Annotated in this window: 57 protein-coding genes and 9 pseudogenes (1 of these 66 only partly in view); 36 read left to right on the forward strand and 30 right to left on the reverse strand. The window is 70.9% G+C overall.

Annotation, left to right across the window (positions count from 1 at the left end):
* Together AQI94_RS31975 and AQI94_RS31980 are read left to right on the forward strand one after the other, a co-directional pair.
* The coding region (locus tag AQI94_RS31975; RefSeq protein ID WP_159050648.1) for an FAD-dependent oxidoreductase at positions 1–626 on the forward strand (626 nt) is incomplete at its 5' end.
* A 245-nt stretch (positions 627–871) separates the two neighbouring features.
* The gene (locus AQI94_RS31980; RefSeq protein WP_225890331.1) at positions 872–2,110 is read left to right on the forward strand and encodes an FAD-dependent monooxygenase; all 1,239 of its coding nucleotides are present in this window, start codon (positions 872–874) and stop codon (positions 2,108–2,110) included.
* A 139-nt stretch (positions 2,111–2,249) separates the two neighbouring features.
* On the opposite strand, the gene AQI94_RS31985 is transcribed toward AQI94_RS31980, so the two are convergent.
* The 4 genes and pseudogenes from AQI94_RS31985 to AQI94_RS45185 all read right to left on the reverse strand — a co-directional run.
* Complete coding sequence (locus AQI94_RS31985) at positions 2,250–2,453, reverse strand: hypothetical protein (protein ID WP_031053619.1); 204 nt, start codon at positions 2,451–2,453, stop codon at positions 2,250–2,252.
* Entirely contained in the window at positions 2,450–2,593 is a 144-nt protein-coding gene (locus AQI94_RS44790) for a hypothetical protein (protein ID WP_158806337.1), read from the reverse strand. The genes AQI94_RS31985 and AQI94_RS44790 overlap by 4 nt, the downstream gene beginning before the upstream one ends.
* A 29-nt stretch (positions 2,594–2,622) precedes the next feature.
* Positions 2,623–2,805 carry a hypothetical protein gene (locus tag AQI94_RS31990; RefSeq protein ID WP_031053622.1) on the reverse strand — a complete coding sequence of 61 codons (183 nt, stop codon included), beginning with the start codon at positions 2,803–2,805 and terminating at the stop codon, positions 2,623–2,625.
* A gap of 37 nt (positions 2,806–2,842) precedes the next feature.
* Positions 2,843–3,022, reverse strand: a pseudogene (locus AQI94_RS45185) (TetR/AcrR family transcriptional regulator); the annotation flags it as partial.
* A 296-nt stretch (positions 3,023–3,318) separates the two neighbouring features.
* Here AQI94_RS45185 and AQI94_RS31995 point away from each other — a divergent pair.
* The 4 genes and pseudogenes from AQI94_RS31995 to AQI94_RS46635 form a co-directional block, all read left to right on the forward strand.
* Positions 3,319–4,263, forward strand: coding sequence for an alpha/beta fold hydrolase (locus tag AQI94_RS31995; protein ID WP_031048889.1), 945 nt, complete (start codon positions 3,319–3,321; stop codon positions 4,261–4,263).
* A 185-nt stretch (positions 4,264–4,448) separates the two neighbouring features.
* Entirely contained in the window at positions 4,449–5,558 is a 1,110-nt protein-coding gene (locus tag AQI94_RS32000; protein WP_225890332.1) for an NAD(P)H-binding protein, read from the forward strand.
* A gap of 317 nt (positions 5,559–5,875) precedes the next feature.
* A pseudogene (locus AQI94_RS46630) lies at positions 5,876–6,265 on the forward strand (DUF6308 family protein); the annotation flags it as partial.
* 97 nt (positions 6,266–6,362) lie between these two features.
* Positions 6,363–6,443 (forward strand): annotated as a pseudogene (locus AQI94_RS46635) (hypothetical protein); the annotation flags it as partial.
* Positions 6,444–6,682: 239 nt separating this feature from the next.
* Here the strand turns inward: AQI94_RS46635 and AQI94_RS32010 are convergent.
* From AQI94_RS32010 to AQI94_RS32020, 3 genes are all read right to left on the reverse strand, one after another.
* Positions 6,683–7,561 carry a universal stress protein gene (locus AQI94_RS32010; RefSeq protein WP_037942988.1) on the reverse strand — a complete coding sequence of 293 codons (879 nt, stop codon included), beginning with the start codon at positions 7,559–7,561 and terminating at the stop codon, positions 6,683–6,685.
* Positions 7,562–7,624: 63 nt separating this feature from the next.
* Entirely contained in the window at positions 7,625–8,530 is a 906-nt protein-coding gene (locus AQI94_RS32015; RefSeq protein WP_031048896.1) for a universal stress protein, read from the reverse strand.
* Positions 8,531–8,671: 141 nt separating this feature from the next.
* Complete coding sequence (locus tag AQI94_RS32020; RefSeq protein ID WP_031048898.1) at positions 8,672–8,884, reverse strand: hypothetical protein; 213 nt, start codon at positions 8,882–8,884, stop codon at positions 8,672–8,674.
* Between the two features lie 210 nt (positions 8,885–9,094).
* Here AQI94_RS32020 and AQI94_RS32025 point away from each other — a divergent pair, with 210 nt between their 5' ends.
* The 4 genes and pseudogenes from AQI94_RS32025 to AQI94_RS32035 all read left to right on the forward strand — a co-directional run bounded on the left by AQI94_RS32025 (position 9,095) and on the right by AQI94_RS32035 (position 10,777).
* Positions 9,095–9,559 (forward strand): cyclic nucleotide-binding domain-containing protein, encoded by a 465-nt coding sequence (locus tag AQI94_RS32025; RefSeq protein ID WP_031048900.1) that lies wholly within the window; start codon positions 9,095–9,097, stop codon positions 9,557–9,559.
* 45 nt (positions 9,560–9,604) lie between these two features.
* Positions 9,605–10,264, forward strand: coding sequence for a CBS domain-containing protein (locus AQI94_RS32030; protein WP_031048901.1), 660 nt, complete (start codon positions 9,605–9,607; stop codon positions 10,262–10,264).
* A gap of 133 nt (positions 10,265–10,397) precedes the next feature.
* A pseudogene (locus AQI94_RS44285) lies at positions 10,398–10,472 on the forward strand (DNA-binding response regulator); the annotation flags it as partial.
* Between the two features lie 26 nt (positions 10,473–10,498).
* Positions 10,499–10,777: a hypothetical protein gene (locus tag AQI94_RS32035; protein ID WP_031048903.1), complete on the forward strand. Its 279-nt coding sequence runs from the start codon at positions 10,499–10,501 to the stop codon at positions 10,775–10,777.
* Between the two features lie 43 nt (positions 10,778–10,820).
* Here the strand turns inward: AQI94_RS32035 and AQI94_RS32040 are convergent, their stop codons facing one another.
* From AQI94_RS32040 to AQI94_RS32050, 3 genes are read right to left on the reverse strand one after another with little or no spacing between them, the layout of a single operon-like run.
* The gene (locus AQI94_RS32040) at positions 10,821–13,190 is read right to left on the reverse strand and encodes a glycoside hydrolase family 65 protein (RefSeq protein WP_031048905.1); all 2,370 of its coding nucleotides are present in this window, start codon (positions 13,188–13,190) and stop codon (positions 10,821–10,823) included.
* A complete protein-coding gene (locus AQI94_RS32045; protein ID WP_158806294.1) occupies positions 13,187–13,510 on the reverse strand; it encodes a hypothetical protein in 324 nt (107 codons plus the stop codon). The genes AQI94_RS32040 and AQI94_RS32045 overlap by 4 nt, the downstream gene beginning before the upstream one ends.
* Positions 13,507–14,382 carry a universal stress protein gene (locus AQI94_RS32050; RefSeq protein ID WP_031048910.1) on the reverse strand — a complete coding sequence of 292 codons (876 nt, stop codon included), beginning with the start codon at positions 14,380–14,382 and terminating at the stop codon, positions 13,507–13,509. The genes AQI94_RS32045 and AQI94_RS32050 overlap by 4 nt, the downstream gene beginning before the upstream one ends.
* Positions 14,383–14,751: 369 nt before the next feature.
* Between AQI94_RS32050 and AQI94_RS32055 the strand changes: the two genes are divergently transcribed.
* From AQI94_RS32055 to AQI94_RS32110, 12 genes are all read left to right on the forward strand, one after another.
* Entirely contained in the window at positions 14,752–14,976 is a 225-nt protein-coding gene (locus AQI94_RS32055) for a hypothetical protein (protein WP_031048912.1), read from the forward strand.
* A 305-nt stretch (positions 14,977–15,281) separates the two neighbouring features.
* Positions 15,282–15,791 carry a flavodoxin domain-containing protein gene (locus AQI94_RS32060; protein ID WP_031049924.1) on the forward strand — a complete coding sequence of 170 codons (510 nt, stop codon included), beginning with the start codon at positions 15,282–15,284 and terminating at the stop codon, positions 15,789–15,791.
* 395 nt (positions 15,792–16,186) lie between these two features.
* Positions 16,187–16,771 carry an Rv1733c family protein gene (locus AQI94_RS32065; RefSeq protein ID WP_031049927.1) on the forward strand — a complete coding sequence of 195 codons (585 nt, stop codon included), beginning with the start codon at positions 16,187–16,189 and terminating at the stop codon, positions 16,769–16,771.
* 190 nt (positions 16,772–16,961) lie between these two features.
* Complete coding sequence (locus AQI94_RS32070; protein WP_031049930.1) at positions 16,962–18,287, forward strand: phosphoribosyltransferase family protein; 1,326 nt, start codon at positions 16,962–16,964, stop codon at positions 18,285–18,287.
* A 195-nt stretch (positions 18,288–18,482) separates the two neighbouring features.
* Entirely contained in the window at positions 18,483–18,950 is a 468-nt protein-coding gene (locus AQI94_RS32075; RefSeq protein ID WP_225890334.1) for a hypothetical protein, read from the forward strand.
* A gap of 246 nt (positions 18,951–19,196) precedes the next feature.
* Complete coding sequence (locus AQI94_RS32080; RefSeq protein ID WP_037943230.1) at positions 19,197–19,862, forward strand: response regulator transcription factor; 666 nt, start codon at positions 19,197–19,199, stop codon at positions 19,860–19,862.
* Entirely contained in the window at positions 19,859–21,247 is a 1,389-nt protein-coding gene (locus AQI94_RS32085) for a sensor histidine kinase (protein ID WP_031049940.1), read from the forward strand. Before AQI94_RS32080 ends, AQI94_RS32085 begins: the two co-directional genes overlap by 4 nt.
* A 118-nt stretch (positions 21,248–21,365) precedes the next feature.
* Positions 21,366–21,752 (forward strand): hypothetical protein, encoded by a 387-nt coding sequence (locus tag AQI94_RS32090; protein ID WP_062230063.1) that lies wholly within the window; start codon positions 21,366–21,368, stop codon positions 21,750–21,752.
* Entirely contained in the window at positions 21,749–22,735 is a 987-nt protein-coding gene (locus AQI94_RS32095) for an FAD:protein FMN transferase (protein ID WP_031049942.1), read from the forward strand. The genes AQI94_RS32090 and AQI94_RS32095 overlap by 4 nt, the downstream gene beginning before the upstream one ends.
* On the forward strand, positions 22,732–23,421 hold the full coding sequence (locus AQI94_RS32100; protein ID WP_031049944.1) for a ferric reductase-like transmembrane domain-containing protein: 690 nt from the start codon (positions 22,732–22,734) through the stop codon (positions 23,419–23,421). The genes AQI94_RS32095 and AQI94_RS32100 overlap by 4 nt, the downstream gene beginning before the upstream one ends.
* On the forward strand, positions 23,418–24,758 hold the full coding sequence (locus AQI94_RS32105; protein ID WP_062230064.1) for an NADH-ubiquinone oxidoreductase-F iron-sulfur binding region domain-containing protein: 1,341 nt from the start codon (positions 23,418–23,420) through the stop codon (positions 24,756–24,758). The genes AQI94_RS32100 and AQI94_RS32105 overlap by 4 nt, the downstream gene beginning before the upstream one ends.
* A complete protein-coding gene (locus tag AQI94_RS32110) occupies positions 24,749–24,967 on the forward strand; it encodes a ferredoxin (RefSeq protein WP_031061742.1) in 219 nt (72 codons plus the stop codon). Before AQI94_RS32105 ends, AQI94_RS32110 begins: the two co-directional genes overlap by 10 nt.
* Positions 24,968–25,105: 138 nt before the next feature.
* Here the strand turns inward: AQI94_RS32110 and AQI94_RS32115 are convergent, their stop codons facing one another.
* The 3 genes from AQI94_RS32115 to AQI94_RS32125 all read right to left on the reverse strand — a co-directional run bounded on the left by AQI94_RS32115 (position 25,106) and on the right by AQI94_RS32125 (position 27,096).
* Positions 25,106–25,621 carry a hydrogenase maturation protease gene (locus AQI94_RS32115; RefSeq protein ID WP_037945462.1) on the reverse strand — a complete coding sequence of 172 codons (516 nt, stop codon included), beginning with the start codon at positions 25,619–25,621 and terminating at the stop codon, positions 25,106–25,108.
* A gap of 198 nt (positions 25,622–25,819) precedes the next feature.
* Positions 25,820–26,242 carry an Hsp20/alpha crystallin family protein gene (locus AQI94_RS32120; protein ID WP_031061735.1) on the reverse strand — a complete coding sequence of 141 codons (423 nt, stop codon included), beginning with the start codon at positions 26,240–26,242 and terminating at the stop codon, positions 25,820–25,822.
* Positions 26,243–26,388: 146 nt separating this feature from the next.
* Positions 26,389–27,096, reverse strand: a complete 708-nt coding sequence (locus AQI94_RS32125) for a CBS domain-containing protein (RefSeq protein WP_051833059.1) — start codon at positions 27,094–27,096, stop codon at positions 26,389–26,391.
* A 272-nt stretch (positions 27,097–27,368) separates the two neighbouring features.
* Between AQI94_RS32125 and AQI94_RS32130 the strand changes: the two genes are divergently transcribed.
* Together AQI94_RS32130 and AQI94_RS32135 are read left to right on the forward strand one after the other, a co-directional pair.
* On the forward strand, positions 27,369–28,259 hold the full coding sequence (locus AQI94_RS32130; RefSeq protein WP_031061729.1) for a universal stress protein: 891 nt from the start codon (positions 27,369–27,371) through the stop codon (positions 28,257–28,259).
* 148 nt (positions 28,260–28,407) lie between these two features.
* Positions 28,408–28,641, forward strand: coding sequence for a 2-oxoacid:acceptor oxidoreductase family protein (locus tag AQI94_RS32135; RefSeq protein ID WP_234438869.1), 234 nt, complete (start codon positions 28,408–28,410; stop codon positions 28,639–28,641).
* 151 nt (positions 28,642–28,792) lie between these two features.
* Here the strand turns inward: AQI94_RS32135 and gap are convergent, their stop codons facing one another.
* Positions 28,793–29,821: a type I glyceraldehyde-3-phosphate dehydrogenase gene (gap, locus tag AQI94_RS32140; RefSeq protein ID WP_062230065.1), complete on the reverse strand. Its 1,029-nt coding sequence runs from the start codon at positions 29,819–29,821 to the stop codon at positions 28,793–28,795.
* 121 nt (positions 29,822–29,942) lie between these two features.
* A pseudogene (locus tag AQI94_RS43365) lies at positions 29,943–30,535 on the reverse strand (response regulator transcription factor).
* A gap of 262 nt (positions 30,536–30,797) precedes the next feature.
* Between AQI94_RS43365 and AQI94_RS32150 the strand changes: the two are divergent.
* Complete coding sequence (locus AQI94_RS32150) at positions 30,798–31,463, forward strand: DUF4389 domain-containing protein (protein ID WP_031061722.1); 666 nt, start codon at positions 30,798–30,800, stop codon at positions 31,461–31,463.
* Between the two features lie 125 nt (positions 31,464–31,588).
* Here AQI94_RS32150 and AQI94_RS32155 read toward each other — a convergent pair whose 3' ends face one another.
* The 7 genes and pseudogenes from AQI94_RS32155 to AQI94_RS32180 all read right to left on the reverse strand — a co-directional run bounded on the left by AQI94_RS32155 (position 31,589) and on the right by AQI94_RS32180 (position 37,943).
* Positions 31,589–32,503: a universal stress protein gene (locus tag AQI94_RS32155; RefSeq protein ID WP_062230066.1), complete on the reverse strand. Its 915-nt coding sequence runs from the start codon at positions 32,501–32,503 to the stop codon at positions 31,589–31,591.
* 154 nt (positions 32,504–32,657) lie between these two features.
* Positions 32,658–33,581: a carbamate kinase gene (locus AQI94_RS44295; protein ID WP_031057106.1), complete on the reverse strand. Its 924-nt coding sequence runs from the start codon at positions 33,579–33,581 to the stop codon at positions 32,658–32,660.
* Positions 33,582–33,584: 3 nt separating this feature from the next.
* Positions 33,585–34,601, reverse strand: a complete 1,017-nt coding sequence (gene argF / locus AQI94_RS44300) for an ornithine carbamoyltransferase (RefSeq protein ID WP_031057108.1) — start codon at positions 34,599–34,601, stop codon at positions 33,585–33,587.
* Positions 34,602–34,623: 22 nt separating this feature from the next.
* Positions 34,624–34,935, reverse strand: a pseudogene (locus AQI94_RS46440) (arginine deiminase family protein); the annotation flags it as partial.
* Positions 34,936–34,945: 10 nt separating this feature from the next.
* A pseudogene (locus AQI94_RS46445) lies at positions 34,946–35,317 on the reverse strand (amino acid permease); the annotation flags it as partial.
* Between the two features lie 896 nt (positions 35,318–36,213).
* The gene (locus tag AQI94_RS32175) at positions 36,214–37,215 is read right to left on the reverse strand and encodes an Acg family FMN-binding oxidoreductase (RefSeq protein WP_031057113.1); all 1,002 of its coding nucleotides are present in this window, start codon (positions 37,213–37,215) and stop codon (positions 36,214–36,216) included.
* A gap of 98 nt (positions 37,216–37,313) precedes the next feature.
* Positions 37,314–37,943 (reverse strand): nitroreductase family protein, encoded by a 630-nt coding sequence (locus tag AQI94_RS32180; protein ID WP_051832787.1) that lies wholly within the window; start codon positions 37,941–37,943, stop codon positions 37,314–37,316.
* Positions 37,944–38,273: 330 nt separating this feature from the next.
* On the opposite strand from AQI94_RS32180, the gene AQI94_RS32185 reads away from it, so the two are divergent.
* Both AQI94_RS32185 and AQI94_RS32190 read left to right on the forward strand, forming a co-directional pair.
* Positions 38,274–38,843 carry an Rv1733c family protein gene (locus AQI94_RS32185; protein ID WP_031057116.1) on the forward strand — a complete coding sequence of 190 codons (570 nt, stop codon included), beginning with the start codon at positions 38,274–38,276 and terminating at the stop codon, positions 38,841–38,843.
* A 149-nt stretch (positions 38,844–38,992) separates the two neighbouring features.
* Positions 38,993–39,889 (forward strand): DUF1918 domain-containing protein, encoded by an 897-nt coding sequence (locus tag AQI94_RS32190; protein WP_031057119.1) that lies wholly within the window; start codon positions 38,993–38,995, stop codon positions 39,887–39,889.
* Between the two features lie 109 nt (positions 39,890–39,998).
* Here the strand turns inward: AQI94_RS32190 and AQI94_RS32195 are convergent, their stop codons facing one another.
* The 5 genes from AQI94_RS32195 to AQI94_RS32210 form a co-directional block, all read right to left on the reverse strand.
* On the reverse strand, positions 39,999–40,655 hold the full coding sequence (locus AQI94_RS32195; RefSeq protein ID WP_031057121.1) for a potassium channel family protein: 657 nt from the start codon (positions 40,653–40,655) through the stop codon (positions 39,999–40,001).
* Positions 40,652–41,311 (reverse strand): potassium channel family protein, encoded by a 660-nt coding sequence (locus tag AQI94_RS32200; RefSeq protein WP_031057123.1) that lies wholly within the window; start codon positions 41,309–41,311, stop codon positions 40,652–40,654. The genes AQI94_RS32195 and AQI94_RS32200 overlap by 4 nt, the downstream gene beginning before the upstream one ends.
* Positions 41,308–44,067, reverse strand: a complete 2,760-nt coding sequence (locus tag AQI94_RS32205) for a cation-translocating P-type ATPase (RefSeq protein WP_225890335.1) — start codon at positions 44,065–44,067, stop codon at positions 41,308–41,310. The genes AQI94_RS32200 and AQI94_RS32205 overlap by 4 nt, the downstream gene beginning before the upstream one ends.
* Entirely contained in the window at positions 44,064–44,234 is a 171-nt protein-coding gene (locus AQI94_RS44800) for a hypothetical protein (protein WP_158806408.1), read from the reverse strand. Before AQI94_RS44800 ends, AQI94_RS32205 begins: the two co-directional genes overlap by 4 nt.
* 142 nt (positions 44,235–44,376) lie before the next feature.
* On the reverse strand, positions 44,377–44,772 hold the full coding sequence (locus tag AQI94_RS32210; protein ID WP_031057129.1) for a YybH family protein: 396 nt from the start codon (positions 44,770–44,772) through the stop codon (positions 44,377–44,379).
* 406 nt (positions 44,773–45,178) lie between these two features.
* Between AQI94_RS32210 and AQI94_RS32215 the strand changes: the two genes are divergently transcribed.
* Positions 45,179–46,771, forward strand: coding sequence for an ISL3 family transposase (locus tag AQI94_RS32215; protein ID WP_225890336.1), 1,593 nt, complete (start codon positions 45,179–45,181; stop codon positions 46,769–46,771).
* A 119-nt stretch (positions 46,772–46,890) separates the two neighbouring features.
* Entirely contained in the window at positions 46,891–47,340 is a 450-nt protein-coding gene (locus AQI94_RS43380; RefSeq protein WP_031057135.1) for a hypothetical protein, read from the forward strand.
* A 111-nt stretch (positions 47,341–47,451) separates the two neighbouring features.
* Here AQI94_RS43380 and AQI94_RS32225 read toward each other — a convergent pair whose 3' ends face one another.
* Together AQI94_RS32225 and AQI94_RS32230 are read right to left on the reverse strand one after the other, a co-directional pair.
* Entirely contained in the window at positions 47,452–47,883 is a 432-nt protein-coding gene (locus AQI94_RS32225; RefSeq protein ID WP_031057136.1) for a DUF4259 domain-containing protein, read from the reverse strand.
* A gap of 57 nt (positions 47,884–47,940) precedes the next feature.
* Positions 47,941–49,520: pseudogene (locus tag AQI94_RS32230) on the reverse strand (ISL3 family transposase).
* Between the two features lie 264 nt (positions 49,521–49,784).
* Between AQI94_RS32230 and AQI94_RS32235 the strand changes: the two are divergent.
* Positions 49,785–50,039 carry an ATP-dependent DNA ligase gene (locus AQI94_RS32235; RefSeq protein WP_031057138.1) on the forward strand — a complete coding sequence of 85 codons (255 nt, stop codon included), beginning with the start codon at positions 49,785–49,787 and terminating at the stop codon, positions 50,037–50,039.
* Positions 50,040–50,315: 276 nt separating this feature from the next.
* On the opposite strand, the gene AQI94_RS32240 is transcribed toward AQI94_RS32235, so the two are convergent.
* The gene (locus AQI94_RS32240) at positions 50,316–50,930 is read right to left on the reverse strand and encodes a DUF6817 domain-containing protein (RefSeq protein ID WP_051832790.1); all 615 of its coding nucleotides are present in this window, start codon (positions 50,928–50,930) and stop codon (positions 50,316–50,318) included.
* A 179-nt stretch (positions 50,931–51,109) separates the two neighbouring features.
* Here AQI94_RS32240 and AQI94_RS32245 point away from each other — a divergent pair, with 179 nt between their 5' ends.
* The 6 genes and pseudogenes from AQI94_RS32245 to AQI94_RS32265 all read left to right on the forward strand — a co-directional run.
* Positions 51,110–52,015, forward strand: coding sequence for a LysR family transcriptional regulator (locus AQI94_RS32245; RefSeq protein ID WP_031057142.1), 906 nt, complete (start codon positions 51,110–51,112; stop codon positions 52,013–52,015).
* 537 nt (positions 52,016–52,552) lie between these two features.
* Positions 52,553–52,726 (forward strand): annotated as a pseudogene (locus tag AQI94_RS45955) (NAD(P)-dependent oxidoreductase); the annotation flags it as partial.
* A 24-nt stretch (positions 52,727–52,750) separates the two neighbouring features.
* The gene (locus AQI94_RS45960) at positions 52,751–53,182 is read left to right on the forward strand and encodes a hypothetical protein (protein ID WP_225890338.1); all 432 of its coding nucleotides are present in this window, start codon (positions 52,751–52,753) and stop codon (positions 53,180–53,182) included.
* Positions 53,183–53,215: 33 nt separating this feature from the next.
* Positions 53,216–53,494: a UvrD-helicase domain-containing protein gene (locus tag AQI94_RS45965; RefSeq protein ID WP_051832794.1), complete on the forward strand. Its 279-nt coding sequence runs from the start codon at positions 53,216–53,218 to the stop codon at positions 53,492–53,494.
* A gap of 39 nt (positions 53,495–53,533) precedes the next feature.
* Positions 53,534–53,941 (forward strand): STAS domain-containing protein, encoded by a 408-nt coding sequence (locus tag AQI94_RS32260; RefSeq protein ID WP_225890339.1) that lies wholly within the window; start codon positions 53,534–53,536, stop codon positions 53,939–53,941.
* 383 nt (positions 53,942–54,324) lie between these two features.
* A protein-coding gene (locus AQI94_RS32265; protein WP_031057145.1) for a MarR family winged helix-turn-helix transcriptional regulator crosses the window boundary here: on the forward strand, positions 54,325–54,331 show its beginning. 419 nt of this gene lie beyond the right edge of the window; 7 of the gene's 426 nt are visible here — the first part of the coding sequence; its start codon is at positions 54,325–54,327; its stop codon lies beyond the right edge, outside the window.

The following is a 54,331-nucleotide window of genomic DNA, read 5'->3' on the forward strand; positions in this document are numbered from 1 at the left end:
CGGATGTGCTGCCTGAGGTGCCCGGGCTCGCCGAGCACTGGGGGCACGGTGTGGTGCACTGCCCGTACTGCCACGGCTGGGAGGTGCGCGACGAGCCCATCGGCGTCCTCGCCACCGGCCCCGCCTCCATCGGCCACGCGTATCTGTTCCGTCAGCTGACCGAGGACCTGACCTACTTCACCCACGGCACCGACCTGGACGAGGACAGCCGCGCCCGCTTCGCCGCCCGCGGCATCCGCGTCATCGACACCCCGGTCACCGAGGTCGTCAACGACACCGGCGGTGCCCTCGCCGGGGTGCGCCTGGCGGACGGCCAGGTCGTGGCCCGCCGCGTCGTCGCGGTCGCCGCGCCGATGCAGGCCCGCACTCAGGGTCTGGAAGGTCTGGGCCTGCCGGTGCAGGACCTGCCGAAGGGCCGCGGTTTCGCCTCCGGCACGGCCGGCGCCACCGAGGTGCCGGGTGTGTGGGTGGCCGGCAACGTCACCGATCTGGTCGCCCAGGTCGGAGCCTCCGCAGCGGCCGGCGCACTGGCCGGCGCCGACATCAACAGCACACTGGCCACCGCCGACACCGACGCGGCCCTCCACGCCGTCGCGGAGGCAAGCCCCGAAGCGGCCACACGATGATCTCGAAGCCCTGAGATCCCAGCCCGTCACCCGCTCGCCCCACCTTCGCCGGCGAGGAAACCGACCTGTTCTCCCGTCTGGAAGCTGATCAGTTTCCAGACGATTCTCAGCCATGCCCGGCAAGCAAGCAGCAGGAGCGTCCCACCGAGGTCAACGCCCCCTTCTCGACCTCCTCGCCCGCCTCGACGACTCCACATCCTCGGCTTCCTGAACGGCCGACCCCCCACGAGATGAAGGACACGACAATGTCGGAGCGCAATCCGATGGACAAGAACACGGCATCGCGACAGCGGGCCCTGGTGGTCGGCCTCGGGATAAGCGGGATCACCTCCGCGCTGCGACTGCATCGCGCGGGCTGGGACGTGGTGGTGCTGGAGAAGGCCCCCGAGCGGCGCCGCGGCGGATACTTCCTCGCCCTGTTCGGGGCCGGGCTCGCCGCCGCCGAACGGCTGGGCTTCGCCGATGCGGTGTCGAATCGCGTCGCTCCGGACAGCGTGAGCTACGACGTCGACCGCACGGGCCGGCGCCGCCGCGGTGTGGGCTACGCCGATGTGTTCCCCGGGTCTCGACTGACGGTGCGGGGCGACATCGAAGACGCGGCCTTCACCGCCCTGCCCGACGAGGTCGAGATCCGGTACTCGACCGTGCCGGTCGCGCTGGACCAGTACCTCGACGGGGTGGACGTCGAGATCCGCGACCTGACGACGGAGACGACGACCGTCGAACGGTTCGACCTGGTGGTCGGGGCAGACGGACTGCGCTCGACGGTGCGCCGGCTCGCGTTCGAGCCCGAGCCGAGCCCGATCCGTCGACTGAACTACATGATCGCCGTGTACAGCCTGCCCGAGCCGGTACCCGGCTACCGCCCACAGGACGGGCTGACCATGGCCGAGGCGGGCCGATCGGTGTGGGTCTTCCCGTTCGCCGACCGTCCGCCGTCGGTGCTGTTCTCCTACCGCACCGACGACGTGGACGCCGAGTTCACCCGGCCGGCCATCGACTCGCTGCGCGCCGCCTACGGCGCCGAGCCCACCGGCTCCACGCTCGGTTGGCTGCTCGACCAGTTCGAGAAGGCCCCGGACCACCTGTTCGACTCCACCGAGCAGGTGCACCTCGACCACTGGTACCGCGGCCGAGTCGTGCTCGTCGGCGACGCCGCGTGGTGCCTGACCCTTTACTCCGGCATGGGGGCATCCGCCGGCCTGGCCGGGGCGGACCTGCTCGGCACCATGCTGGAACGCCACCCGCACGATGTGCCACGAGCGCTGCAGGACTGGGAGGACCACCTGCGCCCGTTCATCGACTACCACCTCGGCAGCGGTGTGAGCCAGCGCGGTTTCCTCACCCCGGGCAACCGCGCCGAGTTGCTGCTTCGGTCCGTGATGATCCGCCTCGGTCGGCTACCGATCGCCGGCCGGCTGCTCGCCAAGACGAGGGCCAAGAGTGCGCGGATGAAAAGTCTGGATATCGCCGCCGCAGCGTGAGTGGAGTTCCTCGAATACGAGCGGGAGAACGAGGTCATCTGGGCCCGCAACTTCGTCGACGAATGCTTGGACGCAGGTTGCGGGGATGGCCGGGAGAGGCATGTACCGGAGAGCAGGCTGTTATCCGCTGCATCGGGGTTCACCCGAGCTGCTTGCTCCACACGTTGTAGCAGCCGCGGTCGACGAGCCTGGTCCAGTCTGCGTCGAGGGCGGCGACTACCGTGGTCTGGCTGCGGGTGCCGCACCGGCTGCACGCGATCCCGGTCTTGCGGTCGAGGCGGTGCAGCTGCAGCGGACCCTGGGCGGGTTCAGAGCGCACGACGCGGTTGGCGAGGCGCGTCATCGGCGCCGCGGCTTGGTCGTGGAAACGCCGCCACCGAGTCTGCCGCGGACGACGAAGGAGCCGGGTCCGATGCTGGTGCGTGCGTTGTTGAGGAACGAACGCAGCCGGCCGGTGTATGCATCGTGCAGTTCGCTGGCCATGTCTGTAAGGCGAGCAGCCACAGCAAAGATCAGCCGCGGGCGGGCCTGGGTAGCCGCAGCGGCCGGTAGCCGTCGGTGTCCAGCTTGGCCAACTCGCCGTCGATGTCCACCGAGTGAGTTCCGCAAAAGTTGACGTCGGCGTGGTGGCTGGGCCAGATGCGCGCCAGCAGCTCATCGTCGGTGGGCCGGCCGGCACGACGCAGCGCGGTCACCGCCAGGCCGTAATAACTCGGTGCTCCAGGTAAGGATCGCGTTGGCGGCCAGCAGTACGCCGTGTTTGCCGTCGAACGCGGCGTAGAGGCTGCCGCGGCCCAGGCCAGTGGCGGCACTGATGTCGTCGACGTCGGTGCCGTTGTAGCCCGAGGTGCGGAACTGCCGCTCGGCGGCACTCAGGACGTGGTCGGGGTCGAAGCTTCGTGGTCTCGCCATGCATCGAAGGTAAAGCCGACCCACCCCTTCTTGACAACCCAGTACAGAACCGCCTAGGTTCCTTACCGTTCAGTCCATAACCGTCCTGAGCTCGCCGGACAGGCTTGGTCCGGGAGTGCAGCACCGCGATGCCGCGCAGGCGGCTTGGACGTTGAACTCATGACGTTCAGGGCGTCGCACGCAGCTCGGCGCAAGAGCGAGCCAGCCGATGAAGGCCGCTTCAGAACCAAATACTTCGGAGGAGCTCATGACCGCGGTCAGTACGTACAACACCGCACCGGAAGGCACGATGTCCCGTGATTGCCGCTGACGAGACGTTCGACGGCACGTGGCCGTATCCCGCCCGCTTCAACGAGGCGGCCGGCTTCCGCCAGCACTACGTCGACGAGGGCCCCGAGCAGCCCGGTCAGACGATCGTCATGCTGCACGGCGAGCCCACGTGGGGCTACGAGTGGCGCCACCTGATCGGGCCACTGTCACGTCACCATCGCGTGGTCGTTCCGGACCACATGGGCTTCGGCAAGAGCGAGACGCCCCAGGACCGCACATACGACGCGAGCGAACACATCCTCAATCTCGAATCGCTGCTCGTCGACACGCTCGACCTCACCGACATCACCCTGGTGGTGCGTGACTGGGGCGGCCCCATCGGCACCGGGTTCGCGCTGCGTCACCCCGACCGGATCTCCCGGATCTTCGCGGTGAACACCGTGCTGCCTCTCGCCCAGGGCATCGAGGATCTGATGAAGGCCAACGGCGCCGAGAGCCGGTGGTTCCAGTGGGCTCAGTCGGCGCTCGCGGACGGTTCGTTCGAGCAGATCCTCGGAAACGCGGGTCACACCATCGCCCAGCTGATGATCGACCTGCAGCATGTCGCCCGACCGGAGATCGCCACGCCGACCTGGATCCGCGCCTACTCCAGCCCCTTCCCCACCCCCGCCGAGTCCTTCGGTGTCATCGCCTTCCCCCGGCAGGTCCTGGAGGGCCCGCAGGGCCCCCCGCCCGGCCCGCCGCCCATGGAAGCCGTCGCCGCACTGCGCGCCGTGCCGGCAATGCTGGCCGTCGGTATGCGCGACACCGCACTGCTGCCCCAGTACGTGATCCCCTCGTTCCGGCTCAGCTACCCCGACGCACCCGTGGTCGAGATCCCGGGCGCCGGTCACTTCCCGACCGAGGACGCTCCCGAGACGCTGCTGGCACTGCTGGAGCTGTTCCTGCAGATGACGCCCGCCCGCACCTGAACCCTCAATGCCGAACGGGCAGCTCCGCGCGCGCGAAGCGGCCCGTTCACCGTGCGGCAGGTCGTGGCTACGAAGCCGAGCCGCCGCCGGGACGACGGTGCCCGGCCACGACACTCCGTCGTCGACGGCTTTCCCCCGTCCTCCGACTACACCTCACCCAATCAGTTTCCAGACGGCTTTCAGTCATGCCCGCAAGCAGGCAGCAGGAGCGTCGCGCCGAGGCCCACGCCACCGTCCTCGGCTTTCTGAACGGCCGACCCAACCCCAACCAGATGAAGGACACGACAATGACGGAACGCAATCCCATTCTGATCACCGGCGCCGGCGGCCAAGTCGGTGGCGTGAGCAGGCTGATGGTCGGCATGCTGCTCGAACAGGGCCACCCGGTGCGCGCGTTCGTGCGACGGGACGACGAACGCGCGCAGTCGCTGCGCGAGGCCGGGGCCGAGGTCTTCGTCGGCGACCTGCTCAAACTCGCGGACGTGGCCGCCGCGCTGAAGGGTGTCAAGCGCATCTACTTCAGCATGACCCCGCAGCCGTACTACGCCGATGCCCTCACCGTGATGGCCGCGGCGGCGCGAGCTCAGGGCGACATCGAGGCCTTCGTGCACCTGTCCAACTACGAGCAGTCGTACATGACGCTCGAGAAGATGACCGCACCGGACGAGGAGCGGCATTCCTGGCTCGGCGGAGTGGTCACGGACTGGTCACCACAGCAGCGGGCCCACTGGGTCTGCGAGCGGGTGCTGGACTGGTCCGGCCTGCCGACCATCAACGTGCGTCCGACTCTGTTCGCCGAGAACCCCCACCTGACCTGGATGCAACAGGGCCCGCTGAGCAACGGTGAACTGCGCCTGCCCTTCGGCAAGCAGCGGCTCGCGCCCATCGCCGTTCACGACGTGGCAGAGGTGTGCGTGAAGGTGTTGGTCGACCCCGCACCGCACATCTCGAAGTCCTACGCGCTCACCGGCCCGGAGCTGAAGGACATGTACGGGTTCGCTGAGGACTACGCAGCCGTGCTGGGACGCGAGGTCACCTACATCCCTGAGGAAGTGGAGGCCTGGAACGAGGCCTTCCTCGACGAGACCGTCCTGCAGGAGTCCCTGGGCGATCCGGGTGCGGCCCGGCACGTGGCGGCGCACCTGAGGATCCAGACCAGGCTGATCGCCAGCGGGCGGTACGACGCCCTCTCCGACCAACTGGAAACCCTGCTCGGGCACCCGCCGCGGACCGTGCGGTGGGCGCTGGAGAACAATACGCGCCTGCGCGAACTGGCGGGTGCTCCGAGCCACTGAGCGCTCCGGAGCAGAACCTGACGCCACGCGATGGGCAATTCAGAGCTTCCGCTCGTCCGCCCCGCCCTTCTTAGACCGTGTCCTACGTGGTGAGGCGGATGAGGCGTTTGTAGCAGCAGAGGGCGGTGGCAAGTCCGAGAAAGGCCAGGTAGTTGCGGGGGCGAGCGGTTCTACGCCGGTCTTGTCGACGCCTTCGCCACCTGGTTGCGGCATCGAGTCAACCGCCGCTCGCTCACCGCCTGAACAGCCTCATCACCTCTGATCAGGCCGTATCCGATCTCCGATGCTACTGCGGCACCGGCCTGCTCGATGAAGCAGTGCCGTTCACGGGTAGTCGTTTCGAGCATCTGGCCGGCGGAGGGGACCGTCAGGCGGTCGCGAACGTAGTGACCGCCGACGACCTGATTGCTGTGCAGACCCTGTCGGTCAGGATTCCCGTGCAGGTCGCCGTCGAACTCCTTGAAGGCGACCTTGGAGTCCGGTTGTCCGAGCTGCTGAGCAGCGTTCGCTTCGACATCGACCTGGTTGAGGCCGAGGCTGCCGACTTGGCCGAAGGGTCGCCGGCCCACACTGCCTGGCGCGCTCTCTGCGACCAGCCCGGAATCGGGTGGGTGACGGCAGGCAAGCTCCTTGCCCGGAAGCGGCCGCGGCTGCTGCCCGTCTACGATCAGGTCGTTCGCTGCGTTCTTGGTCGGCCGAAGTCATTCTGGCTTGACCTGCATGGCGCGCTGCGTGCCGACAATCATGCGTTGCACCGCGAACTGATGGGCCCTACGGCAGTCCGCCGACCTCCCCGCGACCGTCAGCGCGTTGCGGGTCTGCGACGTGGTGCTCTGGATGTATCACCGTACGGATCATCAACAGAGAAGCTGCATCGGGACCTGAAGTCCGTCGGTCGCACCGGAGGGAGCCTTCTGCCCCGGGCCACATGGCCCTGTGGCCCGGTGAAACGCCCGTGACCTGCGCTGTACCAAAGTGCCAACCATCTCTCTGATCACGGGCATCCGGCTGCTGAATCTAGTTGGCATCAGTGCAGGTCACGAACATCCCCTGGTGCCAACTACCAATCCTGGTCACAGGGTCATCGGGCAGTGCTTCGATCGAGCGACGAGCCTGTGGGCAGGTCAGGGCTCCGGCATCCGCCGCGGCACGACGGCGACCGGGCAGTCGGAGTGATGCAGCACCGCGTGGGTGACGCGGCCGAGCTGGAGCCCGAAGGAGCCGTGGCGCTTGGCCCCGACGACCAGGAGGTCGGCCTGGTACGAGGCATCCACCAGTACCCGGCGGGCGTGGCCTTCCACAGTCCGGCGCCGCACCTCGACCTCGGGCGGGACGTCCCGCAGGGCGTGCTCCAGCACCTCCGCGGCTTGCTCCTGGTGCAGCCGGGCGGGTTCACCGGTCATCAGAGGGTGGTCGGTGCTCTCGTGCGCGGGCCTCCGCCAGGCCCGTACGGCCTCCAGGGGCACCCCGCGACGCCGCGCCTCCTCGGCCGCGAAGCGCACGGCGGGGGACTCCTTTCCCTCCTCACCGACGCCCACGACGACCCGGCCCTGGGCCCCGGGCGTCGCCCGGTTGTCGTGGCTGCCGCGCAGGACGACCACCGGGCAGTCGGCGTGGGCGGCCACGGCCAGGCTCACGGAGCCCAGCAGGGCCTCGGCGAGACCACTGCGGCCGCGGCTGCCTGTGACCAGCACGGTGGCGCTGCGGCTCTCCCGGACCAGTGCGTACTCGGGCTCTTCCGCCAACACGTCGACGGCAAGCGCCAGATCAGGGTGGCGGCTGCGGGCGCGGCGCTCGGCAGCGGCGACGATGTCGTCGGCCAACAGCTCCTCGGACGGCCTGCCCAGGTCCGTGGCGAGAGAGGTGCCCTCGTACCGCTCCCACAGCGACGCGTACACCAGTCGCAGCGGCAGCCGGCGCAGGGCCGCCTCGTCGGCCGCCCAGTCGACGGCGCGCAGGCTCGGTTCGGAGCCGTCGACACCGACGACGACCGCAAGATCCATCGACATCGCGCTCACCGTCCTGCTCCGGCTGCCTTCATGCCTGCCGCTCCTCGTTGACGGAGGTCACTTGTGGGACACGACCACGACTGGGGCGGTGGCGTGGTGCAGGACGGCGTGGGTGACGGAGCCGATGTGGGCGCCGAGGGGGCTGCGGCGGATCCGCCGGCCCACCACGACCAGCGAGGCCTCGCGCGAGGCGTCGACCAGGTGGTTGGCTCCGCTTCCGGAGCGGGACTCCTCGACGACTTCGATGTCCGGGTACTTCTGGCGCCAGGGGCGCAGGGCCGCGGACAGGGCGGCGGACTGCTGCCGGACGATCTCGTCGTGGTACTCCGGGTCGACGGACAGGCCATAGGTGTAGTAGGGCGGCAGGTTCCATCCATGGACGACCCGCAGGACAGCGGAGCGCCGGGCAGCCGCGTCGAACGCGAACTCGATCAGCGAGTCGTCCGGACCGCCGGGGTCCAGGCCCAGCACTACGGGCCGGTAGGGGGTGGCGGCCGACGGGATTCCGGCCGGGTCCGTCTGGTGCTCGTCCGCGGCCTGCTCACCGGCCCGGACCAGGACCACCGGACGTTCGGCGTGCGCCACGACGGCGAGGCCCACGGAGCCGACCATGAACCCGCCGATCCCGCTGAATCCGCGAGAACCGAGGGCGAGCAGCTCGGCGTCCGCTGCTGCCTTGACCAGGGTGTCGGCGGCCCCGCCGCTCGACTGCTGCATGGTGATCTCGATGCCGGGATGACGCAGGCGCAGTCCCTCGACGACCTCGCGGGGAATGCGCTCGCTCCAGTGCTGCTGGGTCTCGGCGCCGAGCAACGGGGCCTGGGCCATGGGCTCGGGCACGGGCTCCCACACATGGACGACCTTCAACGGCAGGCCACGCATTTCCGCTTCGCGGGCCGCCCATTCCACCGCAGCGCGGCTCTCGGACGAACCGTCCAGACCTGCGACAACAGCGCGCACCATGGCTCTGCCTCCTCATCGGGGATGTGAGTCCAGAGTCGGCCTCTGAGTGTCCGTTACTCCAGGGGCCGCAGGTCCCCGACCGGGGCCAACCGGCCCAACGGCGTCGTTGTGAAGGTTGCCGCCGCCCCTGGCTGCGCGGCTTCAGTGCCGCACGGGCGTACGCACGACGGGCCGCTTCGGGAGGGGCGTCGCTTTCGGCGTACCGGCGCCCGCCGACCGGCGGGCGGCGCGGCGCCGCTGCCGGCGCAGGTACAGCTCGTCGAGCGCCGCGCTGAGCACGAAGGTGACGACCGTGGCTGTCACCAGGAGGACGGCGAACTGCCGCCAGAACTCCGGAGTCAGGCTCGTACCCATGGTGTTCCGCCCCTTTCCCCTCTGTTTCCGCTCTGCCGAATGGCTCTGTCAGCACCATCGAACCGCGGTCCGAGGGGTGGCACAGGGTGCCACAGGGGTGCACCGGACCGCCGGACGGACCGCTCCTGGGGCCAGGTGGCCCCTGGTCCGTCCAGGACCGCACGCACACACTGGGGGTGGTAGTTCCGTACGGCCTGCTGGAGGCACGCCATGAACGCTCCCGCAACCACGAGCATGCCGCGGGCGCTGCCCGCCGAGCACCGGCAGAGGCTGATGGGGATCGCACGGGAGGTGGCGTTCCCCGAGGGCGCCCGGCTCTTCGAGGAGGGCGGCCGCGCCGACCGGTTCTGGATCATCCGCACCGGCACGGTCGACCTCGACATGCGTGTACCCGGTCGCCGGGCCGCCGTCATCGAGTCCCTCGGGCACAACGAACTCGTCGGCTGGTCCTGGCTGTTCCCTCCCTACACCTGGCATCTGGGCGCCGAGGCGGCCTCGCCGCTGCGGACGTTCGAGTTCGACGCCACGGCGGTACGGGAGATCTGCCAGGAGGACCCCGAGTTCGGCCGGACCATCGCCCGCTGGGTGGGGGAGGTCGTCGCGCACCGACTGCAGGCGGCCCGCATTCGGCTGCTGGATCTGTACGGCCCCTACGGCAGCGGGAGCCGACCGTGAACGCCCCTGACTGTCCGAAGTGACGAAGCGACCAAGGAGAGCGCCGTGCACGCATCCCCGCACATCGTGAGTGACGTGATGACCCGCTCCGTGGCCGCCGTCGGCCGTGGGGCCGCCTTCAAGGACATCGTGCGGACCCTGCAGGACCGCAGGGTCAGCGCTCTGCCCGTCGTGGATGGCGGGAACAAGGTCGTGGGGGTCGTCTCCGAGGCCGACCTGCTGCCCAAGGAGGAGTTCCGCGACAGCGACCCCGACCGGCACACGCAGCTGCGGCGGCTGTCCGACCTGGCCAAGGCCGGCTCGGTCACCGCAGGTGAGCTGATGACCTCCCCCGCCCTGACCATCCGGGCGGACGCGACGCTCGCGCTGGCCGCGCGGGAGATGGCCCGGGCACGGGTCAAGCGGCTGCCCGTCGTCGACGCGACAGGGCACCTGGAGGGCATCGTCAGCCGGGCGGACCTGTTGAAGGTGTTCCTGCGGGACGATGAGGACGTGGCCGGGGAGATCAGACGAGAGGTCGTCTCGTACCTCTTCCCCTCACCGGAGTCGGCCGTGCTGGTCGAGGTCCGGGACGGTGTCGTGACGCTCGGCGGCCGGGTCCGGGACACCTCGCTCGTGCCTGTGGCAGCGCGCCTGGTGCGGGCGGTCGAGGGGGTAGTGGACGTGGAGTTCGCCCTGGACGGCCCGAACAGGACCACGGGCTGAGACTCGGTAACACTATGTGAAACGCGTGGGTCCGGTACCGGACCCATCCACCTGGTGCGACCGGCCCGGGCGGGTGATGATCGTCCTGATGCGCGGGCCCGCGTGTCTGTGTGCCACATATCCGGGGATCAAGGTCTCCCGCCTGCTGGCCAAACTCGGCGTTCAGCGGCGCGTGCAGGCGGCGGTGCTCGCCACCCATCTGGAGTAGCCCGAGCCGGGGGACCGTCCCGCGCGATGATGCGCGGCGTTCGCCGGACCGGCGGAGTGTTTCCGCCGCAGGCCTGCGTCGCCGTCGCCGCCTGCTCCGTGGCTCTCGTGCCGTTCCGGGAGGCCGCCGTGGCCGCTGTCGCCGTGACTCGGCCGACCGTGGGCGCCTGGGCCACGCTGCTGCCCCGGAACGGCGATCTGCAGTCGATTCTGCGCGCCCTGAGCGTCCTCGCCGCGTTCGCCGTGGCTCTCCTCGTGCTCACGTCCCTGGCTCTGCGACGTCGTCGGACGGACGGGGCACCGTGAGGCTCGCGAGAGCGCTCGGTACTCTCCTGCCGGCACCTCGCCATCAGTCTCCGAGCACCAGTCGGGCCGTCTCCCCCGGTTGCAGGCAGACCGCCCGGCCCGGCAGTTGTACGTCGATCGGTGAGCCGTCGGAGGAGGGCACCGCAATCTCCAGCAGTCCGCGCTCCAGCCTGAGTTTCACACCCCAGTGACCCTGATAGCGCAGCGCGAAGCCGTACGAGGACAGTTCCGGCAGCGGTACCGGATCGAGCCACAGCGCCCCGCCGCGTGTCTCCAGACCGGTCAGTCCGCGCTGCACGAGATCGAGCGTCCCCGCCATGGCGCCGAGGTGGATGCCCTCGCCGGTGGTGCCGCCCTGGACGTCGGCGATGTCGCCCTGGAGCGCCTCCTGACAGAACTTCCAGGCTTCGGCGCGCCGGGCCCGGGCCAGGACCCAGCCGTGGACCAGCCCGCTGAGCGTGGAGCCGTGGCTGGTGCGCCGCAGATAGTGGTCGACGGTGCGCCGCCAGGTGTCCTCGCCGAGGCGCAGCCCCAAGCGGCGGAACAGGCCTTCCAGTTCGGCCGGTGCGAAGAGGTAGCCGAGCATCAGGACGTCGGCCTGTTTGGAGGCTCGGTAGCGGTTGACGGTGTCTCCCTCCGCCTCGAGGATCCGGTCGAGGCGCCTGATGTCGCCGTACTTCTCCCGGTAGCCCGCCCAGTCGAGTTCGGCGAGGTCGCCATAGCCTTCGAACTGGCTGATCACGCCGTCGTGGAAGGGCACATGGAGGGTGCGGGAGACATCCTCCCACTGCTCGAGCTCGCCGCCGTCCAGCCCCGCCCGCTCGACGAGTTCCCGTCGTCGGGGCTCAGGGAGCGACTCCAGCAGCTCCAACGTGCGGGCAAGCACCCACGCGGCGGTGACGTTCGTGTACGCGTTGTCGTCCAGGCCCGGTTCCGTCGCATCGGGATACCCGTCGTGGTACTCGTCGGGACCGACCACACCCTTGATGCGATGGCGGCCCAGCGTCTCGTCGTAGACGGCGGAGTCGGCCCAGAAGCGCGCGATCTGCAGCAGCATCTCGGCGCCCTTGGTGTGCCGGAACTCGGCGTCGCCGCTTGCCTCGCAGTACTGCCACACGTTGTACGCGATGGCCGAGCCGACGTGGTACTGGAGTCGGGAATGGTCGGGCAGCCAGCGTCCCGAGCGCGGGTTGAGGTGCAGTTGCTGGGTCTCCTCGCGCCCGTCGCTGCCGCTCTGCCAGGGATACAGCGCACCCCGGCGGCCCGACTCCGAAGCAGCGGTGCACGCCTGCTCGAGTCGGCGGTGCCGGTAGCGGAGCAGGGCGCGGGAGACCTCGGGGAAGTGCAGGTTGAGGTAGGGCAGGACGAACAGCTCGTCCCAGAAGACGTGGCCGCGGTAGGCCTCGCCGTGCAGTCCGCGGGCGGGTACGCCGACGTCGAGGTCGGCTGTGTGCGGGGAGAGCGTCTGCAGGACGTGGAAGAGGTGCAGCCCCAGGATACGGCCCGCCTCGCCGTCGACCTGGAGGTCCGCACGGCGCCAGAGCTGGTCCCAGGCCGTGAGGTGCGGCTCCAGGAGGTCGTCGAAGTCCGGGGCCCGGGTCACCCGGTCGACCGCGGCGAACAGCGGGTCACTGATCGCCGGGTCGCGCGAGGTGTGCAGGGCGACGGTCTTGTCGACGACGGCCGTCCGCCCCGCCGCCAGTTCGAGGACCAGCCGCTGGGCGGCACGCCGGACGTCGTGGCCAGTCGTGGCCGGCGCGTCGGCACGGAGGCGGGAAGCCATGGCGATACGGATGTCGGACGTACGGGTGCGGCAGCGCAGCCACACGGTGTCCGCGGCGGCGCTCCCGGTCTGCGCGTGGGTGAGGTGATGACCGTCCAGGTCCCGGTAGCGGGGCACACCGGAGTTGGTGACGGAGCCGTCGAGCGCCGCCTCGACATCGAGCCGGCCGGAGAAGCCCTCGGCGGTGAACTCGGTTCGCAGCGCCGCCAGATGAGAATCCGCCATGTGCACGAGGCGCTGCTGACGCACCGCCAGCACCCGTCCCTCGCCGAGGCCGTAGCGCGTGCGCCGCTCCAGCAACCCGGCAGACAGGTGCAGGGTCGTACGGTGCTCGAGCACGGTCGCGGTCTCGGGGGTGACCCACGGCTGCCCTGGCAGGCGGAAGCGCAGGAACAGCCAGTTCGGCACGTTCACCAAGTCCTCGTTCTCGACCTGGTGGCCGGCCACGTCGGAGGTGAGACGGTTGTAGCAGCCGGCTATGTAGGTGCCCGGGTAGTGCACCTCGTCCGCGGCGCACTCGGGCAGGGCCCCGCGCGTGGCGAAGTAGCCGTTGCCCAGTGTGCACAGCGATTCCCTCAGGCGCTCGTCGGCGGGCTCGTAGCCCTCGTACTCCCAGGTCCAGTCCGTCACTTCGACGCTCCTTGCGCGACCAGTTCTCCCAGGCCGGGTGGGACGATGTCGGCCCCGTGCCGCCGCAGTCCCAGGGCACGCGGCGGCCGGCTCGTTCCGGGATACGCGTCGACGCCATACGCCCGCATCCGGTCAGTGAACAGGCGCTCCCTGTCCGCCGTCACGGCACGCGCGGTCCCGGCCGACGCGTCGATGCTGCGTGGGCGCGGGATGGCCGTGGCGCCGCCGGGGCGGGACCTGCTGTCCACGTGCCGCAGACCGTCGTCCCGTACGTCTGACGGGCGGCCCTGGTCGGGCGTCGGCGGACGGCGCACGCTCATGCCTGCTGCGGCACAACCGCGACCGGGCAGACGGAGTGGTGCAGCAACGTGTGCGCCACCCTGCCGAGTTGCAAGCCGACGTGACCGGTGCGGCGCTGCGCTCCGACGATGAGAAGGTCCGCTGCGGCCGACCGGGCCAGGAGCACCTTGCGCGCCGGTCCCTCGACCGTGCTGCGGCGCACCCGCACCCCGGGATGGTCCGCGACCGCCTCCTCCAGCAGGGAGTCGAGCAGAGCGGAGGCCCGCTCCTCGTGGCGGTGCGCCGGGCTCTCGGCCAACTTGGGGTGGTCGGCGCCCTCGTGCGCGGGGCAGCGCCAGGCGCGCACCACGTCCAGGGTGCACCCGCGCACCTCGGCCTCGCGGAAGGCGAACCGCACTGCCTCACCGCTGGTCGCCGACTCCCCCACGCCGAGCACGATCCGCTCGTGAGTGGCCTCGACCCCGGCCTTGTCGCCACGGACGACGACCACGGGCCCGTAGGCACGGGCCGCCACGGCCAGTCCGACGGAGCCGAGAAGCAGGCCCGCCAGCTCGCCACGGCCGCGCGAGCCCGTCACCAGCAAGGACGCATTACGGCCTTCGCGGAGCAGCGTGGCCGCCGCTTCCTCGGGGACGACCTCGGCGGTGACCTTCGTATCCGGGTTGCGCCGACCGGCGCGCTCCGCCGCAGAGGCGACCACGTGCTCGGCCATCACCCGCTCAGAGGGGCGTTCGAGGCTGTCGGACGGAAGGGCACCTTCGTAGTGTTCCCACTTCGAGGCGTACACCAGCCGCAACGGCAGACCGTGCCGAGCCGCCTCGTCCACGGCCCAGTCGAGCGCCGTCAGGCTCCCGTCCGATCCGTCGACGCCCACGACCAGGGGCAGCTCCATCTTCCCCACCGCCTTTCGTCGGTCTCTACGGGAATCAGCACGCAACTCCACCTTCACCGTGACACCCCCGGCCGGGATACGGCAGGGGTGGTTCGGCCCCGGACGGGGCCGTTCGGCCCATGCCGCGGCACACCGAGGAAGCACGGATGCCCGGCTGCACCGGCGCAGAGACGGCACAGGAACCTGGGAACCGGACCGAGGGCCACTCGGCCCGGCCACCTGCCCGCTCAGCCCCTGGGCTGCCCGCTTCCCCGCCCGGACGCTGGAAGGGAACGGATGCGGGTTTCCGGCACCGACGGATGCCCGCGATGCGCACCTCTTCGAAAAGCCCGAGGTGCACTGCGGAAGATCGATCAGAGGCAGGCGGTCATGGTTCCTCTCATCTTGATCGGTGCGGCCGTGCTGGGCGCGTGCCTGGTGTTCGGCTACAGCTCGTTCATCGTCGGCTTCGCCCTGATGTGCGCCGGCGTGATCGGCCTGATCATGTTCGTGGCCACGCCCGGAATGGTCCGGCGGCCCGGCGAGCGGGAGACGGTCGTCGAGGAGCGCCACTACATCGGGGACCATGACGACCATCGGCACTACCGGTCGTGAACGGGTCTCCGGGCCTCCCCGCGGCCGGTCCCGTGACCGTATGGGGACGGCGGGTGCCATGGCCGGGCCCGGCGGCGAACTCTGCTGTCTCGATAGGCCCGGCCTTGCGCGCGGTCGTGGTGCGGGGCCCGTCCGCGCGGCCGGGGTGGGGGGCCGCCCGCCCAGGGCTGCCTGCGGCACGCGCCGGTTCCCGTGATGCCGGACGGTCCGCGTCGGTCCCGGACGGACAGGTTCCCTTCAGCGGACCGCGGCCGTGGGAGCCGACGGTACCGCTGCGGGACACGAGGGAATGCCGAGGTGACGTCATGGACGTACTCGTCGGATACGCGACCGCGCAGGGCTCGACCCGTGGTGTCGCCGAGCGCCTGGCCGCCGGGCTGGTCGAACAGGGGCTGACGGCCGAGGCGCGGCCCATGGAGAGCGTGGACGACGCGGATGCCTACAAGGCGTTCGTCCTCGGCAGCGCCGTGCATGGACAGGCGTGGCTCGATCCCGCCAGGGACTTCGTGCGCGAGAACCTCGACGTGCTGGGCCCCCGCCCGCTATGGATCTTCAGTGTGGGGATGCCTGCCGCCCTGCGCGGGCCGTGGCGGGACCTGGTCCCGAAAGAGATCCCGGCGATCGAGGAGCGCTTGCCCAGCGGTCTGCACTTCCGCGAGCACCGGCTGTTCTCGGGCGTCGTCACCAGGGCCCACCTGCCGCGCGCCGGGCGCATCATGTTCCGGCTTGTCGGCGGCCGCTTCGGGGACTACCGCGACTGGGCCGCGATCGACGCATGGGCGTCCGAGATCGCCGGCGCGCTGACTCGCCGCTGAACACGGTTCGTATCGACAGACAGCAGACGGCTCGGCACCGCATGGAGGCGCGGGTGCTCCCTGCCCGTCGCGTCCGTCGGCCGGCTCCTCTCCTCTCCTCTCCTCTCCGGGACAACGGCGCGTGGGCCGACCGGCCTGGGCTCCGTACAGCTCGCAAGGGCGCTGAGTCCTGCGAAGACCTCGTATGCCTCTTGCCTGCGGTCGAGCGGGAGGTGCGGGTGACCAGCTATGAAATCGGCGGCCGGCCGCCGCCGTCCCCGCTCCGGTGAGCACGGATCTGCCGAGCACAGGCCGACCGGCCCCGGATCCCACCCGGACGGCCCCTGTCCCGTCCCGCTGCCCCGGGACACCTTCGGAGAGTGGCGAGCACAGGGACGGCGGAGGAGGGCTGACGGATGCGTGGCAGTGGCAGAACGACGAAGCGACTGTGGCGGTGGCGGAGCAATCCGCTGAGACGACCCGACGACACCATCGAAGCCTGGATCATCCTGGCGATGTGGGCAGTATTCGCGGTGGGGGGCGCTGTCGCCGGACTGGTGACGGCCCACACAGTCGCCGAGGGATTCGCCCACCAGCGCGCCGAACGACATTCCGCCCGGGCCGTCCTGCTCAGCGCCGTCCCGCCGGCTGTGCCCGCGGTCAAGGGCCCCGGGAGCCGGGCTCGGGCGAAGGTCCGCTGGACGGCCCCTGACGGCACCACCCACGACGGATACGCCCAGGTCGAGCGCGGGCTGCGGGCCGGGGCCCGGACAACGGTCTGGCAGGACGACCAGGGCGCCCTCACCACCGAACCGACCGGTCCGGCCGAGGCCGCCGCCGAGGCTGTCCTTTTCGGGGTGGCCGCGGTGTTCACCGTCTCCGGCGTCACGTTCGGCGCCGGTGCCGCCGTACGGTCGCGACTCGACCAGCGGCGCTTCGCCGAGTGGGGCAGGGAGTGGGACCTGGTCGGCCCGCAGTGGGGTGGCCGCAAGGCCGGCTGATGCCGGGATCACCGACAACACGGTTCGTCGTGCGTGCCGTCGACAGGGTCCATGGGGCCCCGGGACAGGGCCGAACGCCTCTGCCGCGCCCCCCGCAGGCGCGTTGCAATGGAGGAAGCAGGGAGGACTTCCTGCTGTGGTGCGGTGGTCGCGTTCGCCGCGCCGTGACGCTCGGCCGGGGAGGCCGCATATGCGTTTCGACGACCGCAGAGCAGCCGGGCTACGGCTGGCCCGGTGCCTGGATTTCCTGCGCGGGCAGGACGTGGTGGTGCTGGGGCTGCCGCGCGGTGGCGTGCCCGTGGCCTTCGAGGTGGCCCGAGAACTGGACGTGCCGCTGGATGTGCTCGTGGTCCGCAAACTGGGAGTGCCCTCTGAGCCGGAGTGGGGCTTCGGCGCCGTGAGTGAGTACGGGGGCCGCGTCCTCAATCCGGACGTACTCAAGGAGGCGGGGGTGGACCCCGCTGCCCAGTGCGCCGTGGAACGGACCGAACGGGCCGAAGTGGACCGGCGGGTCCGCCGCTACCGCGACGGGCGCGAGCCCGTCCCTGTGGCCGGCCGCACCGTGGTCGTCGTGGATGACGGCCTGGCCACCGGCGCCACTGCCGAGGCCGCCTGCCGGATCGTCCGTGACCGGGGCGCGGCCCGGGTGGTCCTCGCCGTACCCGTGGGGCCGGAACGGACGGTCACGCGGCTGCGCGGGACGGTCGACCAGGTGATCTGCTTGCAGACGGTGCGATTTTTCGGTTCGGTAGGCGCCTGGTACCACGACTTCACACAGACCCCCGACGACGAGGTGACCGCCCTGCTGGCGCGGGCCCGTCGTGCGGAGGAGGCGCCGCCCGTCCCCCGACCACCGGTCGACCGGGAGGTGCGGGTGCCGGTCGGCAGGGTGGAACTGGCCGCCCGACTCGTCGTCCCTGACGCGGCCCCGGCGGTGGTGGCGTTCGCCCACGGCAGCGGCAGCAGCCGCCACCGTTCCCGCAACCGGTATCTCGCGCAGACCCTCCACCGCGCCCGACTCGGCACACTCCTGTTCGACCTGCTCACCGAGGACGAGGAACGCGACCGGCACAACGCCTTCGACGTCGTACTGCTGGCCCGGCGCCTGCATGCCGCCGCTCTGTGGCTGCGCCATGAGACCCCACTGCCGGTGGGCTTCTTCGGGGCCGGCACCGGCACGGCCGCCGCCCTGGAAGCCGCGGTCCTCCCCGGCACCGACATCCACGCGATCGTCTCCCGCGGCGGCCGACCCGGGCTGGCAGGTCCCGTCGCCCTGGCGCAGGTGCGAGCCCCCACCCTGCTGATCGTCGGCAGCCGCGACACCCGGGTTCTCAGCCTCAACCGGCTCGCCGCCGACCAGTTGTGCTGTGAGCACCGGATCGCCGTGGTCCCCGGCGCGTCCCATCTCTTCGAGGAACCCGGCGCCCTGGCTGCCGTCGCCGAACTGGCCCGGGACTGGTTCACCGCCCACCTCGTCCGTCAGGAGAACGGCACGGCACCGCGCCGGACGGCATGACCGCGGCGGAGCAATGCGGCATGACCGCGGCCAAGTCGTGCGGCCTTGTCGGAGTCTCCCCCAGGCCACTCGACGCCCGTGTCGCAAGGCCCAACGGTCCCTGGTAGCACACCGCTCGGCCCTCCCGGCCGCCTTCTGCCCGCGGTGCACTGGAAGTGAGGAAAACTCGCGTTGTCCGGGAAACAGGAGAGTGACATGACCACGTCCCGCACCTTCCGCCACATCAAGCCGGGCGCCACGTTGCCGCCTCCCCGGGCGCACACGTCGGCCACGGCCACCCTCGCGGCAGGCACGGCCCCGCGGGCGGGCAACCCGCTGTCCGCCGTCGACCACGTCGCCGACTTCTACGGCGCCTACACCGACGCGTTGACCGACCGGGGCCGTGGGCAGCTCGTCGACGCCCTGCGCCGCCACTACCTCACGCCCGAGCTGCACCGCAGCCTGGCCCGCTGGGAAGCGACGCACCACCGGGACGGGGTACTGCGCGCCGCGGGCACTCCAACAGCCTGGCAGGTCGACTACAACGACAGCGGCACGGGGCACTGCTGGAGCCGGGTCACCCTCACCTGGGAGGACACCGGGAACCAGCCCCATCACACCCACCTCGTGGTCCAGTCCGACCTCGAGACGCGACGCGTCTCCGGTATCCGGGAGGACCGGTAGCCGCGGCGCCGTGAAACAGCGCACGACGGTGGTTCCCCCGAACGCCGGTGCCGCGTTCGTGCCGGCGTCGAACCCCAGGACCGCGCGCGCCCGGCCGGTCGCGGACCGCCTGCTCTGTGGTCCCCGCGACTCAGGGATGGGTCGAACGGCCCTGCCGTATGACTCCGAGGACGGCGCAGACTGGATCCCAGGAGGCGGATCGCACACATGCAGGGGCAGGCCCGAGGATCGTCCAAGGAGACGCGAGTGCTGGTCGTGGAGGACGACCGGGGCATCGCGGAGTCCCTGGAGCGCGGTCTGCGGCAGGCCGGATACACGGTCGAGGGCGTCCGCACCGGCCGTGCCGCCCTCGCGGCCGCATCCTGCGACGTCGTGCTCCTCGATCTGGGGCTGCCCGACATCGACGGAGTCGAGGTCTGCCGACGGCTTCGCGCCCGGTCGGACGCCGCGATCATCGCCGTGACGGCACGGGGTGAGGAGGCGGACCGGGTGGTCGCGCTGGACGAGGGCGCCGACGACTACCTGGTCAAGCCGTTCGGGCTGGCCGAGCTCCTGGCCCGGATGCGTGCGGTGCTGCGCCGCCGACGTCCGGCCGGTCCGGAGATCCTGCGTCACGGGCCGCTGGCGGTCGATCTGCGCACCCGGCAGGTCGCGATGGACGGGCGCCCGGTCGCGCTGACGCCTAAGGAGTTCTGCATCCTGGAGTGCCTGGCCGCCGATCCGGGGCGGGTGGTGACCCGGCAGGAAATCCTGGAACGGGCCTGGGACGCCCACTGGTACGGGCCCACGAAGGTGCTGGACGTGCACATAGCGGCGCTGCGCCGCAAGCTCGGCGCACCGGGGCTGATCGAGACGGTGTACGGGCACGGGTTCCGGCTGGGGGCGGTCGAGGGGCTCCGGGAACCGCCGTGACCCGCCGGATCACCCTGACGCTTCTCGCGCTGACCACCGTTCTGCTGGTGCTGGCGGTCGTACCGCTCGGGGTGCTGATGACGGCTCGGGAACGCGTGGCCTTCCGCGACGACCAGCAGGCGACCACCCGGGCGATCGCCGCGGCGGCCGAGGAACACCTCTCCGATCACCGGCCGGCCACCGCCATGCGCAAGGAACTGCACGCCGCGGCCGAGGCGGGGGACTGCGCCGCCGTGTACGACGCGTCCGCGCGGCTGGTCGCGAGCACGGAGTGCACCGCCGCTCAGGGTGAAGAGGCGCGTGAGCTGGTGGATCGGGTGCTGGCCGGGCACGAACCGGCGCCGCCGGAGAACGAGGGCCGGCTGCTCGCCGCGGAACCCGCCGGTGACGTCCGACAGCCCGCGGGTGCCGTCGTGCTCGCTCGTTCCGCCGCACCCCTGAACGCCCGCATCGCCGGGATCTGGGGCTGGTCCGCCGGGATCGGCCTGCTGGGGCTCGCCGCGTCCGTGCTGCTGTCCGTACGCCTTGCCCGCTGGGTGAGCCGCCCCCTGTCGACCCTGGACACGGCTGCCCAGCGGCTGGGCGAGGGTGTCCTCGGCGAGCGGGCGGCCGTCGACGGCGGGCCACCGGAGGTACGCCGGCTGGCCGCCACGTTCAACACGATGGCGGCCCGTACGGAAGCCCTGGTGCACGGCCACCGGGCCGTGATCGCCGATGTGTCGCACCAGCTGCGCACCCCCCTGGCCGCCCTGCGGCTGCGGCTCGACGTCCTGGCGGCCGGGGCCGAGGGTGACACCGCGGAGGAACTCGCCGCCGCTCAGGGAGAGATCGCCCGGCTGTCCCGGCTGGTCGACGGACTGCTGGCGGTGGCCCGCGCCGAACAGGCGACCCCCCGTCCGGTCGCCGTCCGGGTCGACGAGGTGGTGGCGGAGCGCGTGGACGCCTGGTCACCTGTGGCCGAGGAGCGCAACGTGCTGCTGACCACCCCCTCGAGACCCGCCCTGGCCGCTTCGCTGGGCAGTGGACACCTGGAGCAGATCCTCGACAACCTGATCGCGAACGCCCTTGACGCCGTTCCCGACGGCGGGAGCGTGACGGTCGGCCTTCGAGCGGCGGGCCGCTTCGCGCGGGTGCGAGTGACGGACGACGGTCCCGGCATGGACACCGACGCCAAGGCGGTCGCGTTCCACCGGTTCGGCAGTTCCCGGGCCAGAGGCACCGGCCTGGGGCTGGCCATCGTCCACCGGCTCGTCACCGTCAACGGTGGCACCGTGGAGCTGGCGGACACTCCGGGGGGCGGGCTGACGGTCGTGCTGGATCTGCCGCTGTGGTCGCGAGGCGAGCCCCGGCGGCACGCGGCGTCCGTGCCGGAGACCGGTGCGTGAGTGCCCGAGATCTTTACCGGTTCTGAAGAAGAGGTGAGCAGGTTCCCGGGGACCGGCGGCACAGCCTGGAGATGTACGCAGCCGAGTTCGGGCCACCGATCCTCCAGGAGTCGCTGCCATGTCCTTTCCGCCTCATGACTTCGGCCACAGAGCCCCGTCCCCCGGTGCGGTGCGCGCACGCGACCGCGGGGTGAAGCGGGTCCACAGCCTCACTCGGTGGATCGCTGCCGCCGCGCTCGCCGGCACCGCCGCCCTCGGAGCCGTCTACACCCATCTGCTGCCCGGCAGTTCGACGCCGTCCACCCCGGCGGGACCCGTCGTGCACGAGCCGGCGCCCGCCTCCTCCACAACGTCCGACGCGACCACGGGAGACGACTCCGGCAGCCACGAGGGCGATGACGACGACGGCGCGGCACCGCGGACGACACAGCCGGCCCTGCAGGCTCCGGCGCAGCCACCCACCCCCACCCAGCAGCAACCCCAGTCCACGACGGGGGCGTCATGACCCGTCGAGCCGCGTCCCCGTCCCTCACACCCGGGCCCGCCGAGGCAGTGTTCCCCGCCCTCGGCACCACGGCCACGCTGCTGGTGACGGCCCCGTCCGCCCTGGCCGCCGCAGAGGCGGTCCTGCGGGCCGAGCTGGCCGCCGTGGACTTGACGTGCAGCCGCTTCCGGCCGGACTCCGAACTCACCCGGGTGAACCTGGCCGCGGGCACGACGGTGACAGTGAGCGAGCGTTTCGCCGAAGCGCTGGACGCCGCGCTACGTACCGCCGAACTCACCGGCGGAGCCGTGGACCCCACCGTCGGCCGCGCGGTGATCGCGCTCGGCTACGACCGCACCTTCTCCTCCCTGCGCCCCGACGACGTACGCCCCTTGCCGGTGTTCCGGCCCGCTCCCGGCTGGCGCAGCATCGTCTGGAACGCGCGTACCCGGCGGCTGCGCCTGCCTCCGGACACGTACCTCGACCTGGGCTCATCCGCCAAGGCCCTCACCGCCGACCGGGCCGCCCGCCGGGCCGCTGCCGCCGTCGGCTGCGGCGTGGTGGTCAACCTGGGCGGCGATCTGGCGGTGGCCGGGACACCGCCGGACGGCGGCTGGCGGATAGCCCTCGCCGACGACCACGCCGTGCCCGCGCGATCCCGTTGTCCGGCCGTCGCGGTGACCAACGGCGCGCTGGCGACCTCCGGGGTCCGGGTGCGCACTTGGCGGCGGGCCGGACGCACCGTGCACCACATCGTGGACCCGGTGACCGGCGAGCCCGCCGTGCCCGTCTGGCACACCGTCACCGTCGCGGCCGCCGACTGCGTGGACGCGAACGCCGCCAGCACGGCGGCGATCGTGCTGGGCCACTCGGCCGAGGGCTGGCTGCGCCGCACGGGACTCCCCGCCCGCCTGGTGGCCCCGGACGGCCAGGTCACACGTCTCGGGGGCTGGCCGCCCGACGCCTCCGCTCCCGAGACCGCGGCTCCTGGAGGTACGCGATGACGACCCTGGCCCTGACGGGCAGCCCGCTCTGGTACGCCAGCAGGGTCGGCGGCACCCTGTCGCTTTTGCTGCTGACCGCCACGGTCGTGCTCGGCATCGCCTCCGGAGGGCGCGCCGCACCCCGCCGGATCGGCCGTTTCGAGATCGGCCTGCTGCACCGCAACCTGTCCCTGCTGACGCTGGTGTTCCTGGTCATGCACGTGGTCACCGCGGTACTCGATCCGTTCGTCCATCTGGGGTGGGCGGTGACCGTGGTCCCGTTCGGCGCGTCGTACCGTCCGTTCTGGCTCGGTCTGGGCACGGTCGCTCTCGACCTGGTGCTGGCGGTCCTGGTCACCAGTGCGGTGCGGCTGCGCATCGGGGTGCGCCGCTGGAAGGCCGTGCACTGGCTGGCGTACGCGGCCTGGCCCCTCGCCCTCTTCCATGGCGTCGGAACGGGCACGGACACCCGGCTGTCCCTCCAGCTGTGGCTCTACGCCGGCTGCCTCGTGTCCGTGGTCGGCGCGGTGTGGTGGAGGCTGGCGAGGTCCGGCCCCGGACATGTCGCGGGACGCCTCGTCGCCGCGGTGACCGCGATGGCCGTACCGGTGCTCCTCACGGCGTTCCTGGCCGCCGGGCCGCTGCAGCCCGGGTGGGCCAGGCGCGCAGCCGCCACGATGCTCCTCCATCTGGGGGGTGGACGATGAACTCCTCGGCGCCGACGCCTTCCGCCGCGTACCGCACGACCGCGACGGGCACGCCTGCAGGCGCCCGGCTCCTGGCGGGCTGGTACGACACCGGAAGGCCGGCCGACCTGAACGAGCACCTGCTGCGATACGGGCCTCCCCCGGTCGCCATGGCGCGCGGTCACCGCCACTCGATGCCTCTGTTGCGGGCCGTGGAGGCGGCCGGGCTCACCGGACGTGGCGGCGCCGGCTTCCCGACCGCCGCCAAGTTGCGTGCGGTGGCGGCGCGACGGGGTCGAGCCGTGGTCGTCGTGAACGCCATGGAGAGCGAACCGCCCAGCCGCAAGGACCAGTTCCTCCTCGCCGTCGCACCACACCTCGTCCTCGACGGTGCCGTTCTCGCCGCCGAGGCGGTCGGCGCGGACACCGTCCACATCTGCCTGCCACGCGGCCGTCCCGCCCAGTACCAGCAGCTGCACACCGCCCTCGGCGACCGCGGGCGGGCTCACCTCGATGTCGTGTCGCTGCTGCTGCACGCCCTTCCCCACACCTACGTCTCCAGCGAGTCGACGTCTCTGGTGCGCTGGCTCAACGGGGGCGAGGCCCGGCCGCTGGGCAACCCGCCACGCAGTCACGAGCGCGGTGTCGCACGACTGCCCACGCTCGTCCACAACGCCGAGACGCTGGCCCATCTGGCCCTGGTCGCCCGTTACGGCCCCGACTGGTACCGGCAGACAGGGACATCCGACGAACCGGGCACGACGCTCGTCACCGTCTCCGGGGCCGTGGCCGCGCCCGGGGTCCTGGAGGTCGCGCTCGGCACGCCGCTCGCGACGCTCCTCGACGGCGCCGGCGGGCCCACGGAGCCGTTGCGGGCAGTGCTGCTCGGCGGCTTCGCGGGCGTCTGGCTGCCGGCCGGACACCTGCGCACCCCCCTCACCCGGCACGACCTGGCCGAGCTGGGCGCCGCGCCGGGCGCGGGCGCGCTCGTCGCGCTTCCGCGGGCCGCCTGCGGGCTGACCGAGACGGCCCGGGTCCTCGCCTACCTGGCCGCGCACAGTGCGCGTCAGTGCGGTCCCTGTCGTCTCGGACTGCCCGCGGTGGCCGAGGACTTCGCCGCCCTGGCCGCCGGACGGCCCGACCCGGACCTGCTCTCCCGCCTGCACCGGCGCACCGGCCTGCTGCCGGACCGGGGCGCCTGCCGCCACCCCGACGGCGCGGCCCGACTCGCCGCCTCCGCCCTGCGCACCTTCGCCGACGACGTCGACCACCACCTCACGCGGGGCGCCTGCCCGAACGCCCATCGGCCGCCCCTGCTCCCCGTACCACCCGCCGAGCCCCCGGAGGCATGGAGATGACCCGCGCCCGGACTCTGCGCATCGACCGGATCGCCTGCACGGGCCACGGCCTGTGCGCCGAACTCCTCCCCGAACTCGTCGACCTCGACGAATGGGGTTACCCCGTCCTCGCACAGGCGGCCGTCCCGGCACGTCTGGAGTCCCATGCCCGCCGCGCCGTCGCCGCCTGCCCCGTCCTGGCCCTGCGCACGGAGCGCCCACCGCGATGACCTGTTCGTCCTCTGTGGCCGGTGGGGCGCAGGGTGAGGGTGGTTCCGGTCGCGAGGTTGATCTCCGTGGGGGAAGCGGCTCTTGGCCGTGCACCGCGCAATCATGATCCGCGAGAAGCGGGTGGTCCTTCCCGTCGCTCATACCCGGGCTTCGTCGGCCGTGCCCCGGGCCGCGGCGCCCCGGTGGCGGACGATGTCCGCCTCGACGCACTCCGCCAGTGGCCCCACCGTCGCGACGACCGGCGCGGACAGCCCGTGACCGAGCGAGATGTCCGCGCCGTCGACGGCATACGCCACCAGGTGTCCCGGCAGCCGCCCGAGCGCCCGGGCCAGGCTGACGGCCGCGCCCAGGCCGTGCGGATGCATCGTGCCCGCCCGCCACAGCGCCGCGTTGTCCAGTTCGAGGCGGTAGATGCGGCCGGGACGGCTCGGACGGGCGTGGGCGGGCTCCAGCACGACGGCCAGCTCCGCGTTCTCCCACAGGCGGATCAGCTGGGCCGGATCGGGGTCGCATGTGGCGAGCAGCGTGCCTGGCGGCAGGGGGCGTTCGGCGGCCCGCTCCCTCAACCGTGAGAGCACCGCTCGGGCGACGCCCTCGTCATGGCGGCCAGGATCGCCGACACCGATGATCGCGATGCGGGTGGAGACGGTCATCGTTCCTCTCCCTCCACTTCGGGTGTCTCCAGAATCGGCGGAGCGGAGCGTTCCGGTCATTGGGCCGAAGGACCTCTGGACGGCCCGGACGGCCCTGCACCGGGTCCGCGGCTCAGCACCGTTCCTGGTCCGGACAGACGTGTGCGCGGCCGGTACAGCGGCCGCGCACACGGGGTACGGCTGGGCGCCTGCCCGCACTCAGCCGTGCCGCACGGGAATGGTCTTCGTGCCCGTCTTCGTCTCGGGCACCGGGATCGTGACGGTCAGAACGCCGTCCTTGTAATCAGCGGTGGCCTCGTCGCCCTTGGCGCCGGCCGGCAGCCGGACGGAGCGGGCGAAGGTACCGTAGTGGAACTCCGTGCGGTGCTTCTGCGTCGACTCCTCACTGCGCTCCGCCCGCAGGGTCAGAACGCCTTCCGTGACGGTGATCTCGACATCCTTGGCGGGGTCGATGCCCGGGAGTTCCGCCCGCAGCACGTACTGCTCCTCCGCCAGGTGCTCCTCGATGCGGATGCCGTGCAGACCCGGGACGGTGTGCCCCCCGGGGAAGCCGGTCTCGACCCAGCCGAACAGGTCGGGCAGCGTCGGCCAGCCCGGCAGTCGCTCGATCATTCCAGCCATCTCTTCCTCCTCCTTTTCTTGGCCACTTCCAGCGTCCCGCGAGGCGGCGGGAAGCGCGTGGGCCGACCGGTGCCCTACTGAGCCCGGAAGGCCCTGGCGTCCAACGTCCTTTCACCGAAAGCCGGTTGGGGCGACCCCCTCATGACTCACCGCCGACTCCCGATGGCCGCGCGCTCCGTCCCGTCGTCCGGCAGATCCGGGTCGGGGCGGCGGGGGCTCACGAGCGCGCAGTCGGCGTCCACGACGCCTTCGACCGCCCGCACCAGGCGTGTGGTGACGGGCACGAGGCCGGTGTCGGCGATCGTTCCGGTGAGGGTCACGACTCCGTCGTGGACCTCCACCCGGATCGGATCCAGCGGCGCGGGGAAGAGAGGGGCAACGATCTCGCGTCGGATCTCCTCCGCGATGTCCTCGTCGTCGCGCAGGAAGACCTTCAACAGGTCGGACCGGCTGACGATGCCCTGCAACCCGCCCTCGTCGTCGACCACGGGCAGGCGCTTCACCTTGTGGAGCGCCATGATCCGCGCGGCCTGTCCCAGGGTCGCGAACGCGGGGACGGTCAGTGCCGGGGCGGTCATCAGCTCTTCGGCGGTCACCGCGCCGGCCTTCACCAGGTCGGCCAGGCGGCGCAGTTGGGTGTACCGGTCCGGGTCGCCGTCGCGGAACTCCTCCTTGGGCAGCAGGTCGGCCTCGGAGACGACCCCGATCACCCGGCTGCCGCCCTCCAGCACGGGCATGGCGCTGACCTTCCAGCGCTGCATGGTCCTGACGATGTCCTTGAACGTCGCTTTGCGGGCGAGGGCGACGACGGTGCGGGTCATCACATCGCTCACGATGTGCGGAGTGCCGTGCATGGCATCCTCCAGGGTCTTCGCGTCGCACAGCATGCTCGTCTCGCGACACCTTCAGAGTCGGGCACGCGCCGGGCCGCGGCATGGGCCGAGCGGCTCCGATCCAAATTCCGGTGGGCTCCTTCGCCGGACCTGGCCCGATCCGGCAGAGAGGGCCGTTCGACCCGCTGCCGAGGCCGAGCAGCCCCTGCCCGGGTGGGGTCCTTCGCCGGGACGCTGATGGTGCAGGGATCCGCCGGAAGATGTGCGGACATCCGTCCGGGGAGGTGTTGGCCGTGCTTCGCCCCGTAGTCGTAGGTGTGGACGGTTCGCCCGAGAGCCTCGCCGCCGCCGACTGGGCGGCCGCGGAGGCCTTGCGGCGCGGTCTGCCACTGCGCCTGGTGCACGCGTGGGAGGGTCTGTCGTCCGACGCGTCGTCGTTGCCGGAGCTCGAGGCACCGCGGCACCGGGCGGGGCGACTTCTGCGCGCGGCCATGGACAGGCTCGACGAACGCCACCCGCAGGTTCGTCTCAGCGCCGAGCAGATCGCACGGCCCGCCCCCGACGCCCTTGTCACGGCAGGTGCCGAAGGCGAGCTGCTGGTTCTGGGCAGCAGGGCCTTCAGCGGGCTCGGCGGATTCATGGCCGGTTCGGTGGCGCTCACGACCGTGGCCCACGCGACCCGGCCGGTCGTTCTCGTACGGGCCGGCCGCAGCGCCGAGGACGACCATCTGCCGGGCGAGGACCGCCGGCCGTCGGCGCGCACCCCGTACCGGGACGTCGTGGTCGGTGTGGACCTCGCGCACCCGTGCGACGAAGTGCTCGCATTCGCCTTCGAGAGCGCGGCGCTGCGCTGCGCGCCGCTGCGGGTGGTGCACTCCTGGCACGTGCCCTACGCGCAGGGTGCGGCGGTGGCCAGGATGAGCGCGGTGGCCGGGCAGGCCGCGGAGCAGGGGCTGGACGGGATGCTGCGCCCGTGGCGCGAGAAGCACCCGACAGTGCGGATCCGGGAACTGGTGGAGAACGGACGTCCGGCACAGATGCTCCAGGACGCCTCGCAGGAGGCCTGCCTCGTGGTCGTGGGCCGCAGGGTCCGGCCGGCCAGGCTCGGCACCCACACCGGGCCGGTCGCGCACGCGGTGATGCACCACGCGCGCTGCCCGGTCGCGGTGGTCCCGCACGAGTGACTCCCGAGCCTGGTCCGTCCTGGGACGGACGGACCAGGGACCCTCGGCACGGAGGCCCACTCTGGAAGGAGGGTGCCGTGTTCCAGGTACGCATCCATGGCCGCGGCGGCCAGGGCGCCGTCACGGCCGCGGAGTTGTTGTCGGGTCGGTGGCGGCGTTCATGGAGGGCCGGTTCGCGCAGGCGTTCCCGAGCTTCGGATCGGAGCGGACGGGGGCGCCGGTCATGGCTTTCTGCCGGATCGACGACCGGCCGATCCGGGTGCGCGAGCCCGTCGTGCGGCCGGACGCGCTGATCGTCCAGGACCCGACACTGCTGCATCAGGCCGACGTCTTCGAAGGACTGCGCCCCGGTGGCGTGCCGAGCACCGGAGGTGCGCCATGACCGGACCTGGCGTGGAACGGGCCTGTCATCGTCGGACTCGACGGCTCCCCGGCAAGTGTCACCGCCGCGTGGTGGGCAGCCCGTACCGCCGTGGATCGAGGGCGGCCAGGCCTGTGGGGCTCGCGGCGAGAGGTGCCGCGCTCCGTGCGGATCAGCCTTGCGGCAGCCGGGCGGCGACGTACTCGGTGAGGTCGAGCAGGCGGTTGGTGTAGCCCCACTCGTTGTCGTACCAGCCGAAGACCTTCACCAGATCACCGTGGGCCTGCGTCAGCGGGGCGTCCAGGACGCACGAGGCGGGGTCGCCCACGATGTCGCGGGAGACGATCGGGGCGTCGGAGACCCGCAGGATCCCCTTCAGCGGCCCGTCCGCGGCCTCCCGGAAGGCGGCGTTGACCTCGTCCGCGGTCACCTCGCGTTCGAGGACCACGCTCAGGTCGGTCAGCGAACCGTCCTCCACGGGCACCCGTACGGCGATCCCGTCGAGGGTGCCGGCCAGCTCCGGCAGGACCAGGCCGACCGCGCGGGCGGCCCCGGTGGAGGTGGGGATGATGTTGACGGCGGCGCTGCGGCCGCGGCGCAGGTCCTTGTGCGGGCCGTCGAGGACCACCTGGTCGTTGGTGTAGCCGTGGATCGTGGTCATCAGGCCCTTGACGATGCCGAAGTGCTCGTCGAGCACCTTGACCATGGGCGCCACGCAGTTGGTGGTGCAGGAGGCGTTGGAGACGACGTGGTCGTTCTCCGGGTCGTAGGTGCCCTCGTTGACGCCCACCACGACGGTGGCGTCGACGCCCTTGCCGGGCACGGACAGCAGCACCTTGCGCGCCCCGCCCTTCAGATGCGCTCCGGCCTGCTCCCGCGTGCGGAAACGGCCGGTCGACTCGATGACGACATCCACGCCGTACTCACCCCAGGCCAGCGCGGCCGGGTCGCGTTCCGCGGTGACCGCGATGCGGTGGCCGTCGACAGTGATCGAGTCATCGTCGTGCTCGACGGCGCGGCCGATGCGCCCGTACGTCGAGTCGAACTCGAGCAGATGGGCCAGGGCCGCCGGCGAGGTGACGTCGTTCACCGCCACGACCTCGATGGGTGTGCCGGGGCCGTTCTCCGCGCGCTCCAGCACACAGCGCAGGTAGTTGCGTCCGATACGGCCGAAGCCGTTGATGCCCACGCGCACGCTCATGTCGTCGTCCTCCCGATCCGGGCCCGGCACTGTCCGGGGTCCGCGAACCAGCCTGCGGGTGGCGGACCGGACGGGGCTTGGGCCGTACGGGGGCGAGCCGGGGGACGTTCGGCCCGGTGTGTCAGTGGCCTCCCCACCTCGACCGGTCCTGGGCCTGCGTGGCGATCACGGCCGCCTGGATGCGCGCTTCCACCCCGAGCCTGGCGAGCAGGCGGGAGATGTGGTTCTTCACCGTTCTTCTCGGCCAGGAAGAGCCGCCGGCCGATCTCCCGGTTGGTCAGGCCCTCCCCGATCAGGGCGAGGATCTCCCGCTCCCGAGCGGTCAGGCCCGGCAGCGCGGCCGGTTCCGCCTCCTGCTGACCGCGGCGCGCCGGGTGATCAGCCTCGCGGTGGCACTCGGATCCAGCAGTGCCCGGCCCGCGGCGACCGCACGCACGGCCGACACCAGATCCGAGCCCTGGATCTGCTACAGGACCTACCCGGAGGCACCCGCCATGATCGAGTCCAGCAGGGCACCCTCGTCGTCGAACGAGGTCAGCATCGGACAGGCCAGGTCGGGCATGCCCGAGCGCAGCTAGTCGAGGCCTCTCTGACCACCATGATGTCCGGCTCGTCGTCGAGGAGGTCACGCACCCCACGCCGTACGACCTCGTGGTCGTCCAGCAGGAAGACCCGGGTGGGGTCGCCGGGTCCGGGCCGCTCGCCGTCCGCCATCGGCTGCTCCCTGTCCTTCGCTGCGCGTCCTTTGCTCCGCGCCGGGTTCCTGGCCGAACGTCCGTCCTTCGGGTACCCGTCCGGGTCACGCGCACGCGGGCTTCCACCGGAGCCGGGGGTCGCCCGAAGGGCCCACGCGACCGGGACCGATGGTCCCCGAGCGGACCCCACTGGCCCTCCCCCGGACCGCCGCTCGACGGCCACGCTGGGATCGGGCCCGAATCGGCGCATACGGCGTCGTGGGCCGAAGGAGTTGATCGCCATGACGACCCTGGCGGGAATACCGGACCGTCCCGTGCGCGTGAACGCGGTGCTCGACACCTCGCTGTCCCGATGGCTGTGGCTGGTGAAGTGGATCCTCGTCATCCCTCACTACGTGGTGCTGTTCTTCCTGTGGATCGCCTTCACCCTGGTCAGTGTGATCGCGTTCTTCAGCATCCTGTTCACCGAGCGCTATCCGCGGCCCCTGTTCGACTTCAACCTCGGTGTCCTGCGCTGGAGTTGGCGCGTCGCCTACTACTCGTACGGCGCCCTGGGCACCGACCGCTATCCCCCGTTCAGCCTGGGCGAGGAGCCCGACTACCCGGCGCGGCTGGACATCGCCTACCCCGAGCGGCTCTCCCGGGGACTGGTGCTGGTGAAGTGGTGGCTGCTGGCCATCCCGCACTACATCGTCATCGGGTTCTTCCTCGGCGGCTGGCACCTCGGCTGGTGGGACGGCGGTCTGGTCGGCGTGCTGGCACTGATCGCGGCCGTGACGCTGGCCTTCACCGAGAAGTACCCCCGCGGCCTGTTCGACCTGATCCTCGGGCTGAATCGCTGGGTGCTGCGGGTGGCCGCCTACGTCGGCCTGATGACGGACGTCTATCCGCCGTTCCGCCTCGACATGGGCGGAACCGAGCCGTACGAGCCCGCGGACCGGCTGTGATCACCTGTTGGCGGCGGCGTACCTGATCGTGCCCGGGCTGCCGCACCCCGGCGGGTGACCGGCGCGGCAGCAGCAGCCCGGCGCCGTCCGGTCCGTGCACCGACTCCGTGTACTGCGCGTGTGCCTCAGTCGTGCGGGACCACCGCGACCGGGGTGGCGGCGTGCTGTAGCACGGCATGGGTCACCGGTCCGACGTGTCCCCCGAGGTGGGACCGGCGGTTGCGGCGGCCCACGACGACCAGGGCCGCGTCACGGGAGGCGTGCACGAGGTGCCGGCCCGCGCTGCCGACCACGGCCTGCTCGCGCACCCGGACGCCGGGGAACTTGTCCTTCCAGGGCCGCAGCACCTCGGCCAGCCGGTCGCGCACCCGCTCGGACGGCTCTGCGTCGGGCCCGGCGTCGAAGGCCGCGCCGTAGCCGTGGGGCGAGGGCGGGGTCCAGCCGTGGACCACCCGCAGGTCGGCCGCGCGGCGCTGGGCCGCCTCGAACGCGAACCCGAGGACGGCCTCGCCGGGGTTCTCCGGATCCAGGCCCAGCACGACGTCACGGGAGGGCGTGCCGGTGGACGCGGCCCCCGTGGCGTCCGGCAGGTGCTCGTCCGCGGTGTCCGCACCGGCGCGTACGAGGACCACGGGCCGCTCACTGCCGGCCACTGCGGCGTGCGCGACGGAGCCGACCAGGAATCCGGCGACTCCGCTCAGCCCCCGGGAGCCGAGGACCAGCAGGTCGTCGTCCGCGGCGGCGGAAAGCAGGACCGCGGCGGGCGGTCCCGCCACCTGAAGGGTGGTGATCGTCAGAGCGGGGTGGCTCTCGGCCAGTCGGGACCGGGCCTCGCGCAGCATGTAGTCGGCCCATTCGCGCTGCGCGTCGACGGCGACCGGGGTGAAGGCACCGACCAGTGGCGCCCAGGTGCCTGGCTGCGGCTCCCAGGCATGGACCAGACGCAGGGACGCCTCGCGCTGTTCTGCTTCGCGGGCGGCCCAGTCGGCCGCGGCGAGGCTCTGGGGTGAGCCGTCGAGACCGACGGTGAGGGTGGACATGTGCGGACCTCCTTCGGGGATGCGTCCTCAGTCTCCGGGGCCGGGCCCGTGGGGCAGGAGGGGCCTGATGTCCCTACCGGTGGCCGAACGGCCCACAGGCGGCGCGCTGGTGACAGGACAGCAGTGCACCCCCCGGCCCCTGTTCCCACGCCCGTCAGGCCGCCGGCATCTCCGGGCGGACGAGCGTGCCCGAGCGTCCGTGCACGATCTCGTACGCCGCGTCGAGGGCGCCGATCGCGGCCAGGCCCCCGGTGCGTTCGACGAACCGGGCGGCCGCCTCGGCCTTGGGGCCCATCGAGCCCGCCGGGAAACCACCGCGGCGCAGCTCGGCGGGGGTGGCGTCGAGGACGGGTCGCTGCTTCGGGGTGCGGTAGTCCGCGTAGATGTTCGGCACGTCGGTGAGGATGAGCAGGAAGTCCGCCTTGAGGTCCTCGGCGAGCAGCGCGGCCGTGTGGTCCTTGTCGACGACGGCCTCGACCCCGTTCAGCGCACCGGTGTCCTTGTCGGCGGTGACAGGCACGCCCCCGCCGCCGGCGCAGATCACCAGCGTGCCGATGCCGAGCAGGTCGTGGATCGTGTCGGTCTCCACAATCCGCTCGGGCACGGGCGCGGCGACGACGCGCCGCCATCCGGTGGTGTCCTGGGCGATGTGCCAGCCGCGCGCCCGCGCGAGCGACCGGGCCACGTCCAGCGGGTAGACCTGGCCGACGTACTTCGTGGGGTGCCGAAAGGCGGGGGCGTCGGCCCGGACGATGGTGTGGGTGACCAGCGCGGCGATCCGGCGCCCGGGCAGCGTGTCGTGCAGGGCGCGCACCAGCAGGGAGCCGATCATGCCCTGGGTCTGGGCGCCGAGCAGGTCGAGCGGGTAGGGGGCGCTCAGGCCGGGATCGGATGCGCTCTCCACGGCGAGCAGGCCGATCTGCGGGCCGTTGCCGTGGGTGAGGACGACCTCGTGTTCCTGTGCGAGCGCGGCGATCGCGGTGGTGACGCGGTCGATGTTCGCCTGCTGGACGTTCGCGTCGGGGCGTTCCCCCCGGTGCAGCAGGGCGTTTCCGCCGAGGGCGATGACGACACGCATGGTTCAGCCCTCCAGGGTGGCGACGAGGACGGCCTTGATGGTGTGCAGCCGGTTCTCCGCCTGGTCGACGACGAGGGACGCGGGCGAGGAGAAGACCTGGTCGGTGACTTCGAGCGCGTCCAGGCCGTAGCTGTGCAGCACGTCCCGGCCGAGGCGGGTGTGGTGATCGTGGAGGGCCGGCAGGCAGTGCATGAACCTGACGTGCGCGTTGCCGGTGGCCGCCAACGTCTTGTCGTTGACCTGGTACGGCAGCAGCAGCTCGATGCGCTTCCCCCAGCTCTCGGCGGGCTCGCCCATGGAGACCCAGACGTCGGTGTGCAGGAAGTCGGCCCCGCGCACGGCGGTCTCCACGTCCTCGGTGAGGGTGATGCGGGCTCCGCTGCCCTCGGCGAGCGCACGGCACTCGGCGACCAGTCCCGGCTCCGGCCACAGGGCCCGGGGTGCGGCCATCCGCACGTCCATGCCGAGCAGGGAACCCATCGACAGGAGGGAGTTGCCCATGTTGTTGCGGGCGTCGCCGAGGTAGCAGTAGCTGATCTCGGACAGGGGCTTCGGGCTGTGCTCACGCATCGTGAACACGTCGCACAGGCTCTGGGTGGGGTGCGCGGTGTCGGTGAGGCCGTTGTAGACGGGAACGCCGGAGTGGGCGGCGAGTTCGGTGACGAGCGACTGCGCGGAGCCCCGGTACTCGATGCCGTCGAACATCCGACCGAGGACGCGTGCAGTGTCGGCGATCGACTCCTTGGTGCCCACATGGGTGTCGCCGGGGCCCAGGTACGTGGTGGCGGCACCCTGGTCGGCGGCGGCGACCTCGAAGGCGCAGCGGGTGCGGGTGGAGGTCTTCTCGAAGATCAGCGCGAGGTGCTTTCCGGTCAGCCGGGGCTTCTCGGTATCTGCGCGCCGGGTGGCCTTCAGGTCGGCGGCGAGTTCAAGGAGATGCTGGATCTCACGGGCGGTGAAGTCGAGTTCGCTCAGGAAGGAGCGGCCTCGCAGGTCGACGATCGTCGGGGCACTGGTCATGACGGGTCCTCGTGGAGTGGGCTCAGGCGACTGGGTCGGGTTCGATCAGGCAGCTCATGCAGCGGGGTCCGCCACGGCCACGGCCGAGCTCGGCTCCGGCGATGGTGACGATCTCGATGCCCTGCTTGCGCAGATAGGTGTTCGTGGTGACGTTGCGCTCGTAGCCGACGATCACGCCGGGGGCCAGGGCGAGGAAGTTGCTGTCGTCGTCCCCCTGCTCGCGTTCGGCGTTGCGGATGTCCTGCGGGGCGGAGAGCATCCGGACCTTGTCCAGGTCGAGAGCCTCGGCCAGGGCGGTCGCCAGGCCCGCGTTCGCGGCGACGTCGAAGCCCGACTCGTACACGCCGGTGGCCGTGAGCGACGAACACTTCCACGTACCCGACCCAGGCGACCACGATCGCGGCGTTCCCGGCCCACGCAGTGATCCAGGACGACCAGGCGTTCAGGAACCCCGTGAACTCGCCGAAGGCCTCACGCGCGTAGACGTAGGGCCCGCCGCTCGCCGGTACCCGCTTCGACAGCGCCCCGAACGTCAGGGCCAGCGCCAGCGCACCCACCGTGACGGCGACGAACGCCACCAGCGAGATCGGCCCGTAGGGGGCGAGCGCCGACGGCAGGGCGAGGACTCCGGTTCCGATGACGAGGGCGGACGCGGCGGGCAGTCCCAGTGCCGCCCGAGGGGCGGGCCCCGCCCCGCTCCGTGTGGTTCTGGACATGAACGCTCCTTCGGCGCGTGACGGGGGATCGGTCGATCTGTGATCGATCCTTCTGTGCGGCCACGACGGCGGTGAGCGGCCACAGGTCCCCGGGCGGACCCATTGGTCCCGGGCCAGTTGCCCGATCGGCCCACCCCTGGGGTAGGGATCCGCTCCGCGGTGCGTCCTGGGAGCACCTGGGAGGCCGGTCCTCGTGCCCGGCGGGGGCTGTTCGGTGTCCCGCTCACGTACGTGGTCCGCGCGGCCGAGTGCGTCGAGCCGGCGGTCCGCGACGGTGGGCCTGCCAACGGCCCGTTCGGCTCCCGGGGTGACCCGCGTGGACCCTTACCCGGACGGCGGCGGGTACCGAGGCTGACAGTGACCGCCTGTACCGGGCGGAACCGCCCCCTGTCAGGACCGGCGTCATGGTCGCCGTAGCCACAGTGCTCCAACTGCTGATCGTCGCGGGCGCGTTGTACGACACGGGCCACCTGCTCGCGGGGGCCGAGGGCCGCCGCTCGTCGTGGCCTCGGCTCCGCCGGCGCCGCGGCACTCGAGGCGGCCGAGCGGCGGCTGGTGGAGCAACGGCTGTGCGGCCGGATCGACGCGGCCGCATACCGGGCGAGCATGCGGTGCCTCGCGGACGGGCGGCGCCCTCGACGGTCGCGCTCGGGTTCCCGGTGAGACGATCGGTGTGCGGCAGCGGGAACACGTCGGCGAGCGGGCATGCCGGTGCCTCCGCATCCCGGCTCCGGTCCTCGCCGTCAGGAAGTGATCGCCATGAAGTTCCGGCACGCGTCCGGTCGGCAACTGGCCGGGCGAGGCTGGTGTGGGCGGACGAGGGCGCGCCGGGGCCGGTCAGGCACTGGGCGCACCGCCGGGATGCGGGGCTTCCTGCGGCCCGGTCGCTGCATGTCTCACACGATGTCGAGGACGTCGGCCACGGACCGGCGGGGTGTGGACGGGCCGCGGGGGCCGTAACCGAGGCGCAGCACCATCTGCACCTGGCCGGCGCCCGAGACCGGGTCGCGGGCCAGTGTGCGCAGGTCGGCGCTCTCCAGCGGGTGAGAGGTCAAAGAGGTGGCCAGGTCGGCCCGGGTGGCCTCGAGCAGGACACGTTCAAGGGCCTGTCCGGCGCGCAGCCAGTCGGCGGGCCCGTCGCCGGAGGTGCTGAGCAGGGCCAGATGAGGTGTGTGCTCGAAAGTGGTGCTGCCGCGGTCGGCCACCGTCCGGCGACCCGCGAAGTCACGCAGGGGAGCCTTGCCGTCCCGTTTGCGCGGCCCGAAGGCGTACTCGGGGACGCCGTCGACGGCGATGTCCGCCTCCACCCCGAGCCGGGTCCAGCGCTCGAGGTCCTGCCTCGCGTCGGGGTCCGTCGCGTCCCGGCGTTCCGCGTCGTGGACGAGGTCGAGCACCGTCTCGACGTGCCAAAGACGGGGGAAGAGCAGGGCGGCGCCCTCCGCGGCCGCGGCCTGCTTCAGTGCGGCCTGCAGGTCTTCGGGCACCTCCTTCTCCGCGAAGGGGTGACGGCTGGTGTGCCGCTGCCGGATCGCGGGGTGGAGCCGTACGAGATCGTCCTCCGCGCCCCTCGTGACCGTTCCGCCGGGCTCTGCCAGCTGGACGGTGGCCATGAGCCACAGGTCGCCCGGATCAGGCAGCAGCCGCGTCCGCGCACCCAGTCCTGCGTGGGCTGCGGCCACGCGCAGATTGAACAGGGCCGCACCGCAACCGATGTGCAGCGCCCGGTTGCCGGGGTCGGAGCCGGGCATCGCCCGCTCGGGATCGGCACGCAGCATCAGGAGCCCCCCGGCGGTCTCGTAGCGGAAGCGCCAGGGTTGCGCGTTGTGCATGGAGGGGGCTGCGGTGGCCTCGGAGACCAGCGTGATGACCGTGTTCTCGTCGAGCTGTCGCTGTTGCATCGCGTCCTCCTCGCTCCGGGACACGTGTCGAGGACAACATGACGGCACCCACCGTGCAAGGCGCCGACCGGCCCCCCATCAGGGCCGTTCGCCCCTCTTCAGGCCGACGCCCACCGCGGCAGCCCGGCGTCGGTCACGTCGTCCGGGTCCCGGTGCACCCGACCGCGGCTCTCGGTGCCGCGGTCGGCGTCGAGGCGGTTGCGCTGCTCGGCCTCCGCGGTCACGCGCAGCAGGCGTGCCGTGTCGGCGGCCTCGGGGAAGGCCGGTGAGGCGCCTTCCGCTTGAGCCGCCTCGGCGAGTTCGGCGCGTGCCTGCGGCGGCAGTGGTTGGCCCGTGAACGGGAAGCGGCTGCTGTGCCTGCGCCAGATGGCCGAGTAGAGGTCGGCGCGATGCTTCGTGGTGGGCCGGCGCAGGGCTCCCGTCCGCCGGGCGGCAGCGAGCAGTCGGGGGTTCTCGGGGCGCGGCAGCAGGCGTAAGACGGGTGACCAGCCGAAGTGGGACACGGCCACGCGGAGATTGAAGACGGAGGCACCCACCGAGAGGTGCAGGGCCCGGCCGGCCGGATCGGCGTGGCGCAGGCTTCGCTCCGGGGCCGCGCGCACCTGGAAGGCGACGTTCTTGGCGTCCAGCCTGAAGCGCCACGGCTGGGTGTTGAAGAACGAGGGTGCGGCCATGGCCGCCGCGATGCAGGTTTCCAGGGTCTCGGCGTCGAGGGGCACGGACAGCACGATGCCCTCCTCCCCCACGGGTTTCGGAGACAGATGCTGTGGACCTTCGAACGTGCGAGCCCGGCGGCCAGGGAGTGAGGGGCCGATGGTCCCCTCACTCCAGCCGGTCAGACCACCGTCGACCGTCGAAGCAACGGCTGGGATATGAGTGTTCATGAGGGTTTCTGACGGACTCGGCAGCTGCCTGCAGCTGCGGCTGCGGGGCTGAACGACCCATCGCCGTGGGGAACTTGGCCCCGGTCGACCCCACCACTCCCCCTGTACGGCCCATGCCGACGAGAGCCCGGGGCTGCCATGGTCCTGAGAGTGACGACGAGGAGGTGCGTACCGATGCGCGCAGGTGGGCGAGGGAAGAAGTGGCTGTGGCGGTGGCGGTCCAACCCCCTGCGCCGACGGGACGACGTTCTCGAAGCATGGCTCTTGCTGGCCGTCTGGGTGCTCATCGCGGTGGGTGGCACGCTCGCCGGGCTGCTCACCGCGCGGGCCGCCGACGACGTGTTCGCGCAGCAGCGCGCCGAGCGCACCCCCGTGCGGGCGGTACTCCTCACGGGCGCCCCACGAGCCGAATCGAAGAGCTACCGGGCCCTCGTGAAGGTCCGCTGGACCCTCGCGGACGGCTCCACGCGCACTGGCACAACCCTGGTGGACGGCGGGCAAAAGGCCGGATCCACGGTGATGCTCTGGACGAACACGCAGGGGAATCCGACCACCCAACCGCCGAGCGGCACAGATGCGGCAGTCGAAGCGGGATTCTTCGGAGCCGCGTCGGCCCTCGCCGTGACCGGCTTGACGTTCGGCGCCGGCGGTGCCGCACGCTGGTGGCTGAACCGGCGGCGCATCGACCAGTGGGACAGCGAATGGGATCTGGTCGGTCCGCGGTGGGGGCACAAGACGGGCTGACCGCGCCCCCGTCGGGGCCGCTCGGACCAGGACCGGCCGGTCCTGGTCCTGGTCCTGGTCCTCCGGGAGGAGTGCTTCCCTTCCCGTGCGGTGACACGCCGCGCGTGGCACGTTGGGTACAGCACCAATCCGAGGAAGCGGTGGCGATCATGCGAGCTCAACTCGGCGATCAACTCGTTGTCGAAAGCCCGGCCACAGGCGCAACCAGGCGCGACGGCGAGATCGTGGGACTGCATCACGAGGACGGTACGCCTCCCTACGACGTGCGCTGGTCGGACACGGACGAGGTGACGCTCGTGTTCCCCGGACCCGACACGCACATCCGTCACATCGAGCCCCGGTCCGGGAGAGCGGGTGAGCAGGCTGGTGGCGCGTCCGGCGGGATGCCGCCGGATCGAGCGCCCAACCCCGGTGACGTCGGCCGACGTATTGCCGCCGAGCGCAGGCGACAGGGTCTGGCGCGGGCAGAAACTGCCCGCCGCGCCAAAATGGCGCCGGAATACCTGGCGTACCTGGAAGAGCGGCCGGCCGAACCGGGCCTGGCAAGTCTCATCAGGCTGGCCGACGCGCTCGGCACCACCGTCGCGGCCCTGCGTGGCGGCGGCGCCGATCTGCCCTCGGGCCAGGGCCATGCGCTCCTGCACCCACAGTTGCAGGATCTCGGACCCGATGAATGCCGTGCCCGGCTTTCCACCCACGGCGTGGGACGCGTCGCGGTGTCGACACCCGATGGCCCGGCCGTGCTCCCGGTGAACTACGAGGTCGTCGACGACGCCATCGCCTTCCGGACCATGCCAGGCTCGGCCCCGGCGGCGGCCGTGGGGGCCGATGTCGCCTTCGAGGTCGACCATGTGAACGAGATCATGAGCCAGGGCTGGAGTGTGCTCGCCGTCGGCCCCGCACGGGTTGTCACGGACCCCGACGAGGTGCGAAGGCTGACCGATCGGGCCCACACCGAGCCCTGGGCGGGGGGCGAGCGCGAGATGTGGGTGTCGATCCGGCCCAGGAGCCTGACGGGGCGCCGCATCAGTCCGGCCGATCAGTGAGTAGCCGCGGACTTCCGCACCCGGCGCCCTTGCCGCTGCCCTACCCCACCGACGCGTGCAGCACCGGCCGGCCCCCTGCTCGCGAGCGCAGCGCGAGGGCCGTGGACCGTCACTGGAAGGCTGCGTGGATCTCCTGTTCGGTGGCGGCATGCGAGACGACGAGTAGCTCGTCGCCGGGCTGGAGCCGCATCTCGGATGTGGGGACGGTGGGTTGGCCGTCGCGGATTACGGTGGCGATCACCGTGCCGGTCGGCAGGGTGATCTCGGCGAGGGTGCTTCCCGCGGCACGGGACTGCGGTGTGATGGCGGTTTCGATGATGTCGACGCCGGCCTTGCTCAGGCGCAGCAGGGCGACGGTGTCCGTGGCGCCGGTGGCCTCCTCGATGAGGGAGATCAGCGGAGTGGCCGCAGGGACCGCGGTGTCGACCCCCCAGTTCTGGTCGAACAGCCAGGTGTTCTCGGAGTCGTTGACGCGTGCCGCGACACGGGGCACCTCGAACTGCCGCTTGGCGAGCAGACTGATGACGAGGTTGTCCTCGTCGTCGCCGGTGGCCGCGATGACGAGGTCTGCGGTGAGCACGCCCGCGTCCTCCAGGACGCCCGGTTCGCAAGCGTCTCCCGCCAGCAGGCGTACGGGCAGGCGGCCTTCGAGCTCGGCGACACGGTCGTCGTCGATGTCGACGAGGATGACGTCGTTGCGGGCCGCGGCGAGGACCTGGGCGATCTGGGTGCCCAGGCGCCCCGCACCGGCGATGAGAGCCTTCATGTCCCCAGCTCCTTGTCCAGAAAGCCGCGCAGGCGGCCGAGCGCGGTGTCCGCGACGGCGAAGGTGACCAGGTCGCCGGGCTCGGCGCGGGTGCTGTGGGCGGACACGAGCGAGCGGCCCGCGCGGGTGACCTCGACGACGCGGATCTCGCCGTCCACATCGAACTCGGCCAGCCGTCGCCCGCTTACATAGGCGGGCAGCTCGGAGCGGACCAGCAGGGTCTCGCCGTTGCCGAAAGTGAGCTCCGGTGTCAGGTGGCGGTGCAGGAGCATCTGGTGGATCTGGTGCACGGTCCAGCGGACGCTGGCAATGGTGGGGATGCCGAGGTCGCGGTAGATGTCGGCGCGACGCGGATCGTAGATGCGGGCGAGCACGACGGGGACCCGGTAGGTCTCCTTGGCCGTGCGGGCGCTGACGATGTTGCTGTTGTCGCCCGAGGTGGCGGCGACAAACGCGTCGGCGTGCTCGATCCCGGCGGCCTCCAGCACCGTACGGCTGTACGCGTTGCCCTGGTGGAAGCCGCCGGGGAAGCCGGTCGGCAACAGCCTGCGGGTCCTGGGTCGGCGGTCGATGAGCTGTACGTCGTGACCTTCGGCGACGAGCTGGACGGCGAGTGCGGATCCCACCCGCCCGCAGCCCGCGATGATCACTTTCATTGCGCTCCTTCCCTCCGGTCTGCGGGCCGATGGTGACGCAGCCACCCCTTGCGGGCTTCCTCGGCCGCCAGCAGCAATGCGCCCAAGCCGACGAGGACCGCCCACTCGGCGGCGGCCAGCGGGGCCGTGTTGAAGATGGTCTGCAGGAACGGCACGTAGCTGATGGCCGCCATCAGTGCGATGCCGAAGCAGCCGGCGACCAGCAGCCATGGATTGGACAGCAGGCCGATCCGGAACACGCTCTGCCGGTCGGTGCGCACGGCGAGCGCGTTGAAGAACTGGCTGACCACGATCCCGGCCTGGACCATGGTGATCGCCTCCCGATAGACGGTGTCGTTTTCGGTGAAGTCGGCGTACGGGATGCCGGAGGCGTGGATGTGCCAGAAGAACACGGCGCACACGCCGAAGGACTGGATGCCGCCGAGGAACAGGATCCGTCCCATCACGGCGGTGGAGAACAGCCGTTCGCGCCGGGAGCGCGGCGGGCGGTCCATGACGTCGGGCTCCGGTGGCTCGGCACCCAGTGCCAGGGCGGGCAGGACGTCGGAGCCGAGGTCGATCGCGAGGATCTGCACGGCGGTGATGGGGACCAGCGGGAATCCCGCGAAGGTGGCCACGAGGATCGGCGTGAGTTCGGCGATGTTGTGGCTGAAGAGGTAGATCAGGAACTTGCGGATGTTCTGGTAGACCGACCGGCCCAGCCGCACCGCAGTGGTGATGGAGGCGAAGGAGTCGTCCAGCAGCACCATGACGGCGGCCTCCCGGGCGACGTCCGTGCCGGAGACGCCCATGGCGACGCCGATGTCCGCGTGTTTGAGGGCGGGCGCGTCGTTGGCGCCGTCCCCGGTGACGGCGACGACCTCGCCCCGCCTCTGCAGGGCGGTGACCACCCGCATCTTGTGTTCAGGGCTGACCCGGCACAGCAGCAGTTCGCCCGACCCGGCGAGCAGTGCGTCCAGGGCGTCGTCGTCGAGCGTGTCCAGCCGGGTGCCGGTGACGACGGTGGGGTCGGGCTGCCGGACGATGCCGACGCGGCGGGCGACGGCTTCCGCAGTCAGCGGGTGATCGCCGGTGACCATGACGATGCGGATGCCCGCGTGCCGGCAGGCGTCGACGGCGTCCCTGACTTCCGGCCGGGGCGGGTCGAGCATGCCGACCAGGCCCAGGATGGTGAGATCCGATTCGGCCTCGTCCTGGGTGGGACGGCCGTCGGGGAGGCTGCGCGACGCCGCCGCCAGCACTCGTAGTCCCTGGGCGGCCAGTTCGTCGTTGGCGCTGATCACCGCCGCACGCAGTTCCTCGGTCAGTGGCCGTCGCTCGCCCTTCCATACGACGGCGCTGCAGCGGGCCAGCAGTTCCTGGGGCGCACCCTTGACGTATGCGTGGTGGCTGCCGTGCGGGTCGCGGTGCACGGTGCTCATCAGCTTGCGGGTCGAGTCGAAGGGGAACTCCGTCACGCGTGGCGTGGAGGCCTCTTCGGCTGTCAGGTCGAGACCGGCCTTGGCGGCGGCGACGAGGATGGCTCCCTCGGTGGTGTCGCCGAGGACGCGCCAGCCCTCGTGGTCCGACGGCGGGACCATCCGGGCGTCGCAGCACAGTGACGCCGCCCGGAGCAGTTCGCGCACCGGCTGCGAGTCGGTCACCTCACCGACCGGTGCGTAGCCCACTCCGGAGACAGGATGCCGGATGCCTCCCGCCCACACCTGCACCACGGTCATCTCGGCCTGGGTCAGAGTGCCGGTCTTGTCCGTGCACACGACGGTGGTGGAGCCGAGTGCCTCCACCGCCAGCAGTTTCTTGACCAGCGCATGGTGCCGGGCCATGCGCCGCACGCCGATCGCCAGCGACACGGACAGCGTCGCGGGCAGTCCCTCGGGCACGAGGGCGACCATCACACCGAGCGCGAAGACGAACGTGTCGACGAGGGGTTCGCCGGCGGGCAGCCGCACGGCGAACAGGAGCGCACCGATCGCCAGCGCCGCGCCCGCCACCCGGCGGGCCATCGAGGCGACCTGGTGCTGCAGCGGGGTCCTCTGGCGGGGCGCCGCGGACGCGAGCCGGAAGATCCGTCCGAACTCGGTCGCCGCGCCCGTCGCGAACACCACAGCCTTCGCAGAGCCAGCCACGACGTCAGTGCCCATGAACACGCAGTTACGGGCCTCCAGCACCGGCCCGGCCGCCACCGGCTGACGGGTGCGGCCGACGGCATCGCTCTCCCCCGTCAGTGCCGCGTTGTTGACCGAGACCTCGTGCGCCTCCACGAGACGGCAGTCCGCCGACACCGCGTCCCCGGCCTCCAGGACCACAACGTCTCCGGGGACCAGATCCCGAGCGGACAGCTCCTGCCGCTCCCCGCCGCGCAGCACCCGGCAGGTGTGGGGCACCATCGCTTGGAGCGACTCGGCGGTCCGCTCGGCGGAGTACTCCTGGACGAAGCCGATAGCCGCGTTCAGCAGCACCACGCAGAGGATCGCCACGGCAAGCTGCAGGGTGCCCGTGTCCCGGGGTTCCTGGAGCCCGTACGCCAGAAAGGTGATCGCGGACGCGACGAGCAGCAGGACCGCGAACAGGTCCGTGAACTGGCCGGCGAGGTCCCGCCACCAGCCTCTGCGTCGGGCCCGAGGAAGTTCGTTGGGCCCGTGCCGCTCCCGCCGTAAGGCCACCTCCGCGGGCGCCAGGCCGCGCGGCGAGGTGTCCAGGGCGGCGAAGACGTCCCGGGTGGGCAGGGTCTGCACCGCGGGGCTGCTCGTCGTCACGGCGTGACCTCACGTGCGGCCGTGGGCTCGGGCGTCGCGGCCGGGCGGCCCTGAAGGACGTCGAAGCGGTCGGCCATGTCCTCATCGTGGAGTCCGTCATTCCGGGCCGCAATCCCGGCACCCGGGATCACGTACGGTGCCCCCTGCGGCGCATACGCGGCGTTCATCCCCCAAGAGTCCCCGCCTCCCCGCCTCACGGCGCGGGCCGTACGGACCCGATACGGAGCCGTTCGGCCCTGCGGGCAGCGGAAGCTGCGGCCCGTCGCCGCAGCCTCGCGCGCGCCTGACGGATGAGCCTGGAACTGCCGGTCACGGCCCTTTGTCCCCATGGCGGTGGGCAACCCGCCACCACCCCTCCTCGCGGCGGTAGACCTGCGTCACCCTGAGCGTGTAGCTCGTGGGCTCGCCGTGGACGGACACGGCCGTGCGCTCGAAGCCGGCCGTCCAGGCCAGGTCGCCCACCACGTCGCACGCCCGCAGGTCGAACGCGTACGACGTGCAGGCGGAGAAGCTCTCCGCGAGGTGAGTGAAAAGCTCGTCGACCTCGCGTAGCCCGAAGGCGTTGCGCCATGCGCCGAGCACGCTCACCGGCTCCTCGCGGGACCACAGTGCCCTGCGCAGGTCCGCGTCGCCGTTGTGGATGGCCAGCTCCGCCGCGTACAGGTCGGATTCGACCCAGGCCAGGAAGTCGTCGCGCTCGCTCATGTCAGCATCAAAACGCCGCTCCGGACTGACCGCCTCCCAGCCCGGCAGGTGGGTGAGCCGCGACCGGCCCGTCCGGCGAGCCGGGGCGGGCCCATCCGGGCTTAGGAGCCGCGGTGGCCGCCGAGGGCTGAGCCGCCCCTACCGCGCCGATGCAGACAGCAGCCAGACCGTTCGAATTCCGAAGCCACATCGTTGCCTCCCGAAGTGGTGAACATCTGCTGTCGGTTCTCGGCTCTGGCACAGATCTTGGGGAGCGGTCGCGGAGCGTCACTGCGGCGTTCGATTGCAAGAACCCGGATCCGTGCGAGACCGCGTACGCCTCCCCGCCTTGCAGCAGAGAGTGACGCTCCGTCAGGTCTGTGCTTGACCTCTCCGGTGACCGCAGCGAGCGGTGACGGTGCTGGTCATGCAGGCCGACGCAACGTTCTGGGACTCGCTCGTGTTCGACGGAATCGACGGCGTGGAGGTCGAAGGGGTGACCGCCGCCTTCGGCACGGTCGATGTCACGGCGAGAGGCCGGGCAGCCAGGGCAGCATGTCCGGACTGCGGCCGCTCCTCGGCCCGAGTGCACGACTCCTACCAGCGCAGACTGAAGGATCTGCCGCTCGCTGAACAAAGCGTCGTGATCCATCTGACGGTCCGACGCTTCATCTGCAGCACGGACGACTGCCCGCGTCGTACGTTCGCCGAGTCGTTCGCTCAGTTGACCGCCCCGTACTCGCGCTTCACCACGCGGCTGGGCCGCGTCCTGGAGCGTGTCGGGCTCGCACTCGCCGGACCGGCCGGCGCCCGGCTGACTGCCCAACTGGGCTTCCAGGTGGGACGGATGACGCTTCTGCGTAGGGTCATGGCGTTGCCTGACCCGCAGCTCAGTACCCCGCGTGTGCTGGGTGTGGACGACTTCGCCACCCGGCGGGGGCAGACCTACTCCACCGTCTTGACCTACGGAGAGACCCATCGTGTGGTGGACGTGCTTCCACCGCGCGACTCCGGGCCGCTGGCCGCGTGGCTGGCCACTCATCCGGGTGTGGAGATCATCTGCCGGGACCAGGCGGGTGCCTATGCCGAGGGCGCGCGACTAGGCGCTCCCGCCGCGATCCAGGTCGCCGATCGGTTCCACCTGTGGCAGGGCGTCGGCCGAGCCGTGGAAACCTGCGTCGCAGCCCACCGCGAATGCCTGAACGGACCAACAGCGCCAATACGAAAGGACGTTGCGGCGTCGACGAACGACGACCCGGTGCGCGGCGGACCGGACCTTGATGGCCGGCGGGCCCAGCGCAAGAAGGCCGCGCACGCCCTGGTCCACGAACTGCTCGCCCAGGGCCACTCCCGCAGGGCAATCGCCCGGCATCTGGGCTGGGGGCTTAACACCGTGCTGCGCTACGCACGTGCTGCCACCTGGCAGGACACCCTCAGAGAAAACCGCCCCTGGCCAAGTCGTCTCGACCCCTACAAGCCCCATCTGGAACGGCGGTTCGCCGCGGGATGCACGAACGTCACCCGCCTGCATCGCGAATTGACCGCCGAGAACGCGCCCGTCACCTACCAGATGGTCCGCGCCTACATTGCCACTCTGCGCGCCGCACCGCCGCAGGCGCCACCACCGCCGCCGACCGTCAGGCGGGTCACCGGCTGGCTCACCCGTCGCCCCTCAACCCTGAGCGAAGACGAGCGCGCCGCGTTGAAGGACGTCCTGGCTCGCTGTCCAGAACTGGATGCCGCGGCCGAACATGTCCGCGGCTTCGGCGAGATCCTGGCTCACCGGCTGGGCGCCACGCTCCCCGCATGGATCGAAGCCGTCGATGCCAGCCAGCTGCCCGGCCTCACCAACTTTGCCCTACACCTGCTCCGAGACCTCGACGCGGTGACCGCCGGACTCACCCTGCACTGGAGCTCTGGCGGCACGGAAGGCGCCGTGAACCGCATCAAGAAGATCAAGAGGCAGCTCTACGGCCGTGCCGAATTCGGATTGCTCCGCAAGATGATCCTGCTCCAATAGTGTCGCGCCCAGACTCTGCAGCCCCCTGGCCACGTCAGCGAGTGTGGTGGGCTGAGAAGATCACCGCGAGGCCACAGATTCCGCCGACCGCGAAGGACAGGATGTCGGAGAGACCGCCCATGGACTGGGCCGAGGAGCGACTTCAACATGAGCTGAGTCATGGACAGCAGCCTCTCATCGAACTGGACTTGGACGAGGTGTGGCTCAGGTTCGCGCGTTTCGGCTCCCAGCGCTTCGACACCGCGAACACGCCGGACGCTGATGGCCTTCTCTTCCAGTACGGAACTCACGCCTTCGAGGGACCGCCCGTCTTCACGCTGGACATGGTCCGGCAGTTCGAGATCAACGACGCTTCCGGCGAGCATGATCATTACATCCAGCTCCACTGCGAACTTCGGTACGAGCCCGTCCCTCAACTTCGGGCGCTGGGACACTTCGAGACCTGGTTCTTCCACGACACGGACGACGAGCTCGACGCCTGGGCCGACAGCCTTGGCCGCCAGGAATTCTGGCCGATCGTCCGCAACTTTCACCCCCGGGAAATCCGGGTCTACCAAGAGCAGGTGTGATCACAGACGCGAAGCGACCTGCCTTGTGACGCTCCGTGACCGCTCCCCAAGATCTGGGCCAGAGCCCGGTTCTCGGGTTCTGGCACAGGTTCTGTGGAAGGTGACACAGCGTCACTGCTCGACATCGAACAGCGGGATGGACGGTGATGGCGGAGCGAGAACTGCGCGAAGGCGGTTGAGGTTGGCTCGCCACTGCTTCCAGTCTTCCGGGTCGACCCAGTTCGAGGCTGCTCCGGCCTGGTCGCTGATGATGCCGGCGAGAGCCTTGTCCGCGAGCGTCCGGAGATCGTCAGGGAAGGCGGGCATGGGTTCTTCAGGCCCGTAAGGTGTGTCGATTGGCTCGCCGCCAGGGCATTGCGCCGCAATCAGTGCGGCTGCGGCCACCGCTTCTTCTCCTTCGGTGAGCCAGCCCGTGGCGTCGACGGTGCGCGTCAGGACGCCACGGATCAGTGCCTCGCGGTCCTCGGGTTTCGCGTCGTCGAGATCGCCGGCGAAGTCCGCGGCCGAGTCGTTGTCGAAGGGGCCAGTGTCCCAGGTGCCCATGTTGATCTCCTCGTGTAGTTGCCGCCCGGATCTTCGCATCAGCCGCTGACATTTCGATCACTGTGCGAGCAGGACGCGCTTCCGCAGAAGGGCGAAGCCAGCACGCCCGAACATCTGGCGCTTGAGCATCTTGATCCGGTTGACATGGCCTTCGACTGCACCCGAGCTCCAGCGCAGGGTCAATCCGGCGATGACGGCGTCGAGGTCGCGATCGATGCCGACGGCGAGGGTGTGGAGACTGGGCAGGTCGTCCTGCCGGACGGCGTTTAGCCAGTCCGGGAGACGCTCGCCCTGGCGCTCGGTGAGCATCACCGCGAAGGAACGGACGTGCCGGGTGAGGGCGTCGAGCTCGGGGCAGTGGGTGCGGACAGCGTTGAGCTGGAGCCGTTCGGGCTCGGTGAGGACCTCCGGTCGCCTGAGGATCCATCCGGCGACCGTTCGGGGCGACGGTGGCCGGGCGGTCACCGGCCGCGGCGAGGTGCGCTTCTTGTGCAGGTAGGCACGGACGCGCTGGTAGCTGCCTTTGTAGCCGAGCGGCACGATCTCCTCCCACAGTCTCCAGGCGTTGGTGAAACCCTCGTTCCACCGGTCGTCCAGATAGGGCTTGTAGTCATCGAGGACTGAGGGCCGGTTCTGCCATTGGCCGGTGAACAGTTCTTCCGGGGCCGCTGCGTCGGCGAGCTGCTTGGCGGTCCGCCAGGTCATGCCGAGCTGACGCTGGATCGAGCGGCGGCTGTGCCCCGCCTCCAGCAGTGCGTGGACGGCAGCGTGCCGGGCCCGGGTACGGTCGGCGAACCGATGGCCGGTCGGCCAAGGAGAGCCGGACGGCGCTTCTTCCGGATCGGGCTCCGGCTTGAGTTCGGGGGCGGTCGGGATGAGAGTGCTGAGGCAGCGGCGGTGCTGGGCGACGGCCCGTTCGGCGGCTTCGCTCAGGTTGTGCCAGAGGTGCCACCGGTCCGCGACCTGGACAGCCTGCGGAGCGCCGGCGGCGGCGCCTTCGGCGAAGAACGGCGCCCGGTCCCGGCAGATGACCTCAACGCCTGGTCGTTCGGTGAGCCAAGCCGCGAGGCTGGACGCCTCCCGGTCGGGCAGCAGGTCAATTGGGCGGCGCGTTTCGATGTCGACCAGGACGGTGCCGTAATGGCGGCCCTTGCGGGTGGCGTACTCGTCGACACCGACCACACGTGGAGCGGCCACCCGGGGCTCGGGAAGAGCGTCCACCAGCCGGAGCACCGTACTGCGGCTGACGGACACCCCGAGAACCCGGGCGATGCGAGCCCCGGCCCGGCCAGCGAGGGCCAGACCGACCGCGGCCAGGGTCGAGCGCAGCCGTTCGGTCCGCGAGTATCTGCTCGACGAAGGTACAACGTGCACAGCTCGAGTTCCCGCAGACGAACCGACGGACCCTCAGCTGGAGAACAACACTTCGGCCACCGCTCGGCACATAAGCGGGAAACCGCAGGTAGGGAACCATGAACCCGGTTCGACCAGACCCCGCAGACCGGGCATACGGCGCCGTCCGCGATGCATCGCGCATCAACACGCACTATCTCGATGTTCACGTCCACCGACAGCACCGCGACGTCCGCGATCGACGGGAATAACAGCTCCTTCAGCCGGAGCACGACCTCTTCCACGGTCCCGAACCGTCAGCCCAACCACGTTGCCCACGAACCATTTTCGGGCGACTTCACGTACGGCTCGAAGGTACCCGGCTGTCACTCAGAGTGGCCGCGCCACACAAGTTGAGCCAGAACCGGTTCTCGTGAACAAAGCCAACGGCCCGGAAGGCGTCGGCCCGCGGCCGGTGAGATACCGGGAGGAACGGCGTCACGGGGCATCCGACTCCGGCTTCCGCAGTGCGGGTTCCAGGCGCAGGGTCGCGGTGGAAGGGATCGCGCGTGACCTGGATACCGCCGGAGCCGATGCTGGCCACGCTGACCCCGTTGCCGCAGCTCAGGGCGGGATGGGCTGCGGAGCCCAAGTGGGACGGGTCCCGGGCCGTCGTGTCCGTCGGCCAGGGCCAGGTGGTGCTGTGGTCGCGGCGCGGCACGCAGATGGCTGTCGCGTTCCCGGAGGTGATCGCCGGGGCCGGGCGTTCTCTGGGGCTGTGGCGTTATCGAGTGGTTCATGTTGGTGCAGCTCAGCGCCATTGATGGGGAGTCTAGCCACCGCGACAGGTGTGGTGCTGTCGCCTGAAAGGGCTGTTGGGTGGCGATGAAGTTGACGAGGCTGTAGTGGAACCTGGGCGATGTCCCGGGCGGTAGTCGAGTGGGCAAGACGCTGTTCGGTAGGCCGACGGATTTGCCTGGCCAGGCGCTATTCGCTGTCTGGGATGCCGCCGCACGTGTGGGCCATGACGTTGTCGCCCTCGCCGTTGAGGCTGGCGTCCCGCGCAGCAGGACCAGGACGGCGTTCGGTGGTCCCTCGTCTCAGCGCTGGTCAGCCTTCCGTGCCGACTTGTTTGAACCGGCATCGTGGTTCGTCGGCTGGGAGGTAGGGGCGGCGAGTGCAGTGCGGCAGGCGAGCCAGGCGTCAGCACTCAGCAGCTTCTGGACTCTGGTGAACAGGGCGAGCAGTTGAGGGCCCCACATGTCGTGAACGGCGGAATCGGCGATGGCGAGATCAAGTTCGTTGGCCGCCGTCAGTTCGGTGAAGTCGTGGCGCGATTGAAGCTCTGGCACGTGGGAGAGGCCGGTGAACCGGTCGTGGAAGGCAGCGTTGGCCTGGTGGAGAGCCGGGTACGTTGCCTTCCGGTCGCATGAGGCGTAGAGGTACACGATGGCCTCGGCCTCGGCACCAATCACCGCGGCGAGGTCCCCGCGACGGTCCAGTGACAGCAGTGGTGTGGGGAAGCCGTCTGTGCCGTAGAACGCGTGGCACAGACCTGCGAGTTGGAGGGCCGGACGGGCCTGCCATGTCGCCAGCCGTGCCTGTACACGCTGGAGGTGGGTAAGGAGAGTGCCGCCGGGGTGGGTGATGCTTTCGGCGCCGAATTCACGCAGCAGGGTGACAGCCTGGTCAGTCGCGGGGGACAGAGCGGTCACGGTGTCCGTTTCCCTTCGGTATCGGGTGGTCGGCACCCGTACGGCGCCTTCGCCGGTCCGGATCCGTACGAAGGCACCGGACGGGTTGCCGCCTGGGCCCTGCGACGATCTTCTGCCGTCTCATCACCCCAGTCAATCCTGGGGATTACTCCACTAACCCTAGGTATAGCTTGGGTCTCATGACTCTGGATGACCTGCGTGTGTTCGTAGCTGTGTGTCGGGCAGGAAGCCTCAGTGCCGTGTCCCGTGAGCTGTCCTGCACCCAGTCCGCGGTGAGTCAGCACGTCAAGCGCCTGGAACGCGAAACGGGCATGAGCCTGCTGGAACGCCAGCCGCGCGGGGTTGTTCCCACAACGGCGGGGCGCATCCTGTGCGATGCCGCCGCCGATGGGATCGCCGGGCTGGATCTTGCGCTGCGCCGCCTGGGAGACCTCATGAACGGTGAAAGCGGTTCCGTGCGGATCACGACGGGCGGAACGACCGTCCGGCACTTCATGGCCGAAGCGATCGTCTCCTTCCGCCGGCGCTACCCGAAGGTGAGTTTGGAGTTTCAGACCGAGACCTCCAGCCGGGGATGCTTCGATGCCCTCCTGGCCAGTCACCTCGACCTTGCCTGGATCACCGTCGGCGCCCCAGTCCGCGGCATCGAGCAGCGTCCCGTCGCCGATCTGCCCTGGGTACTCGCCGTGCGGTCCGATGATCCGCTGGCGGCCCGATCGTCCATCGACGCCCCCGAACTGACAGGCATCCGCCTCATCCGACTGCCGTCGAACTCCACCTCAGGCGCCCATCTGGAGACCGTCTTCGCCGAACGGGGGATCCGGACTGGATCGGACACAAGCGTCGCGGACTGGGATACGGCCCTGCTCCTTGCCGAACTCGGCCTGGGCCACGCCGTCGTCCCCGCAGTACCGGGTCTGCCGACACCTGGTGACGCCAGCCCCTTGCGTCTGATCCCCATTCCGGCGCTGCCACGGCTGTCGGTCGGCTGGGCCGTGCGCCGCTGGGACGCCCTCTCCCCGCTCGCTCGCAGCTTTGCCGACGCGGTCGCTACAAGTTGCGCAAAGACGTACATCACGGCGTGAGCGCGAAGACCGAGCTTGGACTCTCTCAAAGCTCACCCACAGCCGTCACCCCTCGGGCCTTCGTCAGCAGGAGCAGGGCCGCAGGGGCAGCACGGGGGCCTTTCGCCGCCGGCTTCTGGATCGCATAGGGTTCGCATTCGCGGAGGGGATTTGTGGCCCGAATGCGAGTTCTGCTGCTGGACGCGGCTCCTGGGAAGCTGCTCGATCGTGAGCTGGAGTGCCTGCTTGGACACGGGCTGACCATCACGCTGAACCTCCGGCGCGTAGCCGACGCTGCGAGCGCGCTGGCTGCGTGGACCGGCCGTGTGGACTTCGCCGACTTCGATGCGGTCGAGGAGTCGGCACTGTTGGCCGAGATCATCCGCGCCGGGATCGGTTATCACGCGGTGAAGTCCCGGGCCGGCGTCCCATGTCGCGCTGCGTTCCTGGCAGCGGCGACCCATCCAGCACTGACCAACCAACTCCGGGTGATCGGGCGGGCCGGGGCGGGCACCCGACCACGTCGACCTTGCCGCCGCCGCCCGCCACGGCGTCACCGTCACCCACACCCCAGGCTCCAACGCGACCGCGGTTGCGGAGTTCGCCTTGGCCCAGTTGCTTGCTCTGACCCGGAACCTGTCAAAGCACAACGAGGCGGCGCGTCACGGGAGCTGGAGCGGACCGGCTGCCCCTGCGGTCGAGCTGTCGGAGTTGACCTGGGGCGTTCGATGACGCGTCGCCAGGGCCTGCCTGTACGTGGCCTTCAACAAACCGATCGCGCAGGAGGCCCGGGGCCGGTTCGGACCGAACGTGGAATGCCGTACGTCGCATTCGCTGGCCCGCCGTGCGGTAGGCCGCCACTTCCAGGATCGTCTCGATGCCTCTCGCCACATGCCGCTCAAGCGCACGGCGCAGTTGCTGGGGCTGGACCGGGACCTGGCGGTGGGCAAGCGGCGGTTGCGAGCGACGGCGCTGGCGCGCCCCGTCATGGAGATGGTCCGGCGTTTTTGCTACAGCACGGACGAACAGGTCGCGGCCCTCCATCTGGGACCGGTCAATGGGCTGGACGACCAGGGGGCTCAGTATCTGGCGGAGGTGCTGCTGAAGCGGGCGCGATGGGCGTGGGAGGACATCTGCTCGCCGGCCGGGCGGCTGCCGTTTCAGCACGACCACTACCTGAAGATGTAGGCGCTGACGCGGCCGAAGCTGCGGGCGGACTTCGTGCTGCTGGACGAGGCGCAGGACACCAACCCGGTTCTGGAGGAGATCTTTCTGGCGCAGGACGCGCAGCGGGTGTGTGTCGGGGATCCGGCGCAGCAGATCTACGAGTGGCGGCATGCCAAGGACATCATGAGCGGGTTGCCGGGCCAGCGGCTGGAGTTACGCAGTCATTCCGGTTCGGCCCGGCCATCGCGGAGGTGGCGAACCGGTGGTTGCGGCTATGGCCCGGCCTGGTCGGAAACCGCGGCCAACGCGTATGAACGTCACCGGGCGGGGTAGCCGGGCTGCTGCCGTGCAAAGCCCGTTCGAGGAGAAATTGTGAGCGAACCAGCAGGTCTGGGTGTCGAGGTGGCCGTGATCGGCTCCGACGCCGCGATCATCACCGTCTGCGGAGAGCTCGACGCTGACACCGGCCTCGCCCTTCAGCACCAGTTGGCCGGCCAGGTGGTGCACGGACGACGTCACCTGGTGCTGGACCTGGCTGAGGTGCCGTTCATGGACTCCTCCGGGCTGCGTGTCATCGTACGGACCGTCAACGACATGCGGAACGTCGACGGATCCGTGTCCCTCGCCGCGCCCACCCAGGTGGTGCGACGTGTGCTTGACCTGACCGGCGTCGGCATGAGCTGCCGGATATTCGACACCGCGGACGCGGCCTGTGAAGCCCTCCTTGGCCGGAAGGGCGAAGTGTCGGATCGCACGGTGTGCGACACGGCGGATCGATAGCGAATCCACCGCGACCAAGCCTGCGAGCAACTCCATCGCGGCGGATACACAAGGGTGTCCAAGCGTGGCCTCGAGGCGACGCAGGCCGGCGGCGCCCCGAGGGCATGTCTCTCTCTGGGCGTGCGCGGCATGTAGTTGGTTGGTTCGCCGTGGGCCTGACCGCCTCCCGGCCCGGCCGGTGGGTGAGTTGCAATTGGACTTCACCCCCGGGAAATCCGCGTCTACCAAGAGCAGGCGTGATCACAGCCGCCGGCGACCTGCCGCGCACGTCGCCGACGGGAGCAGGGCTCGACGATCAGCGCGAAGGCTCAGCAGGCCGCCGGATGCTGAGAGTTGTACGAAACAACCTTGACGGTTGCTTCGTACAACTCCAAGATGGGGTCATGGCAG

Origin of the sequence: Streptomyces pseudovenezuelae, from assembly GCF_001513955.1 — a bacterium.
GTDB lineage: Bacteria > Actinomycetota > Actinomycetes > Streptomycetales > Streptomycetaceae > Streptomyces > Streptomyces pseudovenezuelae.

What these genes read in the sequence shown, in the direction of transcription:
- AQI94_RS31980 (WP_225890331.1), top strand. Translation starts at nt 872, where the DNA reads ATGTCGGAGCGCAATCCGATGGACAAGAACACGGCATCGCGACAGCGG.
- AQI94_RS31985 (WP_031053619.1), bottom strand. Translation starts at nt 2,453, where the DNA reads ATGACGCGCCTCGCCAACCGCGTCGTGCGCTCTGAACCCGCCCAGGGT.
- AQI94_RS44790 (WP_158806337.1), bottom strand. Translation starts at nt 2,593, where the DNA reads ATGGCCAGCGAACTGCACGATGCATACACCGGCCGGCTGCGTTCGTTC.
- AQI94_RS32000 (WP_225890332.1), top strand. Translation starts at nt 4,449, where the DNA reads ATGCCCGCAAGCAGGCAGCAGGAGCGTCGCGCCGAGGCCCACGCCACC.
- AQI94_RS32010 (WP_037942988.1), bottom strand. Translation starts at nt 7,561, where the DNA reads ATGGATCTTGCGGTCGTCGTCGGTGTCGACGGCTCCGAACCGAGCCTG.
- AQI94_RS32015 (WP_031048896.1), bottom strand. Translation starts at nt 8,530, where the DNA reads ATGGTGCGCGCTGTTGTCGCAGGTCTGGACGGTTCGTCCGAGAGCCGC.
- AQI94_RS32020 (WP_031048898.1), bottom strand. Translation starts at nt 8,884, where the DNA reads ATGGGTACGAGCCTGACTCCGGAGTTCTGGCGGCAGTTCGCCGTCCTC.
- AQI94_RS32025 (WP_031048900.1), top strand. Translation starts at nt 9,095, where the DNA reads ATGAACGCTCCCGCAACCACGAGCATGCCGCGGGCGCTGCCCGCCGAG.
- AQI94_RS32035 (WP_031048903.1), top strand. Translation starts at nt 10,499, where the DNA reads ATGATGCGCGGCGTTCGCCGGACCGGCGGAGTGTTTCCGCCGCAGGCC.
- AQI94_RS32045 (WP_158806294.1), bottom strand. Translation starts at nt 13,510, where the DNA reads ATGAGCGTGCGCCGTCCGCCGACGCCCGACCAGGGCCGCCCGTCAGAC.
- AQI94_RS32050 (WP_031048910.1), bottom strand. Translation starts at nt 14,382, where the DNA reads ATGGAGCTGCCCCTGGTCGTGGGCGTCGACGGATCGGACGGGAGCCTG.
- AQI94_RS32055 (WP_031048912.1), top strand. Translation starts at nt 14,752, where the DNA reads ATGGTTCCTCTCATCTTGATCGGTGCGGCCGTGCTGGGCGCGTGCCTG.
- AQI94_RS32060 (WP_031049924.1), top strand. Translation starts at nt 15,282, where the DNA reads ATGGACGTACTCGTCGGATACGCGACCGCGCAGGGCTCGACCCGTGGT.
- AQI94_RS32065 (WP_031049927.1), top strand. Translation starts at nt 16,187, where the DNA reads ATGCGTGGCAGTGGCAGAACGACGAAGCGACTGTGGCGGTGGCGGAGC.
- AQI94_RS32070 (WP_031049930.1), top strand. Translation starts at nt 16,962, where the DNA reads ATGCGTTTCGACGACCGCAGAGCAGCCGGGCTACGGCTGGCCCGGTGC.
- AQI94_RS32075 (WP_225890334.1), top strand. Translation starts at nt 18,483, where the DNA reads ATGACCACGTCCCGCACCTTCCGCCACATCAAGCCGGGCGCCACGTTG.
- AQI94_RS32090 (WP_062230063.1), top strand. Translation starts at nt 21,366, where the DNA reads ATGTCCTTTCCGCCTCATGACTTCGGCCACAGAGCCCCGTCCCCCGGT.
- AQI94_RS32095 (WP_031049942.1), top strand. Translation starts at nt 21,749, where the DNA reads ATGACCCGTCGAGCCGCGTCCCCGTCCCTCACACCCGGGCCCGCCGAG.
- AQI94_RS32100 (WP_031049944.1), top strand. Translation starts at nt 22,732, where the DNA reads ATGACGACCCTGGCCCTGACGGGCAGCCCGCTCTGGTACGCCAGCAGG.
- AQI94_RS32105 (WP_062230064.1), top strand. Translation starts at nt 23,418, where the DNA reads ATGAACTCCTCGGCGCCGACGCCTTCCGCCGCGTACCGCACGACCGCG.
- AQI94_RS32110 (WP_031061742.1), top strand. Translation starts at nt 24,749, where the DNA reads ATGGAGATGACCCGCGCCCGGACTCTGCGCATCGACCGGATCGCCTGC.
- AQI94_RS32115 (WP_037945462.1), bottom strand. Translation starts at nt 25,621, where the DNA reads ATGACCGTCTCCACCCGCATCGCGATCATCGGTGTCGGCGATCCTGGC.
- AQI94_RS32120 (WP_031061735.1), bottom strand. Translation starts at nt 26,242, where the DNA reads ATGGCTGGAATGATCGAGCGACTGCCGGGCTGGCCGACGCTGCCCGAC.
- AQI94_RS32125 (WP_051833059.1), bottom strand. Translation starts at nt 27,096, where the DNA reads ATGCACGGCACTCCGCACATCGTGAGCGATGTGATGACCCGCACCGTC.
- gap (WP_062230065.1), bottom strand. Translation starts at nt 29,821, where the DNA reads ATGAGCGTGCGCGTGGGCATCAACGGCTTCGGCCGTATCGGACGCAAC.
- AQI94_RS32150 (WP_031061722.1), top strand. Translation starts at nt 30,798, where the DNA reads ATGACGACCCTGGCGGGAATACCGGACCGTCCCGTGCGCGTGAACGCG.
- AQI94_RS32155 (WP_062230066.1), bottom strand. Translation starts at nt 32,503, where the DNA reads ATGTCCACCCTCACCGTCGGTCTCGACGGCTCACCCCAGAGCCTCGCC.
- AQI94_RS44295 (WP_031057106.1), bottom strand. Translation starts at nt 33,581, where the DNA reads ATGCGTGTCGTCATCGCCCTCGGCGGAAACGCCCTGCTGCACCGGGGG.
- argF (WP_031057108.1), bottom strand. Translation starts at nt 34,601, where the DNA reads ATGACCAGTGCCCCGACGATCGTCGACCTGCGAGGCCGCTCCTTCCTG.
- AQI94_RS32175 (WP_031057113.1), bottom strand. Translation starts at nt 37,215, where the DNA reads ATGCAACAGCGACAGCTCGACGAGAACACGGTCATCACGCTGGTCTCC.
- AQI94_RS32185 (WP_031057116.1), top strand. Translation starts at nt 38,274, where the DNA reads ATGCGCGCAGGTGGGCGAGGGAAGAAGTGGCTGTGGCGGTGGCGGTCC.
- AQI94_RS32190 (WP_031057119.1), top strand. Translation starts at nt 38,993, where the DNA reads ATGCGAGCTCAACTCGGCGATCAACTCGTTGTCGAAAGCCCGGCCACA.
- AQI94_RS32195 (WP_031057121.1), bottom strand. Translation starts at nt 40,655, where the DNA reads ATGAAGGCTCTCATCGCCGGTGCGGGGCGCCTGGGCACCCAGATCGCC.
- AQI94_RS32200 (WP_031057123.1), bottom strand. Translation starts at nt 41,311, where the DNA reads ATGAAAGTGATCATCGCGGGCTGCGGGCGGGTGGGATCCGCACTCGCC.
- AQI94_RS44800 (WP_158806408.1), bottom strand. Translation starts at nt 44,234, where the DNA reads ATGAACGCCGCGTATGCGCCGCAGGGGGCACCGTACGTGATCCCGGGT.
- AQI94_RS32210 (WP_031057129.1), bottom strand. Translation starts at nt 44,772, where the DNA reads ATGAGCGAGCGCGACGACTTCCTGGCCTGGGTCGAATCCGACCTGTAC.
- AQI94_RS32215 (WP_225890336.1), top strand. Translation starts at nt 45,179, where the DNA reads ATGCAGGCCGACGCAACGTTCTGGGACTCGCTCGTGTTCGACGGAATC.
- AQI94_RS43380 (WP_031057135.1), top strand. Translation starts at nt 46,891, where the DNA reads ATGGACTGGGCCGAGGAGCGACTTCAACATGAGCTGAGTCATGGACAG.
- AQI94_RS32225 (WP_031057136.1), bottom strand. Translation starts at nt 47,883, where the DNA reads ATGGGCACCTGGGACACTGGCCCCTTCGACAACGACTCGGCCGCGGAC.
- AQI94_RS32245 (WP_031057142.1), top strand. Translation starts at nt 51,110, where the DNA reads ATGACTCTGGATGACCTGCGTGTGTTCGTAGCTGTGTGTCGGGCAGGA.